The 56,884-nt window shown below is 72.3% G+C and carries 52 protein-coding genes (1 of these 52 cut by a window edge); 32 read left to right on the top strand and 20 right to left on the bottom strand.

Annotation, left to right across the window (positions count from 1 at the left end; genetic code table 11):
* The 6 genes from AB0N27_RS26360 to AB0N27_RS26335 all read left to right on the top strand — a co-directional run.
* Positions 1-580: the 3' portion of an ABC transporter ATP-binding protein gene (locus AB0N27_RS26360; protein ID WP_364375647.1), read on the top strand. The gene continues 476 nt to the left of window position 1, outside the view; the window shows 580 of its 1,056 coding nt (coding positions 477-1,056); its start codon lies off the left edge, out of view; it ends in the stop codon at positions 578-580.
* Positions 577-1,611: a dipeptide ABC transporter ATP-binding protein gene (locus AB0N27_RS26355; protein ID WP_364375191.1), complete on the top strand. Its 1,035-nt coding sequence runs from the start codon at positions 577-579 to the stop codon at positions 1,609-1,611. Before AB0N27_RS26360 ends, AB0N27_RS26355 begins: the two co-directional genes overlap by 4 nt.
* Positions 1,608-2,615 carry an ABC transporter permease gene (locus AB0N27_RS26350; protein ID WP_364375188.1) on the top strand — a complete coding sequence of 336 codons (1,008 nt, stop codon included), beginning with the start codon at positions 1,608-1,610 and terminating at the stop codon, positions 2,613-2,615. The genes AB0N27_RS26355 and AB0N27_RS26350 overlap by 4 nt, the downstream gene beginning before the upstream one ends.
* 10 nt (positions 2,616-2,625) lie before the next feature.
* Positions 2,626-3,612: an ABC transporter permease gene (locus AB0N27_RS26345; protein ID WP_364375185.1), complete on the top strand. Its 987-nt coding sequence runs from the start codon at positions 2,626-2,628 to the stop codon at positions 3,610-3,612.
* Between the two features lie 147 nt (positions 3,613-3,759).
* Positions 3,760-5,502 carry an ABC transporter substrate-binding protein gene (locus AB0N27_RS26340; RefSeq protein WP_364375182.1) on the top strand — a complete coding sequence of 581 codons (1,743 nt, stop codon included), beginning with the start codon at positions 3,760-3,762 and terminating at the stop codon, positions 5,500-5,502.
* A gap of 156 nt (positions 5,503-5,658) precedes the next feature.
* A complete protein-coding gene (locus tag AB0N27_RS26335) occupies positions 5,659-6,528 on the top strand; it encodes an AraC family transcriptional regulator (protein ID WP_364375179.1) in 870 nt (289 codons plus the stop codon).
* A gap of 14 nt (positions 6,529-6,542) precedes the next feature.
* On the opposite strand, the gene AB0N27_RS26330 is transcribed toward AB0N27_RS26335, so the two are convergent.
* Both AB0N27_RS26330 and AB0N27_RS26325 read right to left on the bottom strand, forming a co-directional pair.
* Entirely contained in the window at positions 6,543-7,277 is a 735-nt protein-coding gene (locus tag AB0N27_RS26330; protein ID WP_364375176.1) for a VOC family protein, read from the bottom strand.
* Between the two features lie 97 nt (positions 7,278-7,374).
* Positions 7,375-8,277, bottom strand: a complete 903-nt coding sequence (locus AB0N27_RS26325) for an NADP-dependent oxidoreductase (protein WP_364375173.1) — start codon at positions 8,275-8,277, stop codon at positions 7,375-7,377.
* A 105-nt stretch (positions 8,278-8,382) separates the two neighbouring features.
* On the opposite strand from AB0N27_RS26325, the gene AB0N27_RS26320 reads away from it, so the two are divergent.
* Positions 8,383-8,781 carry a helix-turn-helix domain-containing protein gene (locus AB0N27_RS26320; RefSeq protein WP_364375170.1) on the top strand — a complete coding sequence of 133 codons (399 nt, stop codon included), beginning with the start codon at positions 8,383-8,385 and terminating at the stop codon, positions 8,779-8,781.
* Positions 8,782-8,842: 61 nt separating this feature from the next.
* On the opposite strand, the gene AB0N27_RS26315 is transcribed toward AB0N27_RS26320, so the two are convergent.
* Complete coding sequence (locus AB0N27_RS26315; protein ID WP_364375167.1) at positions 8,843-10,987, bottom strand: prolyl oligopeptidase family serine peptidase; 2,145 nt, start codon at positions 10,985-10,987, stop codon at positions 8,843-8,845.
* Between the two features lie 85 nt (positions 10,988-11,072).
* Between AB0N27_RS26315 and mshB the strand changes: the two genes are divergently transcribed.
* The 3 genes from mshB (at position 11,073) to AB0N27_RS26300 (ending at position 12,997) form a co-directional block, all read left to right on the top strand.
* Positions 11,073-11,999, top strand: coding sequence for an N-acetyl-1-D-myo-inositol-2-amino-2-deoxy-alpha-D-glucopyranoside deacetylase (gene mshB, locus AB0N27_RS26310; protein WP_364375164.1), 927 nt, complete (start codon positions 11,073-11,075; stop codon positions 11,997-11,999).
* 17 nt (positions 12,000-12,016) lie between these two features.
* Positions 12,017-12,451: a hypothetical protein gene (locus AB0N27_RS26305; RefSeq protein WP_364375644.1), complete on the top strand. Its 435-nt coding sequence runs from the start codon at positions 12,017-12,019 to the stop codon at positions 12,449-12,451.
* Between the two features lie 81 nt (positions 12,452-12,532).
* Positions 12,533-12,997, top strand: a complete 465-nt coding sequence (locus AB0N27_RS26300) for a hypothetical protein (RefSeq protein WP_364375162.1) — start codon at positions 12,533-12,535, stop codon at positions 12,995-12,997.
* A 129-nt stretch (positions 12,998-13,126) separates the two neighbouring features.
* On the opposite strand, the gene AB0N27_RS26295 is transcribed toward AB0N27_RS26300, so the two are convergent.
* Positions 13,127-14,149, bottom strand: coding sequence for a GNAT family N-acetyltransferase (locus tag AB0N27_RS26295; RefSeq protein WP_364375159.1), 1,023 nt, complete (start codon positions 14,147-14,149; stop codon positions 13,127-13,129).
* A gap of 78 nt (positions 14,150-14,227) precedes the next feature.
* Between AB0N27_RS26295 and fdxA the strand changes: the two genes are divergently transcribed.
* Positions 14,228-14,554 (top strand): ferredoxin, encoded by a 327-nt coding sequence (gene fdxA / locus AB0N27_RS26290; RefSeq protein ID WP_007464872.1) that lies wholly within the window; start codon positions 14,228-14,230, stop codon positions 14,552-14,554.
* Entirely contained in the window at positions 14,551-15,660 is a 1,110-nt protein-coding gene (gene dapC / locus AB0N27_RS26285; RefSeq protein WP_364375641.1) for a succinyldiaminopimelate transaminase, read from the top strand. Before fdxA ends, dapC begins: the two co-directional genes overlap by 4 nt.
* Before the next feature lie 47 nt (positions 15,661-15,707).
* On the opposite strand, the gene AB0N27_RS26280 is transcribed toward dapC, so the two are convergent.
* Positions 15,708-17,549 carry a M48 family metallopeptidase gene (locus tag AB0N27_RS26280; RefSeq protein WP_364375154.1) on the bottom strand — a complete coding sequence of 614 codons (1,842 nt, stop codon included), beginning with the start codon at positions 17,547-17,549 and terminating at the stop codon, positions 15,708-15,710.
* A gap of 181 nt (positions 17,550-17,730) precedes the next feature.
* Here AB0N27_RS26280 and AB0N27_RS26275 point away from each other — a divergent pair, with 181 nt between their 5' ends.
* From AB0N27_RS26275 to AB0N27_RS26260, 4 genes are all read left to right on the top strand, one after another.
* Complete coding sequence (locus AB0N27_RS26275) at positions 17,731-18,672, top strand: DUF4034 domain-containing protein (protein ID WP_364375151.1); 942 nt, start codon at positions 17,731-17,733, stop codon at positions 18,670-18,672.
* Positions 18,673-18,766: 94 nt separating this feature from the next.
* Entirely contained in the window at positions 18,767-19,786 is a 1,020-nt protein-coding gene (locus AB0N27_RS26270) for a prephenate dehydrogenase/arogenate dehydrogenase family protein (RefSeq protein WP_364375147.1), read from the top strand.
* A 9-nt stretch (positions 19,787-19,795) separates the two neighbouring features.
* A complete protein-coding gene (locus tag AB0N27_RS26265) occupies positions 19,796-20,434 on the top strand; it encodes an SIMPL domain-containing protein (RefSeq protein WP_364375144.1) in 639 nt (212 codons plus the stop codon).
* The gene (locus tag AB0N27_RS26260) at positions 20,434-21,081 is read left to right on the top strand and encodes a nucleoside/nucleotide kinase family protein (RefSeq protein ID WP_364375141.1); all 648 of its coding nucleotides are present in this window, start codon (positions 20,434-20,436) and stop codon (positions 21,079-21,081) included. Before AB0N27_RS26265 ends, AB0N27_RS26260 begins: the two co-directional genes overlap by 1 nt.
* Positions 21,082-21,099: 18 nt before the next feature.
* Here the strand turns inward: AB0N27_RS26260 and AB0N27_RS26255 are convergent, their stop codons facing one another.
* Together AB0N27_RS26255 and AB0N27_RS26250 are read right to left on the bottom strand one after the other, a co-directional pair.
* Positions 21,100-21,738 carry a dihydrofolate reductase family protein gene (locus AB0N27_RS26255; RefSeq protein ID WP_364375138.1) on the bottom strand — a complete coding sequence of 213 codons (639 nt, stop codon included), beginning with the start codon at positions 21,736-21,738 and terminating at the stop codon, positions 21,100-21,102.
* 9 nt (positions 21,739-21,747) lie between these two features.
* Complete coding sequence (locus AB0N27_RS26250; RefSeq protein WP_364375135.1) at positions 21,748-22,305, bottom strand: sugar O-acetyltransferase; 558 nt, start codon at positions 22,303-22,305, stop codon at positions 21,748-21,750.
* Between the two features lie 158 nt (positions 22,306-22,463).
* Between AB0N27_RS26250 and AB0N27_RS26245 the strand changes: the two genes are divergently transcribed.
* Entirely contained in the window at positions 22,464-25,757 is a 3,294-nt protein-coding gene (locus AB0N27_RS26245; RefSeq protein WP_364375638.1) for a S8 family serine peptidase, read from the top strand.
* A 51-nt stretch (positions 25,758-25,808) separates the two neighbouring features.
* Here the strand turns inward: AB0N27_RS26245 and dapD are convergent, their stop codons facing one another.
* The gene (gene dapD / locus AB0N27_RS26240; RefSeq protein WP_364375132.1) at positions 25,809-26,768 is read right to left on the bottom strand and encodes a 2,3,4,5-tetrahydropyridine-2,6-dicarboxylate N-succinyltransferase; all 960 of its coding nucleotides are present in this window, start codon (positions 26,766-26,768) and stop codon (positions 25,809-25,811) included.
* Between the two features lie 78 nt (positions 26,769-26,846).
* On the opposite strand from dapD, the gene dapE reads away from it, so the two are divergent.
* Positions 26,847-27,920, top strand: a complete 1,074-nt coding sequence (dapE, locus tag AB0N27_RS26235) for a succinyl-diaminopimelate desuccinylase (RefSeq protein WP_364375129.1) — start codon at positions 26,847-26,849, stop codon at positions 27,918-27,920.
* Positions 27,921-27,968: 48 nt separating this feature from the next.
* Here the strand turns inward: dapE and AB0N27_RS26230 are convergent, their stop codons facing one another.
* A complete protein-coding gene (locus AB0N27_RS26230; protein ID WP_167517367.1) occupies positions 27,969-28,139 on the bottom strand; it encodes a hypothetical protein in 171 nt (56 codons plus the stop codon).
* 155 nt (positions 28,140-28,294) lie between these two features.
* Here AB0N27_RS26230 and AB0N27_RS26225 point away from each other — a divergent pair, with 155 nt between their 5' ends.
* From AB0N27_RS26225 to AB0N27_RS26195, 7 genes are all read left to right on the top strand, one after another.
* Positions 28,295-29,158: a TIGR00730 family Rossman fold protein gene (locus AB0N27_RS26225; protein ID WP_364375124.1), complete on the top strand. Its 864-nt coding sequence runs from the start codon at positions 28,295-28,297 to the stop codon at positions 29,156-29,158.
* Positions 29,158-29,703: a TIGR00730 family Rossman fold protein gene (locus tag AB0N27_RS26220; protein WP_364375121.1), complete on the top strand. Its 546-nt coding sequence runs from the start codon at positions 29,158-29,160 to the stop codon at positions 29,701-29,703. Before AB0N27_RS26225 ends, AB0N27_RS26220 begins: the two co-directional genes overlap by 1 nt.
* A 158-nt stretch (positions 29,704-29,861) precedes the next feature.
* The gene (locus tag AB0N27_RS26215; RefSeq protein ID WP_364375118.1) at positions 29,862-33,296 is read left to right on the top strand and encodes an ATP-dependent DNA helicase; all 3,435 of its coding nucleotides are present in this window, start codon (positions 29,862-29,864) and stop codon (positions 33,294-33,296) included.
* A 27-nt stretch (positions 33,297-33,323) separates the two neighbouring features.
* Entirely contained in the window at positions 33,324-36,725 is a 3,402-nt protein-coding gene (locus AB0N27_RS26210) for a UvrD-helicase domain-containing protein (protein ID WP_364375115.1), read from the top strand.
* 226 nt (positions 36,726-36,951) lie between these two features.
* Positions 36,952-37,155, top strand: a complete 204-nt coding sequence (locus AB0N27_RS26205) for a cold-shock protein (protein ID WP_007464836.1) — start codon at positions 36,952-36,954, stop codon at positions 37,153-37,155.
* 222 nt (positions 37,156-37,377) lie between these two features.
* Entirely contained in the window at positions 37,378-38,691 is a 1,314-nt protein-coding gene (locus AB0N27_RS26200; RefSeq protein WP_364375111.1) for a DEAD/DEAH box helicase, read from the top strand.
* Positions 38,692-39,122: 431 nt separating this feature from the next.
* Positions 39,123-39,323 (top strand): hypothetical protein, encoded by a 201-nt coding sequence (locus AB0N27_RS26195; RefSeq protein WP_364375108.1) that lies wholly within the window; start codon positions 39,123-39,125, stop codon positions 39,321-39,323.
* A 172-nt stretch (positions 39,324-39,495) separates the two neighbouring features.
* On the opposite strand, the gene AB0N27_RS26190 is transcribed toward AB0N27_RS26195, so the two are convergent.
* The 5 genes from AB0N27_RS26190 to AB0N27_RS26170 all read right to left on the bottom strand — a co-directional run bounded on the left by AB0N27_RS26190 (position 39,496) and on the right by AB0N27_RS26170 (position 43,279).
* Entirely contained in the window at positions 39,496-39,948 is a 453-nt protein-coding gene (locus AB0N27_RS26190) for an Rrf2 family transcriptional regulator (RefSeq protein ID WP_364375105.1), read from the bottom strand.
* Position 39,949: 1 nt separating this feature from the next.
* Entirely contained in the window at positions 39,950-40,834 is an 885-nt protein-coding gene (locus AB0N27_RS26185) for an ABC transporter permease (RefSeq protein ID WP_364375102.1), read from the bottom strand.
* Positions 40,824-41,603, bottom strand: a complete 780-nt coding sequence (locus tag AB0N27_RS26180) for an ABC transporter ATP-binding protein (RefSeq protein WP_354827718.1) — start codon at positions 41,601-41,603, stop codon at positions 40,824-40,826. Before AB0N27_RS26180 ends, AB0N27_RS26185 begins: the two co-directional genes overlap by 11 nt.
* Entirely contained in the window at positions 41,600-42,664 is a 1,065-nt protein-coding gene (locus AB0N27_RS26175; RefSeq protein WP_364375098.1) for an ABC transporter substrate-binding protein, read from the bottom strand. The genes AB0N27_RS26180 and AB0N27_RS26175 overlap by 4 nt, the downstream gene beginning before the upstream one ends.
* 330 nt (positions 42,665-42,994) lie before the next feature.
* The gene (locus AB0N27_RS26170; protein WP_364375095.1) at positions 42,995-43,279 is read right to left on the bottom strand and encodes a hypothetical protein; all 285 of its coding nucleotides are present in this window, start codon (positions 43,277-43,279) and stop codon (positions 42,995-42,997) included.
* A 119-nt stretch (positions 43,280-43,398) separates the two neighbouring features.
* Between AB0N27_RS26170 and AB0N27_RS26165 the strand changes: the two genes are divergently transcribed.
* The 3 genes from AB0N27_RS26165 to nudC are packed head-to-tail and all read left to right on the top strand — an operon-like array spanning position 43,399 to position 47,002.
* Complete coding sequence (locus tag AB0N27_RS26165; protein WP_364375092.1) at positions 43,399-44,709, top strand: pitrilysin family protein; 1,311 nt, start codon at positions 43,399-43,401, stop codon at positions 44,707-44,709.
* A complete protein-coding gene (locus AB0N27_RS26160; protein WP_364375089.1) occupies positions 44,706-46,046 on the top strand; it encodes a pitrilysin family protein in 1,341 nt (446 codons plus the stop codon). The genes AB0N27_RS26165 and AB0N27_RS26160 overlap by 4 nt, the downstream gene beginning before the upstream one ends.
* Positions 46,043-47,002 (top strand): NAD(+) diphosphatase, encoded by a 960-nt coding sequence (nudC, locus tag AB0N27_RS26155; protein ID WP_364375086.1) that lies wholly within the window; start codon positions 46,043-46,045, stop codon positions 47,000-47,002. Before AB0N27_RS26160 ends, nudC begins: the two co-directional genes overlap by 4 nt.
* A 123-nt stretch (positions 47,003-47,125) precedes the next feature.
* Here the strand turns inward: nudC and AB0N27_RS26150 are convergent, their stop codons facing one another.
* From AB0N27_RS26150 to AB0N27_RS26140, 3 genes are all read right to left on the bottom strand, one after another.
* Positions 47,126-47,401, bottom strand: a complete 276-nt coding sequence (locus AB0N27_RS26150) for a hypothetical protein (RefSeq protein ID WP_364375635.1) — start codon at positions 47,399-47,401, stop codon at positions 47,126-47,128.
* A 209-nt stretch (positions 47,402-47,610) separates the two neighbouring features.
* The gene (locus AB0N27_RS26145) at positions 47,611-47,850 is read right to left on the bottom strand and encodes a DUF397 domain-containing protein (RefSeq protein WP_364375083.1); all 240 of its coding nucleotides are present in this window, start codon (positions 47,848-47,850) and stop codon (positions 47,611-47,613) included.
* Positions 47,851-47,923: 73 nt separating this feature from the next.
* Positions 47,924-48,904 carry a helix-turn-helix transcriptional regulator gene (locus AB0N27_RS26140; RefSeq protein WP_364375080.1) on the bottom strand — a complete coding sequence of 327 codons (981 nt, stop codon included), beginning with the start codon at positions 48,902-48,904 and terminating at the stop codon, positions 47,924-47,926.
* A 45-nt stretch (positions 48,905-48,949) separates the two neighbouring features.
* Between AB0N27_RS26140 and AB0N27_RS26135 the strand changes: the two genes are divergently transcribed.
* Positions 48,950-50,407 carry an MFS transporter gene (locus tag AB0N27_RS26135; RefSeq protein WP_364375077.1) on the top strand — a complete coding sequence of 486 codons (1,458 nt, stop codon included), beginning with the start codon at positions 48,950-48,952 and terminating at the stop codon, positions 50,405-50,407.
* A 68-nt stretch (positions 50,408-50,475) separates the two neighbouring features.
* Here the strand turns inward: AB0N27_RS26135 and AB0N27_RS26130 are convergent, their stop codons facing one another.
* A complete protein-coding gene (locus tag AB0N27_RS26130; protein ID WP_030337579.1) occupies positions 50,476-50,718 on the bottom strand; it encodes a mycoredoxin in 243 nt (80 codons plus the stop codon).
* Between the two features lie 93 nt (positions 50,719-50,811).
* On the opposite strand from AB0N27_RS26130, the gene AB0N27_RS26125 reads away from it, so the two are divergent.
* The 3 genes from AB0N27_RS26125 to AB0N27_RS26115 all read left to right on the top strand — a co-directional run bounded on the left by AB0N27_RS26125 (position 50,812) and on the right by AB0N27_RS26115 (position 53,844).
* The gene (locus AB0N27_RS26125) at positions 50,812-52,977 is read left to right on the top strand and encodes an ATP-dependent DNA helicase UvrD2 (RefSeq protein WP_364375073.1); all 2,166 of its coding nucleotides are present in this window, start codon (positions 50,812-50,814) and stop codon (positions 52,975-52,977) included.
* Positions 52,978-53,099: 122 nt separating this feature from the next.
* Positions 53,100-53,348 (top strand): hypothetical protein, encoded by a 249-nt coding sequence (locus AB0N27_RS26120; RefSeq protein ID WP_364375070.1) that lies wholly within the window; start codon positions 53,100-53,102, stop codon positions 53,346-53,348.
* 130 nt (positions 53,349-53,478) lie between these two features.
* Complete coding sequence (locus tag AB0N27_RS26115; RefSeq protein ID WP_139582271.1) at positions 53,479-53,844, top strand: WhiB family transcriptional regulator; 366 nt, start codon at positions 53,479-53,481, stop codon at positions 53,842-53,844.
* Between the two features lie 291 nt (positions 53,845-54,135).
* On the opposite strand, the gene AB0N27_RS26110 is transcribed toward AB0N27_RS26115, so the two are convergent.
* Both AB0N27_RS26110 and AB0N27_RS26105 read right to left on the bottom strand, forming a co-directional pair.
* A complete protein-coding gene (locus tag AB0N27_RS26110; RefSeq protein ID WP_364375067.1) occupies positions 54,136-55,482 on the bottom strand; it encodes an AarF/ABC1/UbiB kinase family protein in 1,347 nt (448 codons plus the stop codon).
* On the bottom strand, positions 55,479-56,591 hold the full coding sequence (locus tag AB0N27_RS26105; protein ID WP_364375064.1) for a TOMM precursor leader peptide-binding protein: 1,113 nt from the start codon (positions 56,589-56,591) through the stop codon (positions 55,479-55,481). Before AB0N27_RS26105 ends, AB0N27_RS26110 begins: the two co-directional genes overlap by 4 nt.
* Positions 56,592-56,884 lie beyond the last annotated feature (293 nt).

Raw genomic sequence — 56,884 nt, 5'->3', positions numbered from 1 at the left:
CCCGCACGAGTTCTCCGGCGGCATGCGCCAGCGGGCGATGATCGCGATGTCGCTCGTCAACGACCCGGCGCTGCTGATCGCCGACGAGCCGACCACCGCGCTTGACGTCACCGTCCAGGCGCAGATCCTGGACCTGCTCGCCGACCTCCAGGCCGAGTTCCACTCCGCGATCATCCTGATCACCCACGACCTCGGCGTGGTCGGCCAGGTCGCCGACGACGTCCTGGTGATGTACGGCGGACGGGCCGTCGAGCGGGGAAGCGTCGAGCAGGTGCTCCGGTCGCCGCAGCATCCGTACACCTGGGGGTTGCTCTCCAGCGTGCCGTCGCTGCACGGCGACGCGGACGCGGACCTGGTGCCGATTCCCGGCAACCCGCCCAGCCTGATCAACCTGCCGCCGGGCTGCGCCTTCCACCCGCGCTGCCGCTACGCGGACCGCAACGGCGACCGGTCCCGCACCGAGGTGCCCGAGCTGCGCCCCGCCGGCGCGGACGGTCACCTGGTCGCCTGTCACCTGAGCGCCGAGGAGCGCGCCGAGCGCTACGCCGAGGACGTCGCATCCGTGGGGGTGGCCCGATGAGTGACGAACCACTGCTGCGGGTACGCGGGCTGACGAAGCACTTCCCGGTACGTCAGGGGCTGCGCGGCACCGGTCTGGTGCGGGCGGTCGACGGGCTCGACTTCGACGTGCGACCGGGCGAGACGCTGGGTCTGGTGGGGGAGTCGGGCTGCGGCAAGACCACCACCGGTCGGATGCTGGTGCGGTTGCTGGAGCCGACGGCCGGCACCATCGAGTTCGGCGGGCGGGACATCACCCGCGCCGGCCGCCGGGAGTTGCGCCCGCTGCGTCAGGAACTCCAGATCATCTTCCAGGACCCGTACGCCTCGTTGAACCCCCGGCACACGGTGGGCCGGATCGTGGCGATGCCGTTGCAGGTCAACGGGATCAAGCCGCCGGGTGGGATCAAGGCGCGGGTGCAGGAGCTGCTGGAGCTGGTCGGGTTGAACCCGGAGCACTACAACAGGTACCCGCACGAGTTCTCCGGCGGGCAGCGCCAGCGCATCGGCATCGCCCGCGCGCTGGCCCTGCGGCCCAAGCTGATCGTCGCCGACGAACCGGTGTCCGCGCTTGACGTCTCGATCCAGGCGCAGGTCGTCAACCTGCTGCGCGACCTGCAACGGGAGCTCGGCCTGGCCTTCGTGTTCATCGCGCACGACCTGGCCGTGGTGCGGCACTTCTGCCAGCGGGTCGCGGTCATGTACCTGGGCCGGATCGTGGAGATCGGCGACCGGGCGGACATCTACGAGCGCCCGCAGCACCCGTACACCCGGGCGTTGCTCTCGGCGATCCCGGACGTCACCCAGCTCGGCCCGGCTGGCCGGATCCGGCTGGCCGGTGACGTGCCCACCCCGCTGGACCCGCCGTCGGGGTGCCGGTTCCGCACCCGCTGCTGGAAGGCGCAGGACGTCTGCGCCACCGAGGAGCCGGCGCTGGTCCCGCGCGACGGGGGCAGACAAGCCACCGCGTGTCACTTCCCGGAAGAGGGAGCAGCCGGCACGAGCCCCGAGGTCGAGGGGTCGGTCACTCAGATCGAGGAGGTGTCGCCGTGAGCCTGTCTCCGGTGGAGGGTGTGGCGCTTGCCGAGATCGAGTCCGGCGACGGCGTGGGCGAGCCCGCGACCAAGGGGGTCGTCGGTCGGTCGCCCGGTCAGCTCGCCTGGCTGCGGCTGCGTCGCGACCGGACGGCTCTGGTCAGCGGCGTACTCCTGGTCTTCTTCATGGTGTTGGGGTTGTCCGCCCCGCTGATCGAGATGGTCTACGGGATCGGCCCGCGGGAGCAGTTCCAGAACCTGCTCGACGGTTTCGGGATGCCGCTGGGCTACGCGGGTGGTGTCAGCGGGGACCACTGGTTCGGCGTGGAGCCCGGGCTCGGCCGGGACATCTTCATCCGGTTGGTGTACGGGCTGCGGACCTCGCTGTTCATCGCGTTCGCCGCCGCGTTGATCACCGCGACGATCGGTGTCGTGCTCGGCGCGCTCGCCGGCTACCTCGGCGGCTGGCTCGATGCGGTGATCAACTGGATCACCGACCTGACGCTCGCCATGCCCTTCCTGATCATCGCGCTGGCGCTCACCCCCACTGTCACGCTGCGCTTCTACGGCGAGCGGGGGCAGGTGTCCGCGGCCTTCGGCGTGGGTGTGCTGATCGGCGTCTTCGCCATCTTCGGCTGGACCAGCACGGCCCGCCTGGTCCGCGGGCAGGTGATCGCGCTGCGCGAGCGGGAGTTCGTGGAGGCGGCGAAGGCCAGCGGGGCCGGGCTGGGGCACATCATCTTCCGGCAGTTGCTGCCGAACATCTGGGCGCCGATCCTGGTGTCGTTCTCCCTGGCGGTGCCACAGTTCATCACCAGCGAGGCCGCCCTGTCGTTCATCGGCGTCGGCCTGAGCGACGAGACGCCGAGCTTCGGCCGGATGATCTACCGCAGTCTGAACTTCCTCCAGACCGACTCGGCGTACGTGTTCTTCCCGGGCATCACGATCTTCGCGCTGGTGTTCGCCTTCAACCTCTTCGGTGACGCGTTGCGAGACGCGCTCGACCCGAAGTCGTCCCGGTAGGGGTCAAATCATGGCGCGATTTCTACTCAAGCGACTCTTCTCCGCCACGCTGACCCTGTTCGCGGTGAGTGTGCTGACGTTCCTGATGTTCTTCGCACTGCCGCGTGACCCGGTCACCAGCATCTGCTCGAAGAACTGCAATCCGGAGCGGCTGGAGCGGGTCCGCGACGACCTGGGTCTGAACGATCCGCTGATCACCCAGTACGCCGGCTACATGAAGGGCATCGTCACCGGACGCGACCTGGGCAGCGCCCAGGGCGGCAGGTGCGACGCGCCGTGCCTGGGCTGGTCGTACGTCACGAACGAGGCCGTCTCGGACACCATCGCCCGGGTGCTCCCGGTGACGCTGAGCATCGTCATCCCGGCGGCGATCCTCTGGCTGCTGCTCGGGGTTGGCCTCGGCATGGTCTCCGCGTTGCGTAGGGGCACCTGGCTGGACCGCGCGGCCATCGGCTTCTCGCTCACCGGAGCCTCGTTGCAGCTCTACTTCGTGGGCGCGGTGCTGCTACTGATCTTCGTCTACAACCTGCGTTGGCTGCCGGTGCCCAGCTACACCTCGATCTTCGACAATCCGGCGAAGTGGGCCAGTGGGCTGGTGCTCGCCTGGGTGGCGCTTGCCTTCCTCTTCTCGGCCATCTACGCGCGGCTGTCCCGGGCGCAGATGTTGGAGACGCTGTCCGAGGACTTCGTCCGCACCGCGCGGGCCAAGGGCCTGGCCAAACCCAAGGTGTACGGGCGGCACGCGTTGCGCGCGGCGATCACCCCGGTGGTGACCATCGCGGGGCTGGACGTGGGCGGGGCACTCGGCGGCACGGTGATCACCGAGACGACGTTCGGCATCCAGGGGTTGGGGCGTACGGCGGTGGACGCGGTGCGCTCGGGTGACCTACCCACGATCATGGCCACGGTGCTGATCGCCGCCGTCTTCGTGGTGTTGGCGAACGTGCTGGTGGACCTGCTCTACGCGGCCATCGACCCACGGGTGCGGCTGCGCTGACCCGCCGGGTGGCCAGCGCACCTGTCGATGGCGAAATTTATCGACAACTGTTACACAACTCGTAGGTTTTTTTCCTTACGATCCTCGGGACGTCGGCGGTTCTCGCCCCGACGAAACCGCACGGCACATGGGTGAAGGGGGTACTTCATGAGACCACGCGTGGTGGCCGCCGCAGGCGGCGCGATAGCTCTGGTGGTGGCACTGGGTGCGTGCTCGAAGAACACGGGCGAGGGCACCACCGTGGACACCGAGCGGCAGCAGACAGGGGTCATCGCGACCGACCCCAAGGACTCACAGGGTCCGGCCGCGGAGGTGAGCGGGGCGCAGAAGGGCGGCACCTTCACCGTCATCCGGGAGACGCCGATCTCCCACCTCGACCCGCAGCGGACGTACTCGTTCGCCGGCCTGATGGCCAACCCGCTCTGGTCCCGCTACCTGACCACCTGGAAGGACGACGGCAAGGGCGGCCTGGTCCTGGTCGGCGACCTGGCCGAGACCCCGGGCAAGAACGTCAACAACGACTGCAAGGTCTGGGAATTCACCATCAAGGAGGGGGTGAAGTTCGAGGACGGCCGGCCGATCACCTCCAAGGAGATCGCGTACGGCATCGCCAGGTCCTTCGACCCGGACCTCTCCGGCGGCCCCACCTACATCCAGGAGTGGCTGGCCGACACCGCGCAGTTCGACACCAAGTGGGACTTCAAGAAGAACAAGACGTCGCTTCCGCCGGGCCTGAGCACGCCGGACGCCAAGACCCTGCGCTTCGAGTTCGCCAAGCCCCGCTGTGACCTGCCGTTCGCGGTCTCGCTGCCGACCACCGCGCCGCTGCCCGCGGACAAGGACACAGGCATCAACGTGGACAAGCAGCCGTTCTCGTCCGGCCCGTACCGGGTCGCCAAGAACCAGGTGGGCGTGCAGATCACCCTGGAGCGCAACCCCAACTGGGACCCGAACACCGACCCGGTCCGGCACCAGTACCCGGACCAGTTCGTCTGGACCTTCGGCCCGACCGCGGACGCCGCCAACAACCGGGTGATCGCCGACAACGGCGCCGACCAGAGCGCGCTCGCCTTCAACGCCGTGCCCGCCTCGCTCGTCGCCCGGGTGGCCGGGGATGCCTCGCTCAAGTCCCGCAGCATCCTCTCGCCGACCCCCAGCGCCAACCAGCTCGTCATTAACAACCAGCGGGTCACCGACCTGAAGGTGCGCCAGGCGCTCAACTACGCCATCGACCGTGAAGGCATGATCAAGGCGCTCGGCGGGCAGAACGTCGCCGCGCCGCTGACCACGCTGATGCCGCCGGCCACCATCGGCTACAAGGCGTACGACGCGTACCCGGCGGGTGCCAACGGCAACGTCGACAAGGCCAAGGAACTGCTCGGCGGCAAGACGCCGGAGCTGGTCCTCGGTGTCGCCGACAACACGACCGAGCAGCAGCAGGGTGCCCAGCTCAAGGCCAACCTGGAGCGGGCCGGCTTCAAGATCACCGTCCGGAACATCTCGGACGACGCGAAGCTCGACGAGATCAAGAAGAAGAACAACCCCTGGGACCTCTACATCGGTAACTGGGCGGCGGACTGGCCGAGCGGAGCCTCGATCCTGCCTGTGCTCTACGACGGCCGCACCATCAAGGCCGAGGGCAACAGCAACCAGTCCTACTTCAACGACCCGGCAGTCAACGCCGAGATGGATCGCATCCTGGCGCTGGCCCCGGCCGAGCAGGGCCCGGAGTGGGCCAAGCTCGACGAGCGGATCATGAAGGAGCACGCACCGGTCGTGCCGATGTACGTCGACGTGGCCTACAACGTGCACGGGTCCAAGGCCGGCGGGATCTTCATCTCCAGCGTCTTCGGCTACCCGTCGTTCGTCAACGCGCACGTCAAGCCGTAAGCACACCGCAGACAGACAGGGGTCCCCTCCCGACAACGCCGTCGGAAGGGGACCCCTGTCGTCGTCCGGGAGCTCGGGGACCTGATCGGATCGGACCGCTACGGTCGGGTGCGGGGCAGGGTCCTTCGGCCAGGCTTGACGTCGAAGGGAGGCCTCGTGATCGCGGCGCTCAACAAGCTCGTCGACCAGCTCGAAGAGCACCTTACCGAGGAGTTCGACGTCAACGCACTGGCCAGGACGCTCGGCACCACCGAGTACCACCTGCGCCGGATGTTCTCGTCGTTGGCCGGGATGACGCTGTCCGAGTACGTGCGCCGACGCCGCATGACAGTCGCCGCCGCCGACGTCGTTCGGGGCGAGGACGATCTGCTCGGCATCGCCGTCCGGCACGGATACGGCTCGACCGAGGCGTTCGGACGGGCGTTCCGGGCCGTCCACGGCGCCAGCCCCGGTGACGTACGCCGCGACGGAGGCCCCCTTCGCACACAACCGCAGCTCAGGTTCCGCCTGACCGTCGAAGGGAGCACCCCCATGGACACCCGTATCGTCGACCGCCCCGCGTTCCGGCTCGTCGGACACGCCGCCCGGGTCCCGCTCATCCACCGGGGCGTCAACCCGCACATCCAGCAGCACATCGCCGGACTACCACCGCAGGAGCATCGTCGGCTCAAGGCCCTCAGCGACACCGAACCCGGCGGGCTGCTCCAGGTCAGCGACGACGTCGACGCCGAGGCCACCGAGGGCAGCGAACTGACCTACCTGCACGGGGTGGCGGTCTCCCGGGACACCCAGGTCCCCGACGACCTGGACGCCATCGACGTGCCGGCGGGCCAGTGGGCGGTCTTCCGTACCTCCGGACCCCATCCGCAGGCATTGCAGAACACCTGGGCGGCGACCGCCAGCGAGTGGTTCCCCTCCAACCCGTGGCGACTGCGGCCGGGCCCCTCGATGGTCGCCATCCTCGAACGCGCCGAGGACTTCAGCACCGCGACCTGCGAACTGTGGCTGCCCATCGAGCCGGCGTGACGTGAGCGCGCGGGTCAGGCCGGGGTCAGGAGGCAGAACTCGTTGCCCTCCGGGTCGGCGAGAACCATCCACGAGATCTCGCCGCCCAGGTCGATGACCGTGGCGCCGAGAGACTCCAGCCTGGCCGCCTCCGCCTTCAGATCGTCGCCCGGGTAGGGGCGCACGTCGAGGTGGACGCGGTTCCACCCGGTCTTCACATCGGGCGTGCGGAGGAACTGCAGATAGGGGCCGACGCCGGTGGCGGAGCGCAGCACCGCGCTGTCGTCGGTCACCTTGTGCACCGTCCAGTCCGTGGCCTCGCCCCAGAAACGGGCCATGGCCCGCGGGTCCGCGCAGTCGACCACCACCGAGGCGATCGGACCGGTGTCGTGGGCCGTGTCCCGCCAGTCCAGCACGCAGAACTCGTTGCCCTCCGGGTCGGCCATGACCGTCCACGGGACGTCGCCCTGGCCCACGTCGGCGACCGTCGCGCCGAGATCCTTCAGGCGCGTGACGAGCTCCGCCTGGTGGGCCGGCGAGGTGGTGGCGAGGTCGACGTGCACCCGGTTCTTGACAGTCTTCGGGTCCGGGTAGGCGACGAGGTCGATGCAGACAGCGACGGGGTCGGGGTAGACGAAGCCCTCGGGTTCGAGGTTCGTCACGCCCGGCCCCTCGCTGGAGACCTCCCAGCCGAGCACCTGCGCCCAGAAACCGCCGAGCGCGGCGTCGTTGTGAGCCTTCATGTTGATCTGCACGAGCCGCGTCGCCATGCCGACGATGCTAGCGGCGGCCGAGCGTACGACCACACGGCCGGTGAGCGAAGGACTGTGCCGGCGACGTGTGGTACCCGCCGAGCGGTGGGACCCGTCAGGGGACGAGCACCACGCCACCGCGTACGCCACCGCGGGCCAGCCGGTCGTGGGCGGCCGCCGCGTCGGCGAAGGGGTACACGTCGGCTACCCGGAGCGGGATGTCTCCGCTGGTGACGAGTTTGACCAGCTCACTAAGCCGGGATCCGTCCGGGACCACGTCCAGCGCGAAGGTCCTGATTCCCCGCACCGGCTCCAGGCGAAGCGGAGGTGACGCGGCCACGTGGCCGCCGCCGTCCCGGACGAGGTCCAGCAGTGAGGAGCCGATCACCGCCAGATCGACGACCGCGTCGAACGTTCCCGTCGGGTCGTCGGCGCGCGACAGGAACGCCGCGCCCAGCGACTCGACGAACTCACTGTCGTCCGGTCCGGCGAGTCCCGTGGCGTGCAGACCGGTCGCCCGGGCAAGCGCCAGAACGAACCCGCCTACCTGCCCGGCGGCACCTGTGACGAGCACTGTCGAACCCGCGGGGAGCGCGAGCAGGTCGAGGGCCTGGGCGGCGGCGAGGCCGCTCGTCGGCAGCGTCGCCGCCTCGGTGGCGGGGACGCCGGCGGGCGCGGAGGTCAGCCAGGCGGCGTCGAGGACCACGTACTCGGCGTGGGCGCCGACTGTGGTCTGCAGCCACGGCGAGAAGCCGATGACCTCGTCGCCGATCGTGAACCCCTCGACCGACGGGCCGACCGCGTCGACGCTGCCGGCAACGTCCCAGCCGGGCGTGTACGGCAGGCCGGTCGGCAACGGGGCTGGGAATCGACCGGAGCGGATCACCAGATCGACCGGGTGGACGGCCGACGCCGCGACCCGCACCCGGACCTGCCCCGGCCCGGGCTCGGGCACCGGCACCTCGGCCACGTGCAGGACCTCAGGTCCTCCGAACTCCGCATAGCTGACTGCGCGCATCGTCGTCTCCTTCGTGGGATTTCGTGATCACCACGACCGTACGACTGGTCGGCACTGTCGGTAAGTAGGTACCTTGAAGTGCCTAGGGCACCCGGAGGAGACAGCATGGCGACGACGAGTGCGGCTCAACGCCGTGAGCAGGCCAAACGCGACTACGACGCGTTCCTGGACCAGTGCCCGACACGTGAGCTGCTGAGCAGGCTCACCGACAAGTGGGTCGCGTTGGTGATCCCAGCGCTCGTCGACGGCCCGCAGCGGCACGGTGAACTCGCCCGACGCGTCGCCGGCGTCAGCCAGAAGATGCTCACCCAGACCCTGCGCACCCTGGAACGCGACGGCCTGGTCACCCGCACGGTCACCGCCTCGGTACCGGTCCGCGTCGACTACGAGCTCACCCCGCTCGGCCACGAACTGTTCCCGGTCATGATCGCGATCAAGAACTGGGCCGAGACGCACATGGACCGTGTCTTCGAAGCCCGGACCCGGTACGACGCACGCCCCTGAGCGCGTCGACCTGAGCGTTCGCGCGCGCTCAAAGCCCTAGCTGGATTCCGCTCGGTGTCGCTCACCCCAGGTGCGTACGCAGGAAGTCCAGTTCCAGGGGGAGCAGTCGTTCGGCGGTGCCGTTCGCGGCCATGTGGGTGGCGCCGGTCAGCGGCAGCACCGCGTGCGGGCGGCCGGTGCTCAGCAGCGCCGCCGAGAGCCGCAGCGTGTGCGCGGCCACCACGTTGTCGTCGGCCATGCCGTGCACCAGCAACAGCGGGCGGGCCTGATCCGGGCCGGTGACCGGTTCGGCGGCCAGCTCGATCAGCGAGTGGTGCGCGTACACGTCCATGCCGTCCTCCGGCAGGCCGAGATAACGCTCGGTGTACGCGGTGTCGTACAGCGCCCAGTCGGTCACCGGGGCACCGGCGATGCCGCACCTGAACAGCTCCGGGTGCCGGAGCACCGCCAACCCGGCCAGCCACCCGCCGAACGACCAGCCGCGCACCCCCACCCGGTCCAGGTCCAGGTCGGGATGCTTGCCGGCGAGCGCGGTAAGCGCGTCGATCTGGTCGGTGAGGATCACGTCGGCGACCCGCCGGTGGATCGCCTTCTCGAACGACGGGGCCACTCCCGGCGTACCCCGGTTGTCGATGGTGACCACCGCGAACCCGGCGTCGGCCCACCACTGCCGCTCCAGCCAGGCCGCGCGGGCGGTCACCACCTCCTGGTGGCCCGGCCCGCCGTAAATGTCCAGCAGCACCGGCAGTCGCCGGCCCGTGACGTGGTTGTCCGGGTACAGCACCGCCGCCGGCAACCGCCGGTCGGTGACCCGCTCGAGAAGCGGCAGCGGCGAGTACGGAGGGGTCGCCGCCAGCGACCGCAGCTCGGCCACCTCCTGGTCGCCGCGCCGCACCGTCCACCGCACGCCGGCGTGGTCCAGCGAGGCGACCCCGATGACCAGCACGTCCCCGCCCACGGCGGCGGTGTGCCAGCCCGAGTCGGTGGTGATGCGGCGGGCGTCCACTCCGCCGCCGATGGTGGTCCGCACCCGGAACAGGTGCCGCTCGCTCGGCTCGCCGTCGCTCGCCTCGACCAGCAGGTCCGCCGGGCCGGAGTTGGCCGGCAGTCGACCGACCACCCGCCGTACGTACAGCGACGGCGGCGTGAGCAGGGTGCCGTCGGCGAAGAGGCACCGCGCGTCGTACCCGTCGTGCGCCAGCTCCCCGCCGACAAGCACCCGACCGTCCGGCAGGTGCGCCGGGGTGCCGGCGATCGGCTCCACCCATCGCGGATCGGCAAGCTCGGCGTGCACCTGCGTCTCACCGGTACGCGGGTCCACGGCGAGCACCAGCCCGTGCTGCTGCGACCTGCGCAGCACGGTGATCAGCGGGCTGCCCTCGCCCCAGCTCACCCCGGTCAGGTACGGGTACGTCTCCCGGTCCCAGTGCACGTCGACCCAGCCGTCGTCCAGATCGAGCAGGTGCAGGCTGACCTCCGCGTTCGGCCCGCCCGCCCGCGGGTACGCCACAGCGGTCGGAGGGCTCGCCGGGTCGGCAGGGTCGTGCAGGTGCCACCGTTCCAGCCGGGACTCGTCCACCCGGGCGGCGAGCACCATGCGCCCGTCCGGCGCCCACCAGTAGCCCCGGTACCTGCCGAACTCCTCCGCCGCGATGTGCTCGGCCAGGCCCCAGCTCACCCCGGCGTCCTCGCCGGCCAGCAGGGTGTCGGTGCCGTCGGCCTCGATCACCCGCAGCTCGCCCCGGCGGACACCCTCGGCCGCGTCCGTCACGTACGCCAGTCGTTGCCCGGTCGGGTCCGGACGGGGGTCGAGCACCGGGCCGACGGCTGCCACCTCCACCACGTCGCCGTGCACCAGGTCGGCCCGGAAAAGCCGTCCGGCCAGCGCGAACACCGCCACCCGGCCGGCGGCGTCGAGCGCGTACGACCCGATGCCCCCGGCGTTGAGCCGCAGCCGTTCGCGTAACGCGCGTTCGCCGGGGGAGAGCGCCCGGGGATCGCCGCCCCCGTCCAGCAGTGTCGCCGGGTCCGCCACCAGCTGCTCCTCGCCGGTGGCCACGTGCAGCTGCCACAGGGCGTCCGCCGGATCCTCCGGACCTGCGGAACGCAGGAAGATCACCCGGGAGCCGTCCTCCGCCACGGCGACGGCGCGCGGCGCGCCGTGGGTGAACCGGCGGGTACGGGCGGCCAGCTCCGGGAAGTCCACCGCCAAATCGTAGAGCGGTGGCGAGGGTGATGTGGCCGACCTGGGCGGACGCGTCAGCGCCGGCAGGGCCGAACTGCCGGTTAGAGTGACCGTCGTGACGACGCTGCCCGACCGCCGCCTGCTGCTGGTCCACGCGCACCCGGACGACGAGTCCATCGGCACCGGCTCGACGATGGCCCACTACGCCGCCACCGGCGCGCACGTGACGCTCGTGACCTGCACCCTCGGCGAGGAGGGCGAGATCCACGTACCGGCGCTGGCCCAGCTCGCCGCCGCCGAGGCGGACCAGCTCGGCGGGTACCGGATCGGCGAGCTGGCCGCCGCCTGCGCGGCGCTCGGCGTCAGCGACCACCGCTTCCTCGGGGGTGCGGGCCGCTACCGCGACTCGGGGATGATGGGGCTCGCGACCAACGAGCACCCCCGCGCCTTCTGGCAGGCCGACCTCGACGAGGCCGCCGGGCACCTGGTGGAGATCATGCGGGAGGTACGCCCGCAGGTGCTTGTCACGTACGACCCCAACGGTTTCTACGGCCATCCCGACCACATCCAGGCGCACCGGGTGGCGATGCGCGCGGTCGAGCTGGCCGCCGTCGAGGGTTGCGCCCCGGCCAAGGTCTACTGGACGGCCATGCCGCTCAGCGTGCTGGAGGCCGGCCTGGAGCACTTCGCCGAATCCTCGGACAACCCGTTCGCCGGCATCCGCGACCTCGCCGAGCTGCCCTTCGGCACCCCGGACGCCGAGATCGCCGCCCGGATCGACGGCACCGACCAGCACACCGCCAAGGAGGCCGCGATGCGGGCGCACGCCACCCAGATCCCGGCCACCTCCTGGCTCTACTCGATCGCCGGCAACTTCGGTGGCGAGTTCATGGGCGTGGAGTTCTTCACCCTGGCGGTCGGTGCGAAGGGACCGGGCTCCGGCCCGTACGGCTGGGAGGACGACCTGTTCGCCGGGCTTCCCGACGAATCCGCCACCGACCGCCGCCCGGTCGCGGCAGCCGGCCTCCGGTGACCCTGCCCGCCGCGCCGATGTCGGTCGTGCAGGACCAGGGCACCCCGCCGGAGGCGGGGCCGCCCCCGCGTCTGCTGGACCTGGGTCTGCGGGTTGCCGGTGCGGTGGTCGTCGTGGTGGCAGGTGTGCTGACCGGGGTGCTGGAGCTGCTGCTCGCCACGGTCCGTGTCGGCGGTCAGCTGATCGGCGTGTCGGTGCTGCTCGCCGTCGGCGCCAACATCGTGCTGAGCTGGTTCGCGCACGAGGCGGTGGGCCGACGATGGGCGGTGGCGCTGCCGGCCGTGCCGTGGTTCGCCCTGATGGCGGTGGCCGCCATCCGGACCTCCGAGGGCGACCTGCTGCTGGCCGGGGACAACTGGGTAGGCCTGGCCATGATCGTGGCCGGCGCGATGACCTTCGCGGTGATGGGTTTCCGGCAGATCCTCACCCCACCACCCACCCTGCTCGGCTGATGACGCCACACAGGTGCGGGTGGTAGATATTCCTGCCAGGGATGCGGCCCCGCAATGGGGCGTACGGCAGGAGGTCGTGCGATGGACAGACGGTGGCGTGACGTCGGGGTGCTCACGGGAGCGTTGTTCGCGGCGAACGTGGCCGCCCGGCTGATCATCAAACTCGGGTTCGACGGTGACGACACCGCCGCCGACCGGGTGTCGCTGGCGATGTTCGTGGTGATCGGTCTGATCCTGGCATTGGTCGCCTTCCGCTGGGGCAGCCGCCGGCCACTGTCCGCCTGGTTGGCCGACCTGGCCCTGGTGGTGGGGATCGCCATGGCGCTGACCGTCCTGGTGGGGCCGCTGCTGGTCGGCGACAACCCGTTCGGTGCCGGCGCGGGCACGTTCTTCGCCCAGATCTGGCTCTACCTGCTCGCCACGGGCGCGGGAATCCTAATCGGGTACCTGGTGCTCACCGCGCTCGGCCGTGACTACCGGTCGCAACAGCTCAAGCGGTACGCCGAAGTCAAGGCCGCCAAGCCGCGCCGAGTGGTCCGCCGCTAACCCCGCCCGACCCCGCCCGACCCCGCTCTCCCCCCGCGCCGATCTTGCACTTCTGCGCGCCGATTTGGTGCTCTGCGCCCCCTTTTGTCACCGCAGAAAGTGCAAGATCGGCGTGGTGAGGGGTGGGGGTTAGGGGGCGACGCGGGTCAGGTAGGTGTGGTGGGTGGTGAAGCCGAGGGTGCGGTAGAGCGCCACCGCCGCCGTGTTGCGCTGTTCCACCTGGAGGAAGGCGTGGGTGGCGCCTGCCGACACGCCCCAGCCGGCCAACGCGTGGATCACCCGTCGGGCCAACCCCTGCCGGCGGGCGGCGGGCACCACCTCGATCAGGCTGAGGCCCAACCAGCGGCCCTCACCCGTCACCGTGCCCCGGCCGGTGGCCACAAGCGTGCCGTCTGCGTACACGTGGGCGAAGCGGACCTGCTCCACGGCGGTGAGCACGTGCCGGGCGGCGTCCGGGAGGCCGCCCTTGCGGCCAGCGGCGACGGCCAGCCACTCCTCGCTCGGCACCGTGGCCAGCTCGACGGCCACGCCGGCAGAGGCCACGCCGGCAGAGGCCACGCCGGCAGAGGCCAGGCCGGCGGAGGCCAGGCCGGCGGAGGCCACGCCGGCGGAGGGGTCGGCGGCGGGTAGGGGCAGGGGTGTGGTCTGGACCAGCGTGGGCGGGCGGCTGCCCCAGCCCCGGTCGTCCAGTTCGGCGCCGACGGGCGCGGCGAGCGGCAGCGGTGTGTTGATCATCGCAGGCTGGCCCTGCTCGGCGTACCAGCGCTCGACCGCGTCCACGGCGGCCGGCAGCGGGCGGTCCGGATCGCCGACCGGCAACGCCGAGTTGGCGCGTCCGGTCCAGCCCTCGGCCGATCTCAGCAGCCAGTCGCCGAGGCGGCCGCGAGTGGGCGCCGGCCAGGCCTCGTCGGCGGCGCGTTCCAGCGCCACCACGGCAGCGGCGGTCGGCCGGCGGGTCGGCGGCACCCGTTTGGCCCGGTGTACCTGCGCCACCGGAACCCGTAGCGGACCCTGCGCGGTGGCCAACGTGAGATGAGTCTCGCTCAGCTCCACCAGCTCGCCGAGGGCGTCGGAGAACAGCGGGCGGCCTTCGCGAATCCCCACAATCCGGCGGACCACGATTCGGTGTCCCACATCCTGCTGTCGGAGCACGATCGACCCCCTCCCCGGCGAGATACTAGGCTCTTACCGTCGCGGTGATCGCGGCGTGTCTTGCGGAGGAGAAGACCGGTGACCTACATCATCGCCGAGCCGTGCGTGGATGTGCTCGACAAGGCATGCATCGAGGAGTGCCCGGTCGACTGCATTTACGAGGGCAACCGGATGCTCTACATCCACCCCGACGAGTGCGTCGACTGTGGTGCCTGTGAGCCCGTCTGCCCGGTGGAGGCGATCTTCTACGAGGACGACGTCCCCGAGCAGTGGAAGGACTACACCGGCGCCAACTACGAGTTCTTCGAGGACCTGGGCTCGCCCGGGGGCGCCTCGAAGATCGGCAAGGTCGAGAAGGACGCGACCTTCGTCGCCGCGCAGCCGCCGCGCGGCGAGGGCCACTGACCCGGTCCGCGCCGGTCTCGTCGCGGCTGCCCGAGTTCACCTGGGACTCCCTGGACGCCGCGGCCGCTGTGGCCGCGGCGCATCCGGGGGGCCTGATCAACCTCTCCATGGGTACGCCCGTCGACCCGGTGCCCGAGGTGATCCGCCAGGCGCTCGCTGACGCGTCCGACGCTCCCGGCTATCCGCTGACCGCCGGCACCCCGGTGCTGCGCGACGCGATCGCCGCCTGGGTCGCCCGTGCCTGCGGCGCCGGCGTCGACGGTCTCGGTGTGCTGCCGACCATCGGCTCGAAGGAGCTGGTGGCCTGGCTGCCGACGCTGCTCGGCATCGGCCCCGGTGACGTGGTCGTCGTGCCGTCGGTCGCGTACCCCACATACGAGGACGGGGCACGGCTGGCCGGCGCCACGGTCGTCCGCGCCGACTCGCTCACCGCGGTCGGGCCGACCTCCCGGGTACGCCTGGTCTGGGTCAACTCGCCGGGCAACCCGACGGGTCGGGTGCTGCCCGCGGCGCACCTGCGCAAGGTGGTCGACTGGGCCCGGGAACGGGGCGCGGTGGTCGCCAGCGACGAGTGCTACCTGCCGCTGGGCTGGTCGGCGGAGCCGGTGTCGGTGCTGTCTCCGCAGGTCTGCGGCGGCTCGTACGACGGGGTGCTCGCCGTGCACTCGCTGTCCAAGCGGTCCAACCTGGCCGGCTACCGGGCCGGGTTCGTGGCCGGCGACCCGGTGCTCGTGGCCGAGCTGCTGAAGGTCCGCAAGCACGCCGGCATGATCGTGCCCGCCCCGGTGCAGGCGGCGATGGTGGCCGCCCTGGGGGACGAGCGACACGCCGACGAGCAGCGGGAGCGTTACCGGGCCCGCCGTGAGGTGCTGGCGGCCGCGTTCACCGGCGCCGGGTTCACGGTCGAGCACTCGGAGGCCGGTCTCTACCTCTGGCTCACCCGCGACGAGGACTGCTGGGAGACGGTCGACTGGCTGGCCCGCCGGGGCATCCTGGTCGCCGCCGGCGTCTTCTACGGCCCCACCGCCGGCCGGCACGTCCGGGTCGCGCTCACCGAGTCCGACGCACACGTCGCCGCGGTCGCGGCCCGCCTCGCCGAGGTCTGACCGCCCTTCCGGGCGGCCGACCCGTGGGGGTCGACCGCCCGGCCGCGTCAGTCGCTGATCCGGGCGAAGACCCGCAGCAGGGTGTTCCGGCTCTGCTTTTCCAGCAGTTCGCTGGACATCAGCTCCTGCACGGCGATCACCCGGCCGTCGTGCAGGGTCAGTTCCGCCTTCAGCGGCACCTCCCGCTTGACGTTCACGGAGGCGACCTCCTCGTACGGCAGGAACGTGTGTGTGGTTGCCAGCTCCGCGATCGCCACCGAGTCGACAAGCGCGCGCAGCCGCTTCTCGCCCTGGCTCGCCTTGCCGGGGTCGGCGATCAGGACCAGCCCCCGGTCGAGGATGAGCACGTCGTGCTCCCTGCCGTCGATCTTGATGTTGGCCAGCGCGCCGATCAGGTCGGCGTCCCGCCCGGAGACCCGCTCCTCCACCACCGTCGCGCCGGACGGATCGACGCCCAGCTCGGCCAGGCGGGCCAGCGCAACGTCAAGGGTCTGCGGCGCGACGGCCAGCTTGGCGATCTCGGCGAGGTCCCACGGCTGCCCGTCCGGGCCGACGAGCCGGGCCGGACCGGACCAGGAGAGCTGCCAGTGGGCCCGACCGGAGCGGACTGCCGCGTTGTCCAGCAGCGTCTCCATCGGCCCGGCGAACCGGGCGGCCGCCTCCTTGCGGGTCGCGTCGCCGAAGAACTGCTCGGCGAACTCGCCGAGCCGGCCGGAGCTGACCAGCTCCAGCACTGTCGTGAGGCCCGGCCTGGCGACGCCCGTGAACCGCCCCGCGGCCCGGTAGATGCCGTCCGCCTGCTGCTGCACCATTGCCGCCACCGACGAGGCGGTGAACTGCGGCCAGGGCAGCACCTCGCGGCTGCCGTGCTCGACCACGACGCCCTGCAACTGCCGGCCGGCGCCGTCGATGTCGGCGAGTAGCAGCGCGGCAGGTCGTTCGTCCGAGGCGACAGTCCCCGCCGGCAGGCCCGCCATCGCGGCGACCCGGACGCCGATCGGTGGGTGGGTGTCCCACGGCGACGGCTCCCGGTCGGGGGCGTTCTCCCGCAGCTCGGCCAACTCGTCCCGGCGGGCCCGCAGCAACTGGCCGAAGCCGCCGAAGAGGTCGTCCGGCGCCAGCCCGGCGGACCAGCCCGGCTCGACGTACCGGCGCATGTAGAAACCCCAGGCGGCGCCGAGCGCCGGCAGCGTCCGCAGGGCGGAGGTGGCGGCGTCGTGCCCGGCCAGCAGCACGGAGGAACGGTCGGCCTCCAGCTCCTGCCGCCGCGACGCGGCGTTGTCCACCCTCAGGTAGAGCTTCGAGTACCCCTTGAAGACCCAGCCGATCGGGTTGCGCGGGCTGATCCGGTCCAGCGTCTCCGCGATGGCCAGCCGACCCCGGTACGCGACGCCGCCGAGACGGGTGTGCTTGCCGGAGTAGTGGCCCAGCTCGTGGGCGAGCACCGAACGCAGCTGGTCCATCCGCATCGCCTGGAGCAGCGGCAGTCCGACATACAGGGTGCGCCGCCCGCCGACGAGGCCGAGGAACCGGCTCTGCTCGGCGACCGCCGCGTTCACCTCGGGCACCAGCCGGATCTCGTCGGGGGCGCGGGTGCCGACCGCGGTGGCCAGCTCCCGCACGGTGGCCCACAGGTCCGGCGCCTCGCGCTCGGTGAGGACCAGGCCGGGCGCCGGCTCGTTCTTCGTACGGATCGCGCGCCACAGCCCGGCGGCCGCCGCGCCCAGCGCCACGACCAGGGGCAGCAGCAGCTTCCCGGTGACGAGCCCGTTGGTGTGGCCGTACAGCCAGACCCCGAGCGCGACGACGGCGGCGAGCTGCAGGAGCGCGACGACGTAGAAGCCGATCAACATGACCACCGAGGCGAGGGCCCGGTATGTCGCGGACATTTCATTTCCTCCCGCTGTTAGCCCGCATCGAGACGGCGGGCAGCGGAGCGGACCGTACGACGGTGATCAGAAGTGGACAACCCCCTTCCGGACCGGCCTTGGCAAGATCTACGATCTGCCGGGTCTTCGACGGGCTGAGAGGAAACGCGGCATGTGGCCGTTCCGACGTAACAACAGGCGGGTGGCCGTTCCCACGTTGATCGTGGATCCGGCGGAGGGCGACCCGACCGCGCGGGCGCTGCGGGAGGCCGTTGAGCGCCGGGACTGGGGCACCATCCGTGATCTCCTCACCCCGGTGACCGACCCGGACGACCACGCCTTCTACGTCTCGGTGCTCGCCAACACCGACGGCCTGCAGGACTGGATCGGCGAGTGGGTCGAGGCCGAACCCCGGTCGACACTGCCGGTGCTGGTGCGGGGGGCGCACGCGGTCTACTGGGCCTGGGAGGCCCGCAGCAGCGCCCGGGCCTCGCAGGTGAGCCAGGATCAGTTCAAGGAGTTCTGGCGACGGCTGCGGCTCGCCGAGAACTCCCTGGACGAGGTGGCCGACCGCGACCCGGACGACACCACCGCGCGTACCTTCCTCGTCACCTCGGCGCGGGGGCGGCAGGTGGACCGGGAGGAGGCGGACCGGCGCTTCGCCGACGTCGTCGCCCGGCACCCGTGGCACCGGATCGCGCACGAGCAGATGCTCCAGTACCGCTGCCACAAGTGGTTCGGCAGCCACGAGGAGATGTTCGACTTCGCCCGGGAGGCGGTGGCGAAGTCGCCGGCCGGTTCGCCGCTGGGGCACCTGGTCGTCGTCGCCCACCTGGAGAAGTGGCTGGACCTGCCCGTCGGCGAGGACGAGGAGTACCTGGACGACGATGCGCTCCGGGCGGAGATCAACGCCGCGGCGGACCACTCGGTACGCCACCCCGACTACCGGCGCCGGCCGGGCTGGGCGAGTGTGCACAACACCTTCGCCATGGGCTTCTCCAAGGTGGGGGACCTGCGCTCCGCCGCTGGCCAGTTCGAGGTGATCGGCGACCAGGTGACCAACTGGCCCTGGCAGTACATCAACAACGACCCGGTGATCCCGTTCGTCGCGTGGCGCGACGACGCGATGGCCGTCGAGGACTGACAGGCGTCCGGGCCGGCACCGGGGGATATCCTCGGCGCCGGACCTGGTCGGGGCCGTCGGCCCCGCACCCCAGCAGGAACGTCGAGGTGTGCGGATGGTGGACGGGCCCGGTGCGCGGGTACGGGCGGCGGTGGTCGGCACCGGCCTGATCGGTGGTTCGGTGCTGCTCCGGATGCACGCCGCGGGCGTCGACGTGACCGGGTGGGATCCGGACGAGGACACCAGGCGACGGGCCCGCCTGATGGGCGTACCCGTTCCGGATCTGCTTGTCGAGGCGGTGGCCGACCGGGACGTGGTGTTCCTGTGCGGGCCGTTGCCCACCCTGCCGGCCACGCTTGTCGAGGTGGCCGCGATGACAGGTGAGCGTTGCGTGCTGACCGACGTCGGCAGCACCAAGGAGGAGGTGGCGGCGTTCGCCGCCACACGCGGCCTGACGGACCGGTTCGTGCCGGGGCACCCGATGGCCGGCACCGACCGGGCGGGACTGACGGCCGCGGGGCCGGATCTGCTGACCGGCGCCGCCTGGGTGCTCTGTCCCACGCCCGGGCCGGCCACTGCCGCGTTCCGCTGGCTGGCCAGGCTGCTGGTGGACCTCTTCGAGGCCCGGGTGGTGCCGATGTCCCCGGCGGAGCACGACTCGGCCGCCGCACTCGCCTCACACGTGCCGCACCTGCTCGCCGGCGCGCTGGCCGGCGCCGTGCAGCGCGCACCGCTGCGCGACGCGATACTGGCGCTCGCCGCGGGCAGCTTCTCCGACGGCACCCGGGTCGCCGGGACTCCGGCCGACCGGACCGCGAACATGCTGCTCGGCAACCGGCAGCGTGTGCTGCGGGAGTTGACCGAGGTCACCGCGTTCCTGGACGACCTGGCCGCCGCGCTGCACGCCGGTGACGGGCCGGCGCTCACGGCGCGGTACGACGAGGCGCGGGCCTCCCGGATGGCGCTGCGCGACCGCCGGTTCGACGCGTACGAGCGGCGGTTCCCCCTCGACGGTGACCACGCCGCCGAGGTGTCCTGGCTGTGCGGTCTGGGGGTGGCCGGCGGTCACCTGACCGGGCTGCGCGTCGGTGCCGACACCGTCTCCTACGCGGCGCGACGCCCGACAGCTGACTAGGCTGAGGGCATGGCGGTGGACGGCCCGGTGGTGCAGGTGCGCGGCGAGGCGTACCGGGAGGTGCCGCCCGAGCTGGCGCGCTTCGCGGTCACCGCGACGGCTCGTGATCGGGACCGGGAGGTCACGTTGACCCGGCTGGCCGAGCGGGCCGCCGCCGTGCGGGTGCTGCTGGAGGGCGCCGGGCCGGTGGTGGTCCGGCGGGAGACGGGTGACCTGCGGGTGCGCCCGGAGACCCGGCGCTCGGGGGAGCGGGTGGTCGCCTGGCACGGCAGCGTCACCACCACTGTCACCGTCACCGACTTCACCGCCCTCGGCGAGTTGATGCTCCGGCTGGCCGACCAGGATCAGGTCGAGGTGGCCGGTCCGTGGTGGGAGCTGCATCCGGACAGCCCCGCGCACCGCGAGGCACGGCACGCCGCGATCGGCGACGCCCTGCTGCGGGCCCGGGAGTACGCGGAGGCGCTCGGTGCCCAGGTCACCGCGCTGATCGAGTTGGCCGACGCCGGCCCGGCCGACCGGCCGATGTTCGCCCGCGCGGCGTTCGCCGGGGGTGACACGCCACCGGAGCTGGAGTTGGACCCGCAGCCGCAGACCGTGCAGGCAGCCGTGCAGGCGCGGTTCACCATCAGCACCCCGGTCCTGGGCTGATGCCGCCGGCCCGGGTGCTGTCCGTCGACGAGGTGGTGGCGCGGGCGTCGGCGCTCGCCGAGGCGGGTTCGCGACAACTGCTCGGCATCGCCGGTGCGCCTGGTGCCGGCAAGTCCACCCTCGCCGAGCTGATCGTGGCCGAGGTGGGGCCGGCCGCCCGGCTGGTGCCGATGGACGGCTTCCACCTGGCGCAGTCGCAGCTGGTCCGGCTGGGCCGCGCGGACCGCAAGGGCGCGGCGGACACCTTCGACGCCAACGGGTACGTCTCGCTGCTGCGCCGGCTCCGCCGCCTGGAGCCGACCTCGGTGTACGCGCCGGAGTTCCGGCGGGAGCTGGAGGAGCCGGTAGCCGGGGCGATCGAGGTGCCGCCCTCGGTCCGGCTGGTGGTGACCGAGGGCAACTACCTGCTGCTTCCGGACTTCCCCTGGCAGGAGATCCGGTCGCTGCTGCACGAGGCGTGGTTCCTCGACCTGGACGCCGAGGTGCGGCAGCGGCGGCTGACCGCTCGGCACGAGGCGTTCGGGCGGTCACCGGAGCAGGCGCGGGCCTGGGCGTTGGGCACCGACGAGTCGAACGCGGCCCTGATCACCCCCACCGCCGACCGCGCCGACCTGGTGCTGCGCCTCTCCGAGCCGCCGGCGCCCTGACCCGACCGACCGGGTGATTCACCCCGTGACGCCCCGGTCCTCGCGACTCATGTCCCCGGTGGTGGGCGTTCCCTCGGCGAGCCCGTACCGCAGGAGCACCGCACCCTTGCCCGAGGTGGCGGGTGGTTCCAGCAGTGTCAGGTTGCTCGGCACCGCGCCGCCGTCGAACACCTTCTTGCCGACGCCGAGCAGGATGGGGAAGATCCACAGGTTGAGCCTGTCGAACAGGCGCTCGTGCAGGAGGGTCTGCACCAGGTTCAGGCTGCCGATCACGTGGATGTGCTCGTGCCGGTCCCGCAGGGCGGCCACGGCGCTCACCAGGTCGGGCCCGAGTTGGGTGGAGCCGGCCCAGTCCAGGTCCGGGTTGCCGCGCGACGCGACGTACTTCGGGATGCTGTTGAACAGGGTGGCTATGCCGCCGTCGGGGCCATCGTTCTGGTGCGGCCAGTATCCGGCGAAGATGTCGTAGGTCCTGCGGCCCAGCAGCAGCGCGTCCATGCCCCGCATGCCCTGTTCGACCTGTTGGCCGCCTGTCTCGTCGAACAGGGGCGCCTGCCAACCTCCGTACGGGAAGCCTTCCGGGTCCTCCTCCGGGCCGCCCGGTGCCTGGGCGACCAGGTCGAGTGTCGCGAACAGGTCGATGTGGATGGTGCCCATGCTGTCCTCCTAGTCGAGTTCGCGGACCGGTCGGGCCGGGTTGCCGACCGCTACCACGTTTGCGGGTAGGTCGCGGGTGACCACCGCTCCGGCGCCCACGACGGTGTTCGCGCCGATCGTCACTCCCGCCAGCACGATCGCGCCGCCGCCGAGCCACACATTGTCGCCGATGGTGATCGGTCTGGCGGCCTCCCACTTGTCGCGCCGAGGCGCGGGTTCCACCGGGTGCGTCGGGGTGAGCAGCTGCACGTTCGGGCCGACCTGGACGTCCGCGCCGAGGGTGATCCGGGCGACGTCGAGGAAGACGGCGTTGTAGTTGACGAAGGTGCGCGGGCCGATGCGGATCTGCCAGCCGTAGTCGCAGTAGAACGGCGGGCGGATCCAGGTGTCCTCGCCCAGCTCGCCGAGGAGGTCCCGCAGTGCGGCGAGTCGAGCCCGCGGATCGGCTGCCGGGCTGGTGTTGAAGCGTTCCATCAGGCGGGTGGCCCGGTCCTGGTCAGCGATGATCTCGGGATCGTCGGCGAGGTAGGGCTCACCGGCGAGCATCTTGTCCTTCATGGAGGTCACCAGGTCGATGATGCCGGCCGGCACGCCGCGAGTTGGCAGGTCCGTCATATTTTGGCCGTCTTTTTTGCATACCCGGTATGTAATACTGGCGGCGGTCAATGCGTCTCTACCGATTTCAACGCTCCACCAAGGAGGATCCGTTGCGTCGACGCAGCAGAATGACCGCCGCCACCGCAGCCCTGGCCCTCGTGCTCGGCACTCCGGTGACCGCCGCGGCAAGGCCACCCACAAGCACCACTGCCGACGCCAACCCGCGTCGCGCGTCCACCACCACGACCACCGTCACCCTGCTCACCGGCGACCGGGTCACCGTCACCCCGTCCGGGTCCGCCGCGATCCGTCCCGGCCCGGGGCGTACCCATCTGCGTTTCCTCACCACCCGCGACCGAGGTCACCTCACCGTGCTGCCGCAGGACGCCCTGCCGCTGGTCCGCGACGGCCGGGTCGACAGGCGGCTCTTCGACGTGACCGGGCTGGTCGACGCCGGCTACGACGACGCCCGTCGGGGCGACCTGCCGGTGCTGGTCGCCGGCAACGCGGGCGCGCGGCAGCGGGCCGCGACGCCGGCCGGGCTGACCGTCACCACCCAACTTCCGGCCATCGGCGGGGTCGCCGCCACCGCCGACAAGCGGCAGGCCGCAAACGTCTGGGCGGCGCTCACCGGCGCCGGCGCCCGGGTCGGCACGGCGGGGGGCGCCGACCGCATCTGGCTCGACGGCCGCCGACAGCTCACCCTGGACCACAGCGTGCCGCAGATCGGCGCCCCGGCCGCCTACCAGGCCGGCCTCACCGGTCAGGGCGTACGCGTCGCGGTGCTGGACACCGGCATCGACGCCGGCCACCCCGACCTGACCGGCCGGGTCGCCGAGGCGCACAACTTCACCGAGGCCGCAGACGCCGGTGACACGGTCGGCCACGGCACGCACGTCGCCTCGATCATCGCGGGCAGCGGCGCGGCCTCCGGCGGCAAGTACCACGGTGTCGCCCCGGACGCCACGCTGCTCAACGGCAAGGTCTGCGAGGAGGGCGGCTGCATGGAGTCGGCGATCCTCGCCGGCATGCAGTGGGCAGCCGCCGACCAGCACGCCGATGTGATCAACATGAGCCTGGGCGGCGGTGACACACCCGACATCGACCCGCTGGAGGCGGCAGTCGACTCGCTCACCGCGCAGACCGGTGCCCTCTTCGTCCTCTCCGCGGGCAACGACGGCACCGACGGCTCGGTCGGCTCGCCGGGCAGCGCCGACGCGGCGCTCACGGTGGGCGCGGTGGACCGTGACGACGCCCTTGCCGACTTCTCCAGCCGGGGCCCCCGGGTGGGCGACGGCGGGTTGAAGCCGGACATCACCGCGCCCGGGGTGGAGATCGTGGCCGCCCGCGCCGACGGCACGGAGATCGGTACGCCGGTGGGGGGCGGGTACGTCGCGCTCTCCGGCACCTCGATGGCCGCGCCGCACGTCACCGGAGCGGTGGCGCTGCTCGCCCAGCAGCACAGCGGCTGGACGGCGACGCAGCTCAAGGCCACCCTGATGGCGTCGGCGAAGCCGCACCCGGAGCAGACCGCGTTCCAGCAGGGCGCCGGCCGGGTCGACGTGGCCCGGGCGATCACCCAGCGGGTGACGAGCGACCCGGTGAGCGTCTCCTTCGGTCGACCGACCTGGCCGCACGACGACGACACCCCGATCACCAGGAACGTCGACTGGCGTAACGACGGCCCGAACCCGCTCACCCTGGACCTCGCCTTCGAGGTGACCGGCCCGGACGGCCAGCCGGCACCGGCCGGCATGTTCGCCCTGGGCGCGGGCCAGGTCACCGTGCCGCCGGGCGGCACCGCAGGCACCACTGTCACCGTGGACACCCGGGTCGGTACGGACGGCTACTGGACCGGCCGCATCGTGGCCCGCTCCGGTACGGCCGTGGCTGTCACCCCGGTGGCGGTGAACCGGGAGGTGGAGAGCTACCAGCTCACCGTCCGGCACCTCGACGCCACCGGTGCCGCCGCCACGGACCACATCACCACGCTGATCCGGCTCGACACCCTGGACAGCTACAACCTGTACGACCCGGACGGCACCGACGAACTCCGCGTGCCGAAGGGCCGCTACGGGCTGGCAAGCATCGTCTTCAGCGGGGACACCGGCGCCGCCCAACTGGCGCAGCCCGAGCTGGCGGTGACCGCCGACACGACTGTCACTGTCGACGCCCGCAGGGCACGGCCGGTGCGGACGGGCATCCCGGAGCCGACAGCCGTCCCGGACCTGGTGGACATCAGCGCCATCTTCCTCGCCGAGGACGGCGGCTCGTACGGATTCGGTCTGCTCGGGCTCGACTTCACCGGGCTGGCCACCGGGCACCTCGGTCGGGCGGTTTCCGGCGAACGGTTCCTCGCCACGGTGAGCAGCCAGTGGAGGAAGCCGGACGTGGCCGACAGCCCCTACCTGTACGCGCTCAGTGAGAAGATCCCCGGCCGGATGCCGACCGGCTTCGACAGGACCTACCGGGCTCGGGACCTGGCCACCGTCACCCACGAGTTCCGGGGCGGCTACCCGGGGCTGTCCGCGGAGCGGGTGGTCTTCCCGCACCTCGAACCGGACCTGGGTGGTTGGGCGGTCGTCCTGCCCACGACTGTGCCGGGGAGGCGGGTCGAGCACTACAACACCGACGGGCTGCGCTGGTCCTCGGAGCTGACGTTCGGCGTGCCCACCGAGGAGGGGTGGCTCGACACGAAGGCGGTGCTGGTCGCCGAACCGAAGGCGTACCGGGCCGGCCGGCACACGCGGGAGAGCTGGAACAGCGCGCCGTACGGGCCGTCGTTCCCGACGCCGCGCTGGCCGGGGCAGGGGGTCACCCGTCTCGGTGACGAGATCGTGGTGGACGTTCCGCTGCACGGTGACGCCGACGGCCACGCCGGCTGGTCGATCGCGGACACGGCCCGGACCGCCCTCTACCGCGACGGGGCCCTCGTCGACGAGTCGGCGGACCCGGGGTACGGCCAGTTCACGGTGCCGCCCGGTGCCGCGAAGTACCGGCTGGAGGTGTCGGCGAAGCGGAGCTTCACCGACCTCAGCACCGAGGTCGACGCGGCGTGGACGTTCCGGTCCGGGCACGTACCCGGCGAGGACTACCGGCGGCTGCCGGTGTCGGCGATCTCGTTCACGCCACCGCTCGGCCGGGACAACACGGCCCCGGCCGGCCGGAGCCTCGTCATCCCGGTGCAGGTGCGGCGACAGCCCGGAGCCCCCGGGTCGCGCCTGACCGGGCTGACCGTGGACGTCTCCTACGACGGCGGCCGGAGCTGGCAACCCGCCCGGGTCCGGCACGGTGGGCACGGCTGGACGGCCACAGTCAGGCATCCGTCGGGCGCCGGCTACGCGTCGCTGCGAGCCACCGCCCGGGACGCCGCCGGCAACACGGTGACCCAACGGATCATCCAGGCGTACCGGTTGCGCTGAGGCGTACCCCGTCCGGGTCCGCGGCCGAGCGCCGCGGACCCGGCGGGGACGTCAGTCGTTGGCGTGCAGGGCAGCGTTCAGTTCGATGCCCCGGCCGGTGCGCTGCTTCGCCTCCAGCGCGCCGGTGACCGAGTTGCGCCAGAACAGCAGGCCGTCGACGCCGGACAACTCCCGGGCCTTGACGACCCGGCCGTCCGGCAGGGTGATCTTCGAGGCGGCGGTGATGTAGCAGCCCGCCTCGACCACGCAGTCATCGCCGAGGGAGATGCCGACACCAGCGTTCGCACCGATCAGGCTGCGCTCGCCGATGCTCACCTTCTCGGTGCCGCCGCCGGAGAGCGTGCCCATGATCGAGGCGCCGCCGCCGACGTCGGAGCCGTCGCCGACAAGCACGCCCTGCACGATGCGCCCCTCGACCATCGAGGTGCCCACGGTGCCGGCGTTGAAGTTCACGAAGCCCTCGTGCATCACAGTGGTGCCGGCAGCCAGGTGGGCGCCGAGCCGCACCCGGTCCGCGTCGGCGATCCGCACGCCTGAGGGCACCACGTAGTCGGTCATCCGGGGGAACTTGTCCACCCCGTACACCGCCAGATGGCGGCCGGCCGCGCGCTCGATCACCCGCAGCTCGTCCACCCGCTCCGGCGGGCACGGCCCGGCCGACGTCCAGGCCACGTTGGCGAGCTTGCCGAAGATGCCGTCCAGGTTGAGCTGGTTGGGCCGGACCAGGCGGTGCGAGAGCAGGTGCAACCGGAGGTACGCGTCGGGGGCGTCCTTGATCGGGTCGTCCAGCGAGCCGATCACGGTGACCACCTGGACGGTACGCAGACCGGGCAGCGCCCGGTCCCCGAGCGCGCCCGGCGGCAGGTCGAGCACGTCCGACTCACCCTCACCGGCGACCAGGGGCAGCTCACCCAGGCCCAGCTTGCCGGTCGGATACCAGGTGTCGAGCACCTGTCCGTCTGCCGTCACGGTGGCCAGGCCGATGCCCCAGGCGGAATCTGCGGACGTCACTGTTACACCTCTCGGTCTGGGCCGCGCCGGCCTCAGCTCACTCCTCGCGCTGACAGACCTGAAGGTACCGTGCGAACCATGGAGAACCCGCTGACCCCCGAGGTCCTCGCCGATCCGGTGGCGCTGACCCGCGCTCTCGTCGACATAGAGTCCGTGTCCCTCAACGAGAAGGCGATCGCCGACTGTGTCGAGGAGGTCCTGCGCGGTGTACCGCACCTGAGCACCCACCGGCACGGCAACACGGTGATGGCGCGTACCGACCTCGGTCGGTCGCAGCGCGTCGTCCTGGCCGGGCACCTGGACACCGTGCCGCTCAACAACAACTTCCCGTCGACCATGCGCGGCGACCTGATGTACGGCTGCGGCACCTCGGACATGAAGTCCGGCACCGCGTACGCCCTGCACCTGGCGGTGACCCTGCCGAACCCGCGGTACGACGTGACGTACTTCTTCTACGAGGCGGAGGAGATCGAGTCGCGGTACAACGGGTTGAACCTGGTCGCCCAGGCGTTCCCGGAGTGGCTCGAGGCGGACTTCGCGGTGCTGCTGGAGCCGACGTACGGCATCGTCGAGGCGGGTTGCCAGGGCACCATGCGTTCGGTGGTCACCACGACCGGGGTACGGGCCCACTCGGCGCGCTCCTGGCACGGGGTGAACGCCATCCACGCGGCAGGTGAGGTGCTGCGGCGCCTCCAGACGTACGAGGCGCGCCGGGTCACCATCGACGGCTGCGACTACCGCGAGGGCATGAACGCGGTGCGGATCAACGGCGGGGTCGCCGGCAACGTGGTCCCGGACCGTTGTGAGGTCGAGGTCAACTACCGGTTCGCCCCGGACCGTACGCCCGCCGAGGCGGAGGCGCACCTGCGCGAGGTGTTCGCCGGTTTCGAGGTGGTGGTGACGGATTCGGTGGCCGGTGCCCCACCCGGGCTGGAGGCGGCCCCGGCGAAGGAGTTCCTGGCGGCGGTCGGCGCGGCGCCGATCGGCAAGCTCGGCTGGACGGACGTGGCCCGCTTCGCGGCCATGGGCATCCCCGCGCTGAACTTCGGCCCGGGCGACCCCAACCTGGCCCACCACCCGGACGAGCACGTCGAGATCAGCAAGATCCGCGACGGCGCGGCAACCCTGCACCGCTGGCTGGCCCCGGCCTAACCGCCACCCCCCGCCCGCCGGCTCGCGCCGGTGATCAAGAGGTTTGCGTCAGCCGGGCCCGTTGTCGGCGACGCAAACCTCTTGATCGGCTCCGGGTGGGGGAGGGGCGAGCAGGGGGATCGGGTCCTGCTGGCGGGTGCGGCGGCGTTCGGCCACCACATCTCGGATCCGTCGCTGCATCTGGCGACGGATCCGGATCATCTCGCTGTTGCTGATCACGCTGTCTCCTCCCCCGAAGGCGCGCGCCGGGGCATACCCGGTATGTGAATAGTAAGACGTACGAGCGAGCCGAATAGTTGCCCTTGATCGGGACTTATTTCTCAGCGTCCGCGACCCGACCCGGCAAGCACCTGGTGGAGCACTACGGTTGCTCCATGAGCGACAGCAACGGGCGGGAGGCCAGCCGCGGCCCAGCGAAGGAGCGGCACCGGGGCGCGGTGACGCTGCGTCGAGGGGCGATCCCGAGCAGCACCGCCGACCAGCGACTGCTGGATTCGCGGGGACGCGGCGACTGGAAGACCAGGGACGCCTGGCGGGCGCTACGCATCCTCTCGGAGTTCGTCGAGGGCTTCGACACCCTCGCCGACCTGCCGCCGGCGGTCAGTGTGTTCGGCTCCGCCCGCAGCGGCCCGGACACCGCCGAGTGCCGACTCGCCGAGCAGGTGGGCGGGGCACTGGCCCGGGCCGGCTACGCCGTGATCACCGGGGGTGGGCCGGGCGTGATGGAGGCCGCCAACCGGGGTGCCACCGAGGCCGGCGGACTCTCCGTCGGGCTCGGCATCGAGCTGCCGTTCGAGCAGGGCATCAACGACTGGGTCGACCTGGCCATCGACTTCCGCTACTTCTTCGCCCGCAAGACGATGTTCGTCAAGTACGCGCAGGCGTTCGTCGTGCTGCCCGGCGGCTTCGGCACCATGGACGAACTGTTCGAGGCGCTCACGCTTGTGCAGACCGGCAAGGTGACCCGGTTCCCGGTCGTGCTGATGGGGGTCGCGTACTGGCAGGGCCTGCTCGACTGGCTGCGCGACACGATGGCCGCCGACGGCAAGATCGGTCCGGTCGACCTGGACCTGATCTGCCTCACCGACGACGTCAACGCGGCCGTCCGACACATCGTCGAGTCCGAGGCGGCGCTCTCCGTGGAGCAGGACGCGGTCCGCGACGAGGCGGTCGCCCGCACCGGGGCCGACCAGCAGGCCGCCGCCGAGCAGGCCGCCGACCAACCGCGGGAGGGCTGATGGCGGCGATCTGCGTCTTCTGCGCGTCCTCCCGTACCCTCGACCAGCGCTTTCTGGATCTCGCCACCGAGACCGGCGCGGAGCTGGCCCGACGCGGTCACACGCTGGTGAGCGGCGGTGGCTGCGTCGGCATGATGGGCGCGCTCGCGGACGGCGCCCGACACGCCGGTGGGCGCACCCTGGGCGTGATCCCACAGTCGCTCGTCGACCTGGAGGTCGCCGACCTCGCCTCGGACGAACTGCTGGTCACCGACTCGATGGCCAGCCGCAAGACGTTGATGATCGAGAAGTCGGACGCGTTCCTCACCCTGCCCGGCGGGCTGGGCACGCTCGACGAGCTGTTCGAGGTGTGGACCACCGCCACCCTCACCCTGCACCGCAAGCCGATGGTGCTCGTCGACGCCGACGGCTTCTACCGCCCGCTGCTGGACTGGCTCGCCACCCTCACCGACGAGCACTTCCTCAAACCAGCAGGCCTCGGCCTCGTGACCGTGGCCCCGACGGTCCCGGCCGCCCTGGACGCGCTGGAGTCCGCCCTGACCTGACCACGGGTCTGCGTCCTCCCCGTCGATCATGAGGTTGACGGCACCGCGCCCGGCGTGTCGCGCCGCCAACTTCATGATCGACAGAGCTGGATGCGGTGGGGTTGGGGTGGGTCGGGGTGGGGTGGGTGAGTGTCGTACCGGTTTGATGGGATGAGCTGATGCAGGCGTACCGGTTGGTGCGGCGGTCCGTAGTGGCCGCCGACAGCGGCGCGTCTTCCGGGGCCGGTCCCGCCGGTTGGCGGGCCGACACCGTGCAGGCCGAGGTCATCGGGCACACGGACGGGCCGATGCTGGTGCTCGGCGGCCCCGGCACCGGCAAGACGAGCACCCTGGTCGAGGCCGTCGCCGCCCGGGTCCGCGAGGGCGTCGACCCCGAACGCGTCCTGGTGCTGACCTTCGGCCGCCGGGGCGCCACCGCGCTGCGCCAACGCATCGAGGCCCGGGTGGCGCAGGACGGCCACCGCGTGCTCCGGGAGCCGCTCGTGCGCACCTTCCCGGCGTACGCCTTCGGGCTGCTCCGCCGGGCCGCCGCCGAGCGGGGCGAGCCGTCGCCGCGCCTGCTCACCGGCCCCGAGCAGGATCTGATCATCCGGGAGCTGCTGGACGTGGTGGGCGAGGAGCCCGACGACGACCCGGTCGGCTGGCCGGACGACCTGCGCCCGGCCCTGCGCACCCGGGCCTTCGCCGGCCAGTTGCGCGACCTGCTCATGCGGGCCGCCGAACGCGGCGTCGGCCCGGTCGACCTGGCCCGGCTGGGCGAGAAACTCGGCCGCGACGACTGGCCGGCCGCCGCCCGCTTCCTGCGGGAGTACGTGGCAGTGCTCGCGCTGCGCGACGTCAGCAACCGGGGCTCGATCGCGTACGACCCGGCCGAGCTGGTCCGGGCGGCCACCGGTCTGCTGCGCGACGACGAGGAGCTGCTGGCCGCCGAGCGTCGCCGCCTCGCCCACGTGTACGTCGACGAGCTGGCCGACACCGACCCCGCCCAACTGGAGCTGCTCTCGGTGATCGCCGGCGGTGGCACCTCGCTTGTCGCCTTCGCCGACCCCGATTCGTCCACGTACGCGTTCCGGGGCGCCGACCCCGCGGCGGTGGGCAGTTTCCCGCACCGGTTCCGGACCGCGTCCGGTGCGCCGGCGGCCCAGGTGCTGCTCAGCACGTCATACCGGGCCGGCCCGGAGTTGCTCGCCGCGATCGCCCGGCTGGGTCGCCGGCTGCGCGGCCCGGCGGCGCACCGCAGGCTGCACCCGCTGCCGGACGCGCCGCCAGGTGTGGTCGAGGTGCACACGTTCCGCTCGGCGACGAGCGAGGCCGCCTGGCTTGCCCACGCGCTGCGCTCCGCCCACCTGCTCGACGGTGTGCCCTGGTCGCGGATGGCGGTGCTGGTGCGGTCCACCGCGTTGCAGCTGCCCACCCTGCAACGGGCGTTGCACGCTGCCGGCGTACCCACAGTGGTGCACGGCGAGGACCTGCCGCTGCACCTGCAACCGGCGGTGGCGCCGCTGCTGCTCCTGCTGCGCTGCGCCCTGGAGCCGGAGCACCTGGACGAGGAGGCGGCCGTCGCGTTGCTGCACTCGCCGCTCGGCGGTGCGGACCCGCTCGCCGAGCGGCGGCTGCGGCAGGGCCTGCGCGCCCTGGCGCTGGCCGGTGGTGACCGGCGCCCCTCCGGTGAGCTGATCGTCGAGGCGCTGCGCGACCCGACGGAGCTGGCCGACATCGACAGGCGGTGGGCGGAGCCCGCGCAGGCGGTCGCCGGGCTGCTCGCCACGGCCCGGGACGCGGCCGCCCAGCCCGGCGCGACAGCCGAGACGGTGCTCTGGGAGGTCTGGGACGCCAGTGCCCTCGCCGAACGCTGGGCCGGCGCGATCGCCCAGGGGCGGCCGGCGGCAGGCGAGGGGGACCTGGCCCGGCGCAGGCGCGCCGAGGCGGCCGACCGGGACCTGGACGCGGTGCTCGTGCTCTTCGACGCGGCGGCGCGCTTCACCGACCGGCTGCCCGGTGCCCGTACCGAGGTCTTCCTCGACCACGTGCTCGCCCAGGACCTGCCGGCCGACACCATCGCCCCGACCGCCGACCGGGGTGCGGCGGTGCGGCTGCTCACCGCGCACGCGGCGAAGGGTCTGGAATGGGACCTCGTCGCGGTGGCCGGTGTGCAGGAGGGCATCTGGCCGGACCTGCGGCTGCGCGGCAGCCTGCTCGGCTCGGAGCGGCTGGTCGACGTGCTGACCGGCCGGTCCGTGGGCGGGGCGGCAGCGGCGAACGTGGTGGGTCAGACCTCGGCGTTGCTGGACGAGGAACGCCGCCTCTTCCACGTCGCCGTCAGCCGGGCGCGGCACCGCCTGCTGGTCAGCGCGGTGGCGTCGGCGGCGGTAGGCGGCGACGACCACGAGGAGCAGCCGAGCCGGTTCCTGCACGAGCTGGCCCCTGCCGCGCCACCCACTCCGCCGTCCGCCCCTCCGCCCGGCCCGCGTACCGGCCCGCCCTCCGGTGACCCGCTCGACGGTCCCTCGTCCGGCGAGGGCGTGGCGGCGGGCGAGGACGGCGACGAGGAGCCGGACAGCCCCGGCGCGCTGCCGGTGACCCGACCGCCCCGGGCGCTCACCCTGCCGGCGCTTGTCGCCGAACTGCGTACCGCCATCACCGACCCGGCGGTGCCGGCGAGCCGGCGGCGCGCGGCGGCGACCGAACTGGCCCGCCTCGCCGCCGCCGGTGTGCCCGGCGCGCACCCGGACGACTGGTGGGGGCTGCGGGCGCTCTCCGACGACAGGCCCCTCGTCGACGACGGCGAGGCGGTACGCGTCACCCCGTCGGCGATGGAGAGCGCGCTGCGGTGCAGCCTGCGCTGGCTGCTGGAACGGCACGGCGGCAGCGGCCCGACCAGCACCGCGCAGGGCGTGGGCAACCTGGTGCACGCCGCCGCGATGCTCGCCGAGGACGCCAGCGCCGACCGGGGCGCGTTGCTCGACTACGTGGCCGCCCGCTTCGACGCGATCGAGTTGGCCGCCCGCTGGATGGCCGGCCCGGAACGGGAACGCGCCGAGGCGATGGTCGACAAGCTGCTGCGCTGGCTGGCCACCAACCCGCGCCGGCTGCTCGCCATCGAGCACGAGTTCGCCGTCCGGCTGGACGACCCGCACCGCCCGGTCGACCTGACCGGCCGCGTCGACCGGCTGGAGGTCGACGAGGCCGGCCGGCTCGTGGTGATCGACCTGAAGACCGGCAAGTCGACGGCGGTCACCGGCAGTGAGCTGGCCGAGCACCCGCAGCTCGGCGCCTACCAGGCGGCGGTGGAGGCGGGGGCGTTCGCCGAGTTCGGTGACGAGTCCGGAGGCGCGGCGCTGGTGCAGCTCGGCACGTCCGCGAAGGACGCCCGGGAGCAGAACCAGCCGGCGGCGGGCGAGGGCCCGGCGGCCGGCTGGGCGACCGCGCTGGTCCGGCGCACCGCCGATACGATGGCCGCTGCCACCTTCGCCGCGGTGGCCAATTCGAAGTGCCGGGTCTGCCCGGTGCGCACCAGCTGCCCGGTCTCCGGGCAGGGGCGCCAGGTCGTCGAGCCGCCGACCGTCCGACGCGCCACCGAGGGCGAGGAGTGAGCCGGTGTCAGGAGTCGAGGCGACACCGTGACCCAGCCCACCCTGTTCGGCGCCGGCCCCGCGCCGACGCCCCGGCTCGCCGACTCCGGGCCCCGGTACACCCCTGTGGAGCTGGCGAAACTCCTGCGGCTGCCGGCACCCACCCGGGAGCAGGCCGCGATCATCGCCGCCCCGGTGGAGCCGCTGCTGGTGGTGGCCGGTGCCGGCTCCGGCAAGACCGAGACGATGGCCGCACGGGTGGTCTGGCTGGTCGCCAACTCGTACGTGCGGCCGGAGCAGATCCTCGGGCTGACCTTCACCCGTAAGGCCGCCGGTGAGCTGGCGCACCGGGTGCGTACACGGCTCGACCAGCTGATCCGCCGACTCGGCAGGCAGGGCCGCGACCCGCTTGGCGACCCGCTCGCCGGCGAGCCCACCGTCTCCACCTACCACTCGTACGCCGGGCGGATCGTCACGGAGCACGGGTTGCGGGCCGGCTACGAGCCGTCCACCCGGCTGCTCACCGAGGCGTCCCGCTGGCAGTTGGTCGACCTGCTGGTGCGCAACTACGACGGTGACATGTCCGAGGTGGACCGGATGCCGAGCACCATCACCGACGCGGTGCTGGCGCTCGCCGGGGAGTTGGACGAGCACCTGGTCGCCCCGGACGAGCTGGCGGCGTGGACGGGCCGGTTCTTCGCCGAGGTGCAGTCGCGCCCGGGGCGGGTGTACGCCGACGTGCGCAAGGCACTCGCCCTGCAACAGACCCGGCTGCGCCTCCTGCCGCTGGTGCGGGCGTACGCCAGGCGCAAACTGGACTTCGAGGCGATGGACTTCGCCGATCAGCTCGCCCGGGCGGCGCGGGTGGCCCGGGACCATCCGGCGGTTGGCGGGATCGAGCGGGACCGGTTCCGGGTGGTGCTGCTCGACGAGTACCAGGACACCAGCCACGCCCAGGTGGTGCTGCTCAACGCGTTGTTCGGTGGCGGGCACCCGGTGACGGCGGTGGGTGATCCGTGCCAGTCCATCTACGGCTGGCGGGGGGCCAGCGCGGGCACACTGGACCGGTTCCCCACCGAGTTCGCGCGGTCCGACGGCCAGCCGGCGCGGGCGCTGGGGCTCACCACGAGCTGGCGCAACCGCCCCGAGATCCTCCGGGTGGCGAACGCGCTGTCCACCCCGTTGCGCGCGGCCGGAGCCCGGGTGCCGGAGCTGCGCTCGGCGCTGACCGTCCTGGACCCGATCCCGCACCGCAGCCCCGGCGGGGTGGCGGGCGGCACTGTGCACTGCGCGCTGCTGCCCACGTACGCCGACGAGGCGGCCTGGATCGCCGACAGCGTGCTCGCGGCCTGGCGCGGCGCGGCCCGGATGCCCGGCGTGGCGCCCGAGCACATCCCGGTGGCGCAGCGCCCGACGACTGCCGTGCTGGTCCGGGTCCGCAGCCAGATCCCGGCGATCGAATCGGCGCTGCGGGAGCGGGGCCTGCCCGTGGAGGTCGTCGGGTTGGGCGGCCTGCTGGACACTCCCGAGGTCCGCGACGTGGTGTGCACGCTGCGGGTGCTGGCCGACCCGACCGACGGCGCCGCGCTGCTGCGGCTGCTCACGGGCGCCCGTTGGCGGATCGGGCCACGGGATCTGGTGGCGCTGCACCGGCGGGCCCGGGCCATCGCCAACGCCCGCCGGCAGGTGGCCGCCGACGAGACCCCGGAGATCACCCCCGATCTGTTGGACGAGGCCACCCTGGTGGAGGCGCTTGCCGATCTGGGGCCGGCGCAGGCGTACTCCGCGGAGGGGTTCGCGCGGCTGCGCGCGTACGGCATGGAGCTGGCGCTGCTGCGCTACCGGCTGGACCAGGCGCTACCGGACCTGATCGCGGACATCGAGCGGACCATCGGCCTGGACGTGGAGGTGGCGGTTCGCGCTGGCCGGGACGGCGCGGGTGACGCCGGCCTGGCCCGGGGCCACCTGGACGCCCTCGGTGACGTGGCGGCCCGCTTCAGCGGCGAGACGCCGGGCGCCACCCTGTCCGGCTTCCTGTCCTACCTGGCCGCCGCCGAGGACGAGGAACGCGGCCTGACCCCCGGCGAGGTCGAGGTGGTCGAGGGCGCGGTCCAGGTGGTCACCGCGCACGCCGCGAAGGGCCTGGAGTGGGACGTGGTGGCGGTCGCCGGGCTGTGCCGCGGGTCGTGGCCGGGGCCGGCGCGCAACTCCGATCACTGGCTGGGCGGGCTGGGTGTGCTGCCGTTCCCGCTGCGCGGCGACGCCGACGGTCTGCCGGAGCTGATGCTCGACGAGGCGGGGGACCAGCGGGCCGTGGCCCGGGCGGTCACCGACTTCACCGACGCCTGGCGGGCGCACGACGAGCGGGAGGAACGCCGGCTGACGTACGTGGCGGTCACCCGCCCGCGCCGGCTGCTGCTCTGCTCGGGCTACTGGTGGGGGGAGGGCACGAAGCGGCCGCGCGGGCCGTCGGTCTTCCTGCGCGAGGTGTACGACGCCTGCCTGGACGGCGGCCCGGGGCACCTGGTCGACGTGTGGGCGCCCGAGCCCACCCCGGACGCCACCAACCCGACGGCCGAGGTGGTGCTCCGTGCGGAGTGGCCGGCCGACCCGTTGGGCGGTCGACGGCCGGCGCTGGCCGAGGCGGCCGGGCTGGTCCGCCGCCTGATGACCGACGGCCCGGCTGCGGTGGCTGTCGGGCCGGTGGCTGTCGGGCCGGTGGTCGCCGCGACGGCCGAACCGGAGCCCGATCCGGAGGTGGCGCGCTGGCGGCGCGAAGCTGATCTGCTGCTCGCCGAGCGGGCCGAGCTGACCCGGCTCTCCGGCGCGGTCGAGGTGGCCCTGCCGGGGCAGTTGAGCGTCACCCAGCTCGTCGCGTTGCGTAACGACCCGGCGGCGCTGGCGCGTACGCTGCGCCGTCCGGTGCCCGCCGAACCCAACCCGTACGCCCGTCGGGGCACCGCCTTCCACGCGTGGCTGGAGCAGCGCTTCGGCGCCGACCGGCTGCTCGATCTGGACGAGCTGCCCGGCGCGGCGGACGCGGACGCGGCACCGGACGAGGCGCTTGTGGAGCTTCAGGAGCGCTTCCTGGCCAGCGAGTGGGCCGACCGGGCGCCGGTGGAGGTGGAGGTGCCGTTCGCCACGGTGATCGCCGGGGTGGTGGTCCGGGGCCGGATGGACGCGGTCTTCGCCAGGCCTGGTGGTCGGTTCGACGTGGTCGACTGGAAGACGGGTCGGCAGCCCACTGGCCCGGCGGCGCAGGTGGCGGCGGTGCAGTTGGCCGTGTACCGACTGGCCTGGGCGGAGCTGGCCGGGGTGCCTGTCGACCGGGTGGGCGCGGCCTTCCACTACGTCCGCGACGGTGCGACGGTGCGACCCACCGACCTGCTGGATGTGGCCGGGCTCACCGCCATGATCGCCCAGTTGCCCGAAGATTCCGCCCAAGCTTGACCGCTGGGGGGAAAACCGTGGTAGGTTGATCGGGTTGCAGTTTTGGTTACCAGAGACTCTGTGTGCGCCTGGCGGGATTGTGGCCCCAGGCGCTCTTTGTTGTGTCCGGAGTTCTCCGGGCGGGGCGACCAGAAGCGACAGGCGATTCGCGCATTCCCGCGCGGAGCGCTCCTCTTCGGGCGCGCAACAAGTGCGCGTCCGACGTTCCGTCAAGGAGACGAAACACATGGCTATTGGCACCGTGAAGTGGTTCAACGCTGACAAGGGCTTCGGCTTCATCACCCCGGACGGCGGCGGCGCTGACGTCTTCGCCCACTTCTCGGCGATCCAGTCCTCCGGCTACCGGAGCCTGGACGAGAACCAGCGGGTCGAGTTCGAGGTGACCCAGGGCCAGAAGGGCCCGCAGGCGGAGAACATCCGCCCGCTCTGATCTTCGGATCGGTCAGCATTACCTGTCGCGCCCTCCGGGTGTGACGGTGACGGGACCGGCCCGCCCCGCCGCCGCCTGCCTCCGCAGGCGGCGGCCCGGCGGCGGGCCGGCCTGTACTCCAATCGGTTCGTGCTTGTGAGTCCTGGCTGCCTCTGGCCGCCGGTGACAGCGCCGATCTCGGCGCCCTCCCTCGACACGTGCCGCGTCGAGGAAGGCTTCCGCATGACCACAGTTATTCCTTCTTTCGCTCATACCGGGCTGGCACCGGCGCTGCTCACCGCGCTGACCGCGCAGGGCATCACCGAGCCGTTCCCGATCCAGTCGGCGACGCTGCCCGACTCGCTCGCCGGCCGCGACGTGCTCGGCCGGGGCCGTACCGGCTCCGGCAAGACACTCGCCTTCGGGCTTCCGCTGCTCTCCCGCACCGCCGGCCGCAAGGCCCGCCCGGGTCGTCCGCTGGCCCTGGTGCTGGTGCCTACCCGTGAGCTGGCCCAGCAGGTCACCACCGCGCTCGCCCCGTACGCCCGCGCCGTCGGGCTGCGCTGCGCCACAGTCGTCGGCGGGCTGTCGTTGCAGCGCCAGGCGGACGCGCTGCGCGCCGGCGCCGAGGTCGTCGTGGCGACTCCCGGCCGGCTGCACGACCTGATCAACCGTGGCGACGCCCGGCTCGACCAGGTCGAGATCACCGTGCTGGACGAGGCCGACCAGATGGCCGACATGGGCTTCCTGCCGCAGGTGACCAAGCTGCTGGAGCAGGTCGCGCCGCAGGGGCAGCGGATGCTCTTCTCCGCCACCCTCGACGGTGGCGTGGACCGGCTGGTCCGCCGCTTCCTGAGCAACCCGGTCACCCACTCGGTCGACCCGGGCACCGCAACGGTCACCGCGATGACCCACCACGTGCTGCACGTCGACGCGGTCGACAAGCCCGACGCGCTGACCCGGATCGCCGCCCGCGAGGGCCGCACCATCCTGTTCATGGGCACCAAGCACCGCGCCGACCGGCTCGCGCGCCAGTTGCTCGCCAAGGGTGTACGCGCGGCCGCGCTGCACGGCGGCAAGTCCCAGCCGCAGCGCACCCGCATCCTCGAGCAGTTCCGCAACGGCCAGGTGACGGCCCTGGTCGCCACCGACGTGGCGGCCCGGGGCATCCATGTGGACGGCCTCGACATGGTGGTGAACGTGGACCCGCCGACCGAGGCGAAGGACTACCTGCACCGGGGTGGCCGTACCGCCCGGGCCGGCGAGTCCGGCAGCGTGGTCACCCTGGTCCTGCCCGAGCAGCGCCGGGACGTGTCCCGGCTGATGGCCGTCGCCGGCATCCGGCCGGAGTCGGTCCAGGTGCGCCCGGGCGACGGAGCGTTGGCCCGGGTGACAGGTGCCCGTGAGCCGTCAGGTGTGCCCGTGACGATCGTCGCGCCGCCGGTGGCTGCCGGTCGGGTACGCGCCTCCGGTGGCTCGGCCGTCGACGGTGCCGCCCGGCCCGCGCACCGCGCGTCGGGCCGGTCCCGCCGTCCGCGCCGCCCCCGTACCGTCTGATCTTCCGCACTCCGACCGACCCGTTCCGCCTCGGCGGGGCGGGTCGGTTTCGTCTGTCTGGGACGCGGCGGCGGTAGCACAGGCGGCCGGGCTGTGCGCGGGCAACCGACCCCTCGTGACTCCCTTTGCTCTGCTTCAACCCACGCAACGGGCACTGTCCGGATAGCGGACGGGCGGTGTTGCGTCCGTTGAAGCAGAGCAAAGGCGACGGGCAGGGTGGCGGGCGCCGACCCTGGTCCCCGCCTGTCGCCAGGAGCCATGAATCGCGGTGCGGAGACGACGCCTGGCCGGTCGGTCAAACTGCCGACTGAACATCCGAGTCGGTAATCAGCCTCGGTGCGGTCGGCTGGCCGACTGCGCCCGCACCCCGGGTGGCCGAAGCTGGCCAACGGGGGCAGCCGGGCGGGGGACCCGGCACGGGAGGGGTGACCATGGCGGGCGAAGCCGGCTCGGGGGCGCTGCGCGAACTGATCCTGGTGGTCGCCGTCGCGCTCGCCGGGTTGCTGCTCGCCATGGTCGCGGCCTTCACACCCTGGCATGCCACCCCGGCGGGCAACGCTCCCGCCGGTCTGGTGGAGCTGCGCAGCCCAGGCGACCCGGGCTCCGGCCCGACCGTCACACACCGGGGCTGAGCAGCGACCGGCCGACCGGCGCCGGCGGAGGGGCAGGCCCGGTCAGGATCGGTACGAGGTGTGGTCGGGCCGGCGGGGCACCGGCCCGACCACACCGCCTCCGCCCGTCGTCGCCTCATCCATGATCGAGCGTGGTCGTTCGGGGTGCGGTGGCCTTTGTCTCGCGGTCTGTTCAGGACGAGCTGCGGGCGTGGCCGCTCGGGTCGCGGGTGAGCAGGTCGGTCAGGCTCGTGCTGTCGACCACTGTGGCTATCGCCCCGTGCACGGCCAGCCAGACGTCGGTGAGCCCGGCGGCCACCCCGTGGTAGCCGGCCCGCTCGGCCGGCAGGCCGCGCACGGTGGTCAGCGAGCCGCCCACCGCGCGCAGCACGTCCCCGACCGTGATCTCCGCGGCTGGTCGGGTCAAGGCGTACCCGCCCTCGGCGCCACGGTGGCTGTGCAGCAGTCCGGCGCGGCGCAGGTCGAGCAGGATGCCCTGGAGGAAGCTGAGCGGGATCTCCTGCACCTCGGCCAGGCTGGCCGCCTTCACCAGCTCGCCGGCGCCGCCCTCGCCGCCGCCGGTGCTGGCGGCGGCGACGGCGAGCATGGCCCGGAGCGCGTAGTCGCTGCGCGCGGAGACGTACACGTCACTGACCAGCCTGGTCCAGTACGCCCCAGCGCCGCCGGATCGCCTTGTCGGCAGCCCCGAACGCGGCATCCACGACGAGGCCGAGCACCAGGATGACGATCATCGTGGAGAGCAGCCAGGGCGCGTCGGACAGTTCGCGGGAGTAGGTGAGCTGCGCCCCGAGCGAGGTCTGCGAGATCCCGACGACGATCAGCTCACCGGCCATCAGGCTGCGCCAGGAGAACGCCCATCCCTGCTTGAGCCCGGCGACGATCGCCGGGAGGGCGGCCGGCGCGATGACGTACCGGTAGAGGTTGAGCCCCCGGGCACCGAGGTTGCGTCCGGCGCGCAGCAGCAGCGGCGGTACGTAGTCCACCCCAGAGATCACCCCGTTCGCGATGGACGGCGCGGCGCCGAGCACCACCACGAAGAAGATCGCCTTCTCGCTCAGCTCGAACAGCAGGATGGCCAGGGGGAACCAGGCGATCGAGGGCATGGTCTGCAACGCGGTGATCATCGAGCCGATGGCGGCCCGCAGGACGGTGGACCGGGCCACGGCGAGGCCCAGGAGCAGACCGACCGCGACCGAGAAGACGTACCCGACGGCGGCCCGACGGAGCGTGGTGAGCAGACCCTCCCAGAGTTGCGGTCCCTGGGCCTGGGCCGCCAGCTCGCGGCCGACCTCCAGTGGCCCTGGCAGCGAGTACGGCGGTTTCCACCCCGACCAGACGACCAACTGCCAGGCCAGGATGGCGATGGCGAGTGCGGCGAGCTTCGGCCAGGTCGCTGCCCAGAACCGCGCGCCCCGGGAGACCTCCTTGTCCCGGCCGGCGATCTCCAGGGCGTCGAGGCCGGAGATCTGCGCGTCGGTACGCGCCGAGCTGGTGAGGGTGTCACTGGCCATGGCGGCCCACCTCCGTACGGAGCCGCTCGGTGACCTCGGCGGCGATGGCGGCGACCTCGGGGGAGTCGATCCGTCGCGGGCGGGGGATGTTCACCTCGGTGGAGTAGATGATCCGTCCGGGGCGACTGGAGAGCAGGATGATCCGGTCGGCCAGCCGGGCCGCCTCGCGGACGTTGTGCGTCACGAACAGCACCGAGAGGTTCCGCTCGGACCAGATCCGTTCCAGCTCGTCGTGCAGGATGTCGCGGGTCATCGCGTCGAGCGCGCCGAACGGTTCGTCCATCAGCAGCACCGGGGTGTCCAGGGCCAGGGTGCGGGCGAGCGCGACGCGTTGCCGCATGCCGCCGGAGAGTTCGTGCGGGCGTTTGCGGCCGAAGTCGCCGAGGTGCACGGTCCGCAACAGTTCGGCGACCCGCTCGCGTCGTTCGGCCCGGGGCATCCCGCGCAGTTTGAGCGGCACCTCCACGTTGCCGTCGACGGTCAGCCAGGGGAACAGCGCCGGCTCCTGGAACATCAGCCCGGGGTTGGCGTCGCCGGCCAGGGCGATCTGTCCGCCGCTGGGCCGATCCAGCCCGGCGACCAGGTTGAGCAGTGTGCTCTTGCCGCAGCCGGAGGCGCCGACCAGGCAGACGAACTCGCCCGGCGCGACGTCCAGGGACACCCCGTCCAGGGCCAGTACGGCGTTCGCCCCGCGTCCGTACACCTTTGTCACGCCGGAGAGCGCGACCGCTGTGGTCGCGCTCGGCGGCGTCGTCGTGGTCGACGTCATGGCTGGGTGACCTCGGGCTTGCCGGCTGCCTTGAGCGCGGTGTTGAGGTATTTGAGGTCGTACAGGCCCTTGAGGTCGACCGGTTCGGTGAGTCCCACCTCGACGGCGTGGTCGAGGCCGGCCTTGAGCGAGGTGGCGATCGGGTCGTTGGTGAACTCCAGCGTCGGCCACGCCTGCTTGATGAGCTTCAGGTCGAGCGGCTTACCGGTGATCTTGCCGATGGCGTCGGAGATCGCCTGCTGGGCCTCGTCGGGCTTGCTGTTGACGAACTCGTTCGCGGCGACCTGGCCGTCGACGAGCTTCTGCACGACGTCCGGGTGCGCCTTGAGGAACTTCGTGCTGACGAGCAGGTTGGTGATGACGAACTTCTTGTCCGGCCAGAGGTCGCGTTCGTCGACGAGCACCTTGCCGCCGGCGTTGACCAGGCGGGACACGAACGGCTCGGGCACCCAGGCGCCGTCGATCGCGCCGCTGTTGAACGTCTCCACAGTCTGGGCGTTCTCCTGCGGGACGATCTTGACGTCGCCGCCGCCCTCCTTGGTGGTGGTGAGCCCCTGCTGCTTGAGCCAGTAGCGGATCGCCACGTCCTGGGTGTTGCCCAGCTGCGGGGTGGCGATCTTCTTGCCCTTCAGGTCCTGGGGGCCGGTGATGCCCGGCTTGACCACCAGGGCCACGCCACCGGACGCCGCGCCGGAGATCACCCGGACGGCCTCGCCCTTGGACTTGGAGAATGCGTTGACCGTCGGGTTCGGACCGATGTAGGTGGCGTCGAGCGCGCCGGAGAAGACGGCCTCGATGGCGGCCGGGCCGGCGTTGAAGGTCTTCGGGTCGAGCTTCACGTTGCTGCCGAGCTTCTCGGCGAAGATGCCCTTCTCGACGCCGACGACCGCCGGGGCGTGGGTGATGTTGGGGAAGTATCCGAGGCGCAGCGTGACCGGGCCGGAGCTGCCGCCCGCGCCCTCGCTGTCGTCGCCGCACGCGGCGGTGCTGCCCAGGGTCGCCGCGCCGAGGGCGGCGAGGGTGGCCAGGGTGACCAGCCGGCGCAAGGGAAGCCGTCTCATCGTCCATCCAATCCGCAGTATTCCTACTTAGTCGGTAGGAAGACTGGGCCAGGCCAGGACCAGCGTCAAGACCCATCCACATGCCGGGAAGGCGCGTCTCAGATATGTCGGTATTTCCTACCTGTTCGCTAGGGTAGGCGGAGTGACCGGATCGATGACGAGTACGCCACGCTCGGCGTCGACGAGTTCATCCTCTCCGGCTGGCCGCACCGGGAGGAGGCGGAGCGGGTCGGTGCCGAGGTGCTGCCCCTCGTCCACGCCTGGCGCGAGCCTGCGGGAGATCGCGCAGTACGCCTCAGGTGACGAGCCGACCCGCCTAGGTGGTCCGGGTCATTCCTCGGTGGTGGAGCGGTTGTGCACCACCAGTTCGTCGATCTCCAACCGGCCGACGCGCAGTTCCCGCACGATCGCCTGGCGGATCGCCAGCCGCCCGATGGCCAGCGCCCCGACGGCGACGGCCCCGAAGGCAAGCGCCCCCACGGCGAGCGCACCGAGCGACGCCGCGCCCGCAGCCCGCGCGCCGACAGCCTCCGCGCCCGCGACGCGCGCGCCTGTCGCCGCCGCGCCGTTCGCGCGCGCCCCGGTCAACCGCATCAGGCGTACCTCTCGCTTCATCCGCCCATTGTCCCCGTACCGCCGGCTTCCCGCCGGTCGCGGACGCCAATCCACCGCGGTGGCGGCGGCTCCGTGGAGGTCGCCGGTGGCGCGAGTTCCGACGCGCTAGGGTCAGTCCCGTGGCGGCGCGGAGATCCAGAATTCCAGCGACGAAGTACCCGGTCGAGCGGTTCACCCTCGACAACGGCCTGCGGGTGGTTCTCACCCCCGATCGCAGTGCTCCGGTCATCGGGGTGGCGGTCGTCTACGACGTCGGCATCCGTTCCGAGCCGGAGGGGCGTACGGGCTTCGCCCACCTCTTCGAGCACCTGATGTTCCAGGGCTCGGAGAACCTGGAGAAGCTTGCCCACTTCCGGCACGTGCAGGGCGCCGGCGGCACCTTCAACGGTTCCACCCACCTGGACTACACCGACTACTTCGAGACGCTGCCGAGCAACGCGCTGGAACGCGCGCTGTTCCTGGAGGCCGACCGGATGCGCGGGCCCCGACTGACCGAGGAGACCCTGCGCAACCAGGTCGACGTGGTCAAGGAGGAGATCCGGGTCAACGTGCTCAACCGCCCGTACGGCGGGTTTCCGTGGCTGACGCTGCCGCCTGTCATGTTCGACACGTTCCCCAACGCGCACGACGGCTACGGCTCCTTCGACGACCTGGAGTCGGCGACGGTCGCCGACGCCGCGGACTTCTTCCGCCACTACTACGCAAGCGGCAACGCCGTCCTGGCCGTCAGCGGTGACATCGACGTGGCCGAGGCCACCGAACTGGTCACCCGACACTTCGGCGACGTGCCGGCCCGCCCCGCGCCGAAACGACCCGACTTCACCGAGCCGGACCTGACCGCCGAGCGGCGCACCTCGTACACCGACAAGCTGGCGCCGCTGCCGGCGGTCGCCGGGGCCTGGCGGGTGCCCGACCCGATCACCGACTTCGCCGGGTACCTGCCGTACGTGGTGCTCGCCGAGGTGCTCACCGACGGCGACGCGTCGCGGCTCGTCGAGCGGCTCGTCCAGCGCGACCGCTCGGTGACAAGCCTCGGCGGTTACCTCGGTTTCATGGGTGACCCGTTCGACGTGCGGGACCCCACCGCGCTGCTGCTCCAGGCGCACCTGCCGCCCGGCGGCGACGTGGACAAGGTGCTGCGCACCGTCGACGAGGAACTTGACCGGCTGGCCACCGACGGTCTGACCGACGGCGAGCTGGCCCGTACCCAGGCCCGGATGGCCACCCACCTGCTGCGCGACACCGATGCGGTGCTCGGCCGGGCGTTGCGGATGGCCGTACTGGAACAGCAACGCGGCGAGCCTGGCCTGCTCAACGACCTGCCGAAGCTGGTCGGTGAGGTCACCGAGGAACAGGTCCAGATCGCCGCCGCCGCCCTGCGACCGGAGCGCCGCGCCGTGGTCGAGGTCATCCCCGGAGGTGCCCGATGAGCGCGACGACCACCACCGCGCCGCGTACGCTGCCCGCGCTCGGCCCCAACCGCAAGCTCAAGGTGCCGAAGCAGGCCGAACGCACGCTGCGCAACGGCCTCACCGTGATCGCGGTACGCCGGCCCGCCGTTCCCCTTGTCGAGCTGCGCCTCTGGATCCCGTTCGGCCGGGCGAACCTGGCCCGCGGTGCGATGCTCTCGCAGACCATGCTCTCCGGCACCGGGTCGATGACAAGCGTGCAGATCGCCGCCGAGTTGCAGAAGGTGGGCGGCGGGCTCTCCGCGGGCGTCGACCCGGACCGGCTGATGCTCTCCGGCGCCGGCCTGGTCACCGGTCTGGACCGGATGCTGGAGCTGCTGGCCGAGGTGTTGATTGGCGCGAGTTACCCGACCGACGAGGTGACCACCGAACGGGACCGGCTGGTCGACCGGATCCAGGTGGCGCAGAGCCAGCCGGCGCACCTGGCCCGCGAGGCGCTGCTGAAGCGGATCTACGGCCGGCACCCGTACGCGACGCAGACCCCCGAGCCCGGCCAGATCCGCGCGGTCCGGCCGGCCGCGCTGCGTACCCTGCACGCCGAGCGGGTGCACCCGACCGGCGCGCAGTTGGTGCTCGTCGGCGACGTGCAGCCGGAGAAGGCCCTCGACGCGGCCGAGCGGGCGCTCGCCGGGTGGACCGGTGCCGGGCGTACGGCCGAGCTGCCGCCGACACCGCCGCTGGAGCCGGGGCCGCTGCTGCTTGTCGACAGGCCCGGCTCGGTGCAGTCCTCGCTGCGTGTCGCGCTGCCGGCCGTGTCGCGCACCGATCCCGACCACGCCCCGCTGCAACTGGCCAACCTGATCTTCGGCGGCTACTTCTCCTCCCGCTGGGTGGAGAACATCCGCGAGGACAAGGGCTACACGTACGGGCCGCACTCGCTGATCGAGCATTCGGTGGCCGGGTCGGTGCTGGTCGCCGGCGCCGACGTGGCGACCGAGGTCACCGGCCCGGCGTTGCTGGAGACGACGTACGAGCTGGGCCGGTTGGCATCGCTGCCGCCGAAGCCCGAGGAACTCGAGCAGGCACGCCAGTACGCCCTCGGCACCCTCCAGCTCGGCATGTCCACCCAGGCCGGGCTCGCCGCGCTGACCAGCGCGTACGCCGGCAACGGGCTGCGCCTGGACTTCCTCGCCGAGTACGCGTCGAGGTTGGCCAAGGCGAGCATCGACGACGTCGCGGAGGCGGCTGCCCGCTACCTGGCGCCGTCCCGGGCCGCGCTCGTGGTGCTGGGTGACGCCGAGCGGGTCGCCCCGGGGCTGTCCGCGCTAACCACGATCCGTACCGAGTCGCTGCCGTGAGCGGGGAGGCGGCACCACCCCTGGCCCGGTCGACACTGGACCGGGCCGCGCACCGGCGGGGCGACTCGCAGTGGCTGACCGAGGCCTGGTTGCGGGGGCGGATCCTGCTGCTCGACTCGACCGACGAGGGGCGGACGCTGGCCCGTACCGGCGCGTCGCCTCCGACGCTCGTGCTGTTCGGCGCGGCGGACGTGCCAGCCGGGTCCGAGGCGATGGCGATGTTCCTCGGCGTCGAGCCGGACGGGGTGCCGGTCTTCGCGGTCGACGCGCCGCTGCCGGCGTTGCCGGGCACCCGGGCGGTGAACCTGCGCGAGGTGGGGCACCTGCTCGCCGACCGGGAGGCGGGCATCTTCACCACCGCGTTGGCGCTCGTGAACTGGCACACCAGGCACGGCTACTCGGCGAGCACCGGCGCTCCGACGGCGATGGACGAGGCTGGTTGGTCCCGGGTGGACCGCAACGGCGGGCGGATCTGGCCGCGTACCGACCCGGCGATGATCGTGCTGGTGCACGACGGGGTCGACGGGCCGGACGGCCGCTGCCTGCTCGGCAACAACGCCGGCTGGCCGGGCAACCCGGGTGGTAGGCGTTACTCCTGCCTGGCCGGCTACGTGGAGCCGGGGGAGTCGGCGGAGGCCGCCGTGCTGCGCGAGGTCCGTGAGGAGGTGGGCATCGCCGTCGAGCGGATCGTTTACGCGGGCAGCCAGGCGTGGCCGTTCCCCGGCTCGCTGATGTTGGGTTTCCTGGCCACCGCCGACCCGGAGGACCCGGTCCGGGTCGACCCGTCGGAGATCGCGTACGCCCGGTGGTTCTCCCGCCGGGAGATCGGCGCGGCGCTGGCCGGGCGGACCGTCGACGTCGGCGACGGGGCCCGGCTGATCCTGCCGCCTGCGTCGTCGATCGCGTTGTTCCTCATCCACCGCTGGCTGGACGGCTGGGTGGACGGCGACCGGTGAGCACGGTCCCGACCCGTGGCCGCCGTTGCCGCGGCGGTCACGGGCCGGGAACACGGGCCGTCGTGGTCGAAGGCAAGGAACACGGCGGGGGAGCCGATCCGACCACGACGGACGTCTGGTGGGTCAGGGGCCGGTGCGGCCCGGTCTGTGTCGGAAGACGGTGCGGGGCTCGCTGAGCGGCAGAACCTTGACGCGTTGCCGGCCGGCGCGGACCGCGCCGACGGTGGCGAGCGCGCGGGCCAGCAGTAACGCCGCGTCCCGGTCCTCGGCGTGCACGATCTGCCGGCGCGGCTCAGGCTGGGTCGTCTCGTCGCGGAGGCGGTGGCCGTCCGCCCAGGCGGCGGCGATGTCCCCGTCGGCGACGGCGCGGATGTCGGTGCGAACGATCAGGAACCGCATGAGGGTCTCCGGATGAACCGCGATGAGCCAGTGTGGAAGTTCCACGTACTCGAGGGCCATGTTACGCCGCGTATTCATCTCAGCAACTGAAACGCGCCTATTGGTTTCGAGCCTCGTCCGATCAACCGATGCCTGCTCAGCGGGGTTGGCCCCGTGTACGACAGCGGGGCCGCCGGCGATTCGCCGACGGCCCCGCTGCGGTCACCGGATCAGCTCAGATCGAACTGGCCCTTCTTGGCTCCGCTGATGAAGCCGAGCCAGCCTGCCCGGTTGAACAGCAGCACCGGACCACCCCGGTCCTTGCTGTCGCGCAGCGCGACCGCCGACGGGCCGGTGCCCAGCGGGGCGACCTCGACGCAGTTGGAGGTCTGGCTACGTGTGCTGGTACGCCACGGGGCGTCCGCCAACGAGTGCGCGGAGACGGAGGGCGTGTTGCGGATGTCGTTCATGGTTCTGCTCCTGGTGTGAACCGATCCGATGGGACGAGTGGTGCCGCACGCCCCGACGGAGGTCCCCCGTGGATCACCGATCCGTCAGCCGCCCCGCAGCCCGGCGGCGTTGGGCCGGCGCCATTGCCGGGCCGAACGCCACTGTGGATGGGGGCGTCGCCTCGGTCAGCCGTCCCGTCGCCTCGATCAGCCAGGAGAGGGTGTCCGATTCGTTAAGTGCCGCCGCGCATAACCACTCGAACACCACTTTATAGCGATTTAGAGCGATTGCGTCGGACGACATGACGTCGGTGAAGCCCCCTTCGATGGCCAGCGTCTCCGGATCGAGCGGATCTGCGAACCGATAGAGGGAGAACGCGGTCGGCGGAAGGTACCAATCGCCGATCTGGGTGTCCCGCAGCAGCACGTGCAGCGTCACGTTGGGCAGGAGGGCCAGGTCGCAGAGCTGGAGCAGCTGCTCGTGCAGCACCTCGGGCGGCCCCGCGCGGCGACCGAGGGCCGCCTCCTCCAGCACCGCCGTGTAGCGCGGAGCGTCGGGCTCCCGGGTCAGCAGCGACTGGCGGGCCAACCGCGCCTGCACCTCGGTCTCGGGCTCGTCGCCGGGCTCCGGTTCGCCCGCCCCGGCGCCGACCCGGCGGGCCGAGACGATCCGCACCTGGGCGTACCCGGGGGTCTGCAACAGCCCGGGCACCAGCACGGGGTTGTACTCGGAGATCTCCGCGCAGCCCGCCTCCAGCTCCGCCCAGCTGCGCTGTTGCAGGGTCATCACCGGGAAGTTCTTCAACCAGCCCCGCATGTCGCCGGCCTCGCCGGTGATCCCGAGCAGCTCCTCGCGCAGCGCCGCGTCGGCACCGTAGAGGTCGAGAAGGACGCCCACGTCCTGCGGGTCCGGACGACTGCGACCGTTCTCCAGTCGGGACAGTTTGGACGCGGAAGCCCAACCGATCCGCTCGATGACCTGGTCACCGGTGAGGCCCGCGGTCTCGCGCAGGCGGCGCAACTCGACGCCCAACCGGCGACGACGCAGGATCGGGCTGGGTGCGGCAGGAGGCACGGTGTCCTCTTTCCCGTCGACCGACGCAGACGCGACGGTAACTGTATGAAATTCGCCCCCCACGGTCAGTATGGACGGCGCGACCGGCGTCGGAGGTTCCGGCGGGGGCGTGTCTCGCGAAAAATGGACCACGGGTACGCCGGAGCACGACGGACCCCCGGTCGCAGTCCGTCGACCCCGCCCACCTCGGGCGCGCCATCCCGCCGGAGGGACTCCATGCGCACCGTCCTGCGCCGACCCGACTTCCGACTGCTCTTCGTCGGCCTGCTGGCCAGCATGACCGCCGAGTCGATCCTGCTGCTCGCGCTCGCCATCTGGGTCAAGGACCTCACCGGCTCCGACGGACTCGCCGGCGCCACGATCTTCGCCGTCATCGCGCCTATGACGCTGGCGCCCCTGGTCGGCTGGTTCGTCGACCGCTACCCGCGCCGACAGTTCTTCGTGGCCGCGAACCTGGTCACCGCGGTGCTGCTCACCCCGCTGTTCACCGTCCGGGACGCCGGGGACGTCTGGGTCGTCTACCTGGTGGCCGCGCTGTACGGCCTGTCGTACATCACGCTCAGCGCGGCGCTCAGCGGGCTGATCCGGCAACTGGTCCCGGTGGAGCTGCTGGCCGAGGCGAACGGGGTGCTCCAGACCGTACGCCAGGGTCTGCGGCTGATCGGTCCGCTGGTCGGGGCGGCGCTCTATGCGGCGGTCGGCGGCTGGGCGCTGGCCGCGATCGGCATGGTCGGCTTCCTGACCGCTGCCGCGGTGGTGAGCGCGCTGCCCACCCCGCAGCCCCCGCCGCCGACGGTGCGCCTGCGTTGGCCGGCCGAGCTGGGCGCCGGGCTGCGGCACCTGGCCGGTGAGCCGGCCCTGCGCCGGGCCCTGTTCGGGTACGGGCTGGGATCGCTGGCGATGGGTTTCAGCGAGTCGCTCATCTTCGCCTACGTCGACCAGGGGCTGGGCCGTGACGCCGCGTTCGTCGGCGTGCTGGTCACCGTACAGGGAGTGGGTGGCCTGCTGGGCGGGCTCTGCTCACCGGCGGTGGTCCGACGACTCGGGGAGGTCGGCACGCTCGCCACAGGGGTCGCGCTCTTCGGGCCGGCCGCGCTCGCGCTCGCGTACCCAGACCTCCGCCTCGGGTTCGCGGCGGTGCTGCTGGCAGGCGTGTCGCTACCGCTGACCATGGTGGGTCTGCACACGCTGATCCAGCGGCGTACCCCACCCGGGCTGGTCGGTCGGGTCGCCGCCGCCACCGAGGCGGTGATCAGCGGGCCGCAGGCGTTCTCCATCGGAGCGGGCGCCCTGCTCGTCGGCCTCCTGGACTACCGGATGCTGTTCGCGCTGATCGGGGTGGCCACCCTCGCCGCAGGCGGCTACCTGTGGCGGGGCCGGCACCTGAGCGCCCCGACGGGTGCCCGCCCGCCCACACCGCCGACCCTGCCCGCGCCCCGGCGCCCCGCCGAGGACGCCGACACGCCGGTGGCCACCGGCCTTCGCCGGCCACCCCCGCCCTGACCGGTGCCGGACACGACGAGCGGCCGCCCCGGGTGGGGGCGGCCGCTCGTCGAGGATGAACCGGCCGGTCAGGCGTTGAGGGTCTCCAGGTGCTGCTTGACCTGGGTGATCGAGGGGTTGGTCAGGGCGCTGCCGTCGGCGAAGCGCAGCGTCGGCACCGTCTGGTTGCCGCCGTTGACGCTCATCACGAACTCCGCGGCCTTCGGGTCCTGCTCGATGTCGACCACCTCGTACCCGATGCCCTCCCGGTCGAGCTGCGACTTCAACCGGTGGCAGTAGCCGCACCAGGGGGTGGAATACATCGTCAGCATGGTCGGATCCTCCAACTCCTCTGACCGCCGGCTTGCGGATCAAGCCGAGGCTGTTCGCTGCAACGTCCGGAGGAGCTGAGATGATTCCTGGTTGTGGTGGTTCATTCAGCGTCGGAACAGGTGCTCGCCGGGCTGGACCCGGAGCAGCGCGCCGCGGTGACCGCACCCGCCGGCCCGGTCTGCATCCTTGCCGGCGCCGGCACCGGCAAGACCCGCGCGATCACCTCCCGGATCGCCCACCGGGCGCTCTCCGGCGAGATCTCCCCCCGGCACGTGCTCGCGGTCACCTTCACCGCCCGGGCCGCCGCCGAGATGCGACACCGGATCTCGCTGCTCGGGGTCCGGGGCGTGCAGGCGCGGACGTTCCACGCCGCCGCGCTGCGCCAGGTGCGGTACTTCGCGCCCCGGCTGCTGGCCGGCCGCGCCATGCCCGAGCTGCTGGACAGCAAGGTGCGGCTGGTCACCCTCGCCGCCGCCCGGGTCGGTCTCCGTACCGACCGGGCCGCCGCCCGGGACCTCGCCGGTGAGATCGAATGGGCCAAGTCGTCGCTCGTCGAACCGGGGGAGTACGTGGTGGCGGCGGCCCGGGCGCTGCGCGACACGCCGCACGAGCCGGCGAAGGTGGCCGACGTGTTCACCGCGTACGAGCAGCTCAAGCGCTCCAACGGCGTGATCGACTTCGAGGACATGCTGCGCGCCGCCGTGTGGGGCGTCGAGGAGCACCCGGACGTCGCCGAGCAGGTCCGGGGCCAGTACCGGCACTTCGTGGTCGACGAGTACCAGGACGTCAACCCGCTCCAGCAGCGGTTGCTCGACGCCTGGCTGGGCGGCCGCAACGACCTCACAGTGGTCGGCGACGCCAGCCAGACCATCTACTCGTTCACCGGGGCGACCTCGTCGTACCTGGTCGACTTCCCGCGCCGGCACCGCAACGCCACAGTGGTCCGGCTGGTCCGCGACTACCGCTCCACGCCGCAGGTGGTGGGGCTGGCCAACGCGGTGATCTCCCAGGCCCGGGGCACCGAGGCGCGGCTGCGCCTGGAGTTGAGCGGCCAGCGCCCGCCGGGACCGGAACCGGACCTGCGGATCTTCACCGACGAGCCGGCCGAGGCGAACGCCGTGGCCGCGCGCTGCCGGTCCCTGATCGACGCGGGCACGCCGGCGAAGGAGATCGCCGTGCTGTTCCGGGTCAACGCGCAGTCCGAGGCGTACGAGAAGGCGCTCACCGAGGCCGAGGTGCCGTACGTGGTGCAGGGCGCGGAGCGCTTCTTCGAGCGGGCCGAGGTGCGCCAGGCGATGGTCGCGCTGCGCTCCGCCACCCGCTCGATCCCTGGGGAGACGCCGCTGCCGACCGCCGTCGTCGAGGCGCTCACCGCCGTCGGATGGTCCCCGGACGCACCCCCGGCCGGCGGCGCGGCCCGCGAACGCTGGGAGGCGCTGGCCGCGCTGGTCCAGCTCGCCGAGGAGTACGCGGCCACCCCCGAGGTGGTGCCGATCGGCGAGGCCGCCTCGGTGGAGCGCCAGGTCACCCTCACCGACTTCACCGAGGAGTTGGCCAACCGCGCCGCCCAGCAGCACGTGCCGACCGTGGACGGGGTGACGCTTGCGTCGCTGCACTCGGCGAAGGGGCTGGAGTGGGACGCGGTCTTCCTGGTCGGTCTCGCCGAGGGCACCCTCCCCACCACGTACGCCAAGACCGTCGAGCAGGTCGAGGAGGAACGCCGGCTGCTCTACGTGGGGATCACCCGGGCCCGGCAGTGGCTGTGGCTGTCGTACGCCGCCGCGCGCACGCCGGGTGGGCGGGCCCGGCGGCCGTCGCGGTTCCTGCCCCAGCTGGACCGCTCCGGCGGCACCCAGCGGGCGGCCGCCGGCACCGGTCCGGCCCGCCGTCCCGAACGGCGCCGCACGCAGATCGTGTCCTGCCGGATCTGCGGCGCCACCCTGCTCGCCGGCCCCGACCGCAAACTGGGCCGATGCCCCACCTGTCCCTCCGACATCGACGATGAGCTGCACGAACGGCTTCGCGAGTGGCGGCAGCGGGTGGCCGGGGCGCAGAAGGTCCCGGCGTACGTGGTGTTCACCGACGCCACGCTCACCGCGCTGGCCGAGCGGCGTCCCGGCCGGCCCGAGGAGTTGATCGCCATCGCCGGTATCGGCCCACGCAAGTTGGGGCTGTACGGGGAGTCGGTGCTGGCGCTCGTGGGAGGCGCCGGGGTGGACGACGTCTGCCCGGAGAAAACTTTCGAAATCCAGTCGTAAATTCGTTTGCCCTCGCCCCCAGGCGAGGAATAGCCTCAGAACACACCACGCGAGCGGCGCCATTCCGGCTGCTCACGGGGGTTGGTCCAGTCGATTCGAGGAACGTGAGGGAGGTGGCCACCGTGGAGATCTTCACCTATGAGCGTCTGACGGCGATGCCGTCTGTCCACGCTCCGCTGTCGGCTGTCCGGGTGGCCCTCGCGGCCGCACGACCGTCGGTTCCGCAGGTGCACCAGGTTCAGGCCGAGCTGACCCTGGCCGTCGCGCCCACCGGAGTCAACGGGACCAGTGGCATCACGGGCATGGACATCAATGGCGTCAAGAAGCGCACGGATGTCCGCGGCGTTCCACCTCGAGGTAAACCGGTCTGATCATCAGACACCGGCTCACCTCGAGGCCGCGGAACCCGCTTACCGGGATCCGCGGCCTCAGTTTTTTGCCCCGCCGAAGTACGTCGGAATGCGATCCACGAGATCGAAGTGAGAGAGAGGTGACCGGGAGATGAGTCTGGCGTTGGCCCCCCTCGATGTGAGCGTCGAGCTGGAGGCGAACCTGCCCTGCCGGAAGTTCGACCCCGACCTGTGGTTCTCCGACTCGCCTGCCGAGCTCGAGCTGGCCAAGTCGCTCTGCGGGGACTGCCCGCTGCGCGTCGAGTGCCTGGCCGGGGCGGTGGAGCGAGCGGAGCCGTGGGGCGTCTGGGGCGGCGAGATCTTCGAGCGTGGCGCGGTCGTCCCGCGCAAGCGGCCCCGTGGCCGCCCGCGCAAGGAGGACGTCGCCCGTGACGCCGCGCTCCGGGTCGAGGCCGAGGCGCGCCTGGCAGCCAGTGGGCTGTCCGAGGTGCGTGGCGCGGTCCGGCTGGCAGCCTGACATGTTCCCGTTCCGTACCAACGACGCCGGTGGCACACCGGCAGTTAGTGAGAAGACGATGTTGAACGTCCCGACTGGAGCCTTCGAGATGCAACTACTCCACGAAGCGTTGTCCCGGGCTCGAATGCGCCGGCCTCAGGCCGGTCGTTCCACCACGAGCACTGAGGCAACCCGATCCGCCCGTACCGTCGCCATGAACAGCCGTAACCAGTCGGCACGCGACCTGGGCGTTCTCTAGTACCACTCCACGAAGAAGGGCGGGTGCCGACCGGCACCCGCCCTTCGTGACGTTCAGGCCACCGGGGCGAAGCCGGGCAGCCAGCGTTCCAGGATGCCCCGGTACGGGGCCTTCGCCTCCAACTGGCAGAGCACCCCGATCGACCCGAGGGTCACCCGGTGGATGAGCAGGTACGACGGCGGCAGGTTGAGCTGCCGGCTCAACTGGTACGTGGGGGAGCGGGGGCTGGCCAGACGGGCAGCCTCGCCGCGCAGCCACGCCCGGGTGAAGCGGAACCCGTCGGTGGCGATGGGCTCCAGCATCGGCCGGATGAACTCGAGAACCCCCTCGGCGTCGATGTCGTCGGTGGCGCCGATGAAGCCCTCGGACCGCAGCCCCTGCACCACCCCTGCGGCGTCGTTGCGCAGGGCCAGCGCGGCGATGCGGCCGATCGGCTCCGGCGTGCCCTCCGGCATCCGGGCCACCGCGCCGAAGTCGATCACCCCGAGCCGGCCGTCGGGCAGCAGCCGGAAGTTCCCAGGGTGCGGGTCGGCGTGCAGGAGCCCGGCCCGCTGCGGCGCGGAGAGGTGCAGGGTGGCCATCAGCCGGCCCGCCTCGTCCCGCTGCTCCTCGGTGCCCTCCCGGATGATGTCGGCAAGCGGGGTGCCCGTCACCCATTCGGTGACCAGCACCCGGGGCGCCGCGTGGACCACCGCCGGGATGTAGATCTCCGGGTCGTCGGCGTACGCGGCGGCGAAGGCGCGCTGCGACTCGGCCTCCAGCTCGTAGTCCAACTCCTCGGTGATCCGTTCGCGGAGCTCGACCAAGAGCGGCTTCACGTCCAGGCCGGGCTGGATGGCCCGGAACATCCCGCCCAGCCGGGAGAGCTGCTTGAGGTCGGAGAGGAGCGCGTCGCCGGCACCCGGATACTGGATCTTGACGGCCACGTCGCGGCCGTGCGGCGCACCCGATGCGTCGTAGCCCGGTTCCCGCCACCGCGCCCGGTGCACCTGGCCGATGCTGGCGGCGGCGGCCGGGGTGTCGTCGAACTCGACGAACCGGTCCCGCCAGTCGGGGCCGAGCTGCTCGGCAAGCACCTTGTGCACGCTGGCCGCCGGAAGCGGCGGCGCCGCCTCCTGGAGCTTGGTCAACGCCTGGCGGTACGGCGCCGCGATCTCCTCGGGAAGGGCCGCCTCGAACACCGACAGCGCCTGGCCGAACTTCATCGCACCGCCCTTGAGCTGGCCCAGGACGCTGAACAACTGCTCGGCGGTGCGTTGCTGGATCTCCGCGGAGATCACGTCGGAGGCGAGCCCGGTGACACGCTTTCCCATGCCGAGGACGGTCCGGCCGGCGAAGCCGAGCGGCAGAGCGGCGAGCTTGGCGGTCCGGGACACTGCCCGGCGTGGGATGTCGGTCACCCGGTCATTGTTACCGACCGGAGGGCTCCGCTGCTGCCGTGCGGCCGGGCTGGTGCACTCACCCGGCGTTCCGAGCACCCGCACGCCGGATGTGGTGGCCATCCCCGACGGCGGAACCGGCCGGCACCGACGATCTCCATCGCGCCGCCGAGGGTCTCCGGACTGCCGCCGTCGAGCTGCGTGAGCGCCTCGGCGAGCGCGTACCCGGTCGCCGCGAGCAGCGTGCCTGTCGCACCGGCGGGGGCCGGCGCGGCGGCGGCGAGCTGGGCGGCGAGCCGGGGCCACGCCGGGTCGCGGTCGGCCCTGTGCAACTCGACGCAGTGCAGGCAGGGACCGGCGGGTGGGCGGACGAGTGGCCCGACGACAGGTACGCCCTCGCGCAGGGTGACCAACAGGTGCGGCTGGCGACGCTGGGCGAGACCGGCGGCGAGCAGGGCCGGAGGACGGTCGGTGTCGAGCTGGATCACCAGGTCGACGCGGGCGGCCCGGCCCGGGCGGGTGCCGGTGCTCGGCGCCGCCCTGCCGATCGCGGCCCGTACCGCCGGGGCCAGCGGGTCGCCCAGTTCGGCGGCCGTGATGCCTGTGCCGACCAGGTCGACAGGGCGTACCGGGCCGCTGAGGTGCGGGATCACCTGCCCGACACCGGACTGGGCAAGCGCCACGGCCAGTGCCGCGCCGAGCGCGCCGGGGCCGGTGAGCAGCACCCGGGCGGTTCGTCGGCGTCGCAGCACCTGGGCGGGCGTGCCGGGCAGTCGGGCCGCGGCCAGGGCCAGCGCTCCCGCCTCGGCGGCGAGCCGCGCTCTGAGCGGGCCGGCCAGGTCGCGGGGGAGCAGGCTGTGCGCGGGCACCAGCAGGCCCGCGGCGCGCAGAGTGGCAAGCAGGGTACGGGCATCGTCGGCGGTGACCCGGGCGCCGGCCGCGTGGGCAAGCACCTGCCGCTCGCTACGGCTGCCGTCGAGCAGGTCGAGCAGACCTGCGGCCCGGGGATTGGCCAGCTCGAGCAGCACGGCGGGCCCGGGACCGACGCCGAGTTGCAGGGTGTGCCTGTCCCGCCAGAGGCGGTGCAGGCCGGGCAGCAGGGTGGGCCGGGGCAACGCGGTACGGCTCATGTTGACGAATCGTGACCGCTTCCCTGCTCTCGGTAGATCGTTGTCCACAGGTGGCCAGGCTGCTATCCAGCGTTGTCCACAGGATTTCGCGGGTTATCCACAACCCGCCGGTAGTGATGTCCGGGAGCTGACAGTTGGTCCGGGCCCGAACGGCGACGGGGGCGGGGGGGGGGGGGGGCCCCCCCCCCCCCCCCCCCCCCCCGGGGCGCCCCCGCGCCCGCCCCCCCCCCGGGTGCAATTTTTTTCCCCCAACCCCCAAAATGCCCGGGGGCGGGTTATTAAAGTGATTGGGG

The organism is Micromonospora sp. NPDC093244, assembly GCF_040683695.1.
Lineage (GTDB): Bacteria > Actinomycetota > Actinomycetes > Mycobacteriales > Micromonosporaceae > Micromonospora.
The sequence above is the reverse complement of the archived record's forward strand: the minus strand, read 5'-3'. Positions and strand labels throughout refer to the sequence as shown.

Bases quoted from the DNA above. Each gene is read 5' to 3' on its own strand.
- AB0N27_RS26105 (WP_364375064.1), bottom strand. From the start codon at position 56,591: ATGAGCCGTACCGCGTTGCCCCGGCCCACCCTGCTGCCCGGCCTGCAC.
- AB0N27_RS26345 (WP_364375185.1), top strand. From the start codon at position 2,626: ATGGCGCGATTTCTACTCAAGCGACTCTTCTCCGCCACGCTGACCCTG.
- AB0N27_RS26260 (WP_364375141.1), top strand. From the start codon at position 20,434: ATGCCGCCGGCCCGGGTGCTGTCCGTCGACGAGGTGGTGGCGCGGGCG.
- AB0N27_RS26305 (WP_364375644.1), top strand. From the start codon at position 12,017: ATGTCGGTCGTGCAGGACCAGGGCACCCCGCCGGAGGCGGGGCCGCCC.
- AB0N27_RS26320 (WP_364375170.1), top strand. From the start codon at position 8,383: ATGGCGACGACGAGTGCGGCTCAACGCCGTGAGCAGGCCAAACGCGAC.
- AB0N27_RS26145 (WP_364375083.1), bottom strand. From the start codon at position 47,850: ATGAACGACATCCGCAACACGCCCTCCGTCTCCGCGCACTCGTTGGCG.
- AB0N27_RS26220 (WP_364375121.1), top strand. From the start codon at position 29,158: ATGGCGGCGATCTGCGTCTTCTGCGCGTCCTCCCGTACCCTCGACCAG.
- AB0N27_RS26355 (WP_364375191.1), top strand. From the start codon at position 577: ATGAGTGACGAACCACTGCTGCGGGTACGCGGGCTGACGAAGCACTTC.
- AB0N27_RS26130 (WP_030337579.1), bottom strand. From the start codon at position 50,718: ATGCTGACGATGTATTCCACCCCCTGGTGCGGCTACTGCCACCGGTTG.
- AB0N27_RS26265 (WP_364375144.1), top strand. From the start codon at position 19,796: ATGGCGGTGGACGGCCCGGTGGTGCAGGTGCGCGGCGAGGCGTACCGG.
- AB0N27_RS26225 (WP_364375124.1), top strand. From the start codon at position 28,295: ATGAGCGACAGCAACGGGCGGGAGGCCAGCCGCGGCCCAGCGAAGGAG.
- AB0N27_RS26185 (WP_364375102.1), bottom strand. From the start codon at position 40,834: ATGGCCAGTGACACCCTCACCAGCTCGGCGCGTACCGACGCGCAGATC.
- AB0N27_RS26195 (WP_364375108.1), top strand. From the start codon at position 39,123: ATGGCGGGCGAAGCCGGCTCGGGGGCGCTGCGCGAACTGATCCTGGTG.
- AB0N27_RS26280 (WP_364375154.1), bottom strand. From the start codon at position 17,549: ATGTCCGCGACATACCGGGCCCTCGCCTCGGTGGTCATGTTGATCGGC.
- AB0N27_RS26115 (WP_139582271.1), top strand. From the start codon at position 53,479: ATGAGTCTGGCGTTGGCCCCCCTCGATGTGAGCGTCGAGCTGGAGGCG.
- AB0N27_RS26180 (WP_354827718.1), bottom strand. From the start codon at position 41,603: ATGACGTCGACCACGACGACGCCGCCGAGCGCGACCACAGCGGTCGCG.
- AB0N27_RS26270 (WP_364375147.1), top strand. From the start codon at position 18,767: ATGGTGGACGGGCCCGGTGCGCGGGTACGGGCGGCGGTGGTCGGCACC.
- AB0N27_RS26215 (WP_364375118.1), top strand. From the start codon at position 29,862: ATGCAGGCGTACCGGTTGGTGCGGCGGTCCGTAGTGGCCGCCGACAGC.
- AB0N27_RS26135 (WP_364375077.1), top strand. From the start codon at position 48,950: ATGAAATTCGCCCCCCACGGTCAGTATGGACGGCGCGACCGGCGTCGG.
- AB0N27_RS26340 (WP_364375182.1), top strand. From the start codon at position 3,760: ATGAGACCACGCGTGGTGGCCGCCGCAGGCGGCGCGATAGCTCTGGTG.
- AB0N27_RS26300 (WP_364375162.1), top strand. From the start codon at position 12,533: ATGGACAGACGGTGGCGTGACGTCGGGGTGCTCACGGGAGCGTTGTTC.
- AB0N27_RS26200 (WP_364375111.1), top strand. From the start codon at position 37,378: ATGACCACAGTTATTCCTTCTTTCGCTCATACCGGGCTGGCACCGGCG.
- AB0N27_RS26205 (WP_007464836.1), top strand. From the start codon at position 36,952: ATGGCTATTGGCACCGTGAAGTGGTTCAACGCTGACAAGGGCTTCGGC.
- AB0N27_RS26175 (WP_364375098.1), bottom strand. From the start codon at position 42,664: ATGAGACGGCTTCCCTTGCGCCGGCTGGTCACCCTGGCCACCCTCGCC.
- AB0N27_RS26150 (WP_364375635.1), bottom strand. From the start codon at position 47,401: ATGCGGTTCCTGATCGTTCGCACCGACATCCGCGCCGTCGCCGACGGG.
- AB0N27_RS26325 (WP_364375173.1), bottom strand. From the start codon at position 8,277: ATGCGCGCAGTCAGCTATGCGGAGTTCGGAGGACCTGAGGTCCTGCAC.
- dapE (WP_364375129.1), top strand. From the start codon at position 26,847: ATGGAGAACCCGCTGACCCCCGAGGTCCTCGCCGATCCGGTGGCGCTG.
- AB0N27_RS26255 (WP_364375138.1), bottom strand. From the start codon at position 21,738: ATGGGCACCATCCACATCGACCTGTTCGCGACACTCGACCTGGTCGCC.
- AB0N27_RS26160 (WP_364375089.1), top strand. From the start codon at position 44,706: ATGAGCGCGACGACCACCACCGCGCCGCGTACGCTGCCCGCGCTCGGC.
- AB0N27_RS26245 (WP_364375638.1), top strand. From the start codon at position 22,464: ATGACCGCCGCCACCGCAGCCCTGGCCCTCGTGCTCGGCACTCCGGTG.
- AB0N27_RS26330 (WP_364375176.1), bottom strand. From the start codon at position 7,277: ATGGCGACGCGGCTCGTGCAGATCAACATGAAGGCTCACAACGACGCC.
- AB0N27_RS26170 (WP_364375095.1), bottom strand. From the start codon at position 43,279: ATGAAGCGAGAGGTACGCCTGATGCGGTTGACCGGGGCGCGCGCGAAC.